This is a genomic window from Parabacteroides sp. FAFU027 (assembly GCF_022808675.1).
GTDB lineage: Bacteria > Bacteroidota > Bacteroidia > Bacteroidales > UBA7332 > CAXXIC01.
In genome coordinates this window covers 173,014-230,684 of record NZ_JAKZKV010000004.1, presented here as the reverse complement: position 1 = coordinate 230,684, position 57,671 = coordinate 173,014, and the positions used below count along the sequence as shown (strand labels likewise).

General features: G+C 43.4%; 45 protein-coding genes (2 of these 45 only partly in view). 14 read left to right on the top strand and 31 right to left on the bottom strand.

All coding sequences use genetic code 11. The features are described from left to right. The 4 genes from MLE17_RS08325 to queF all read left to right on the top strand — a co-directional run. Positions 1 to 1,463: the 3' portion of an OmpA family protein gene (locus tag MLE17_RS08325; protein WP_243348310.1), read on the top strand. 439 nt of this gene lie to the left of the window's left edge; only the last 1,463 of its 1,902 coding nucleotides appear in the window; the start codon falls outside the window, past its left edge; its stop codon occupies positions 1,461 to 1,463. A 337-nt stretch (positions 1,464 to 1,800) separates the two neighbouring features. Beyond that, complete coding sequence (locus MLE17_RS08320) at positions 1,801 to 2,481, top strand: queuosine precursor transporter (protein WP_243348309.1); 681 nt, start codon at positions 1,801 to 1,803, stop codon at positions 2,479 to 2,481. Then, a complete protein-coding gene (gene queC, locus MLE17_RS08315) occupies positions 2,481 to 3,200 on the top strand; it encodes a 7-cyano-7-deazaguanine synthase QueC (RefSeq protein ID WP_243348307.1) in 720 nt (239 codons plus the stop codon). The genes MLE17_RS08320 and queC overlap by 1 nt, the downstream gene beginning before the upstream one ends. Positions 3,201 to 3,339: 139 nt before the next feature. Beyond that, positions 3,340 to 3,792, top strand: coding sequence for a preQ(1) synthase (gene queF, locus MLE17_RS08310; RefSeq protein WP_243348306.1), 453 nt, complete (start codon positions 3,340 to 3,342; stop codon positions 3,790 to 3,792). A 345-nt stretch (positions 3,793 to 4,137) separates the two neighbouring features. Here queF and MLE17_RS08305 read toward each other — a convergent pair whose 3' ends face one another. The 8 genes from MLE17_RS08305 to MLE17_RS08270 form a co-directional block, all read right to left on the bottom strand. Next, positions 4,138 to 5,694: an NAD(P)/FAD-dependent oxidoreductase gene (locus MLE17_RS08305; protein ID WP_243348305.1), complete on the bottom strand. Its 1,557-nt coding sequence runs from the start codon at positions 5,692 to 5,694 to the stop codon at positions 4,138 to 4,140. Positions 5,695 to 6,552: 858 nt separating this feature from the next. Next, on the bottom strand, positions 6,553 to 8,577 hold the full coding sequence (locus tag MLE17_RS08300) for a hypothetical protein (RefSeq protein ID WP_243348304.1): 2,025 nt from the start codon (positions 8,575 to 8,577) through the stop codon (positions 6,553 to 6,555). A 189-nt stretch (positions 8,578 to 8,766) separates the two neighbouring features. Then, on the bottom strand, positions 8,767 to 11,508 hold the full coding sequence (locus MLE17_RS08295) for a hypothetical protein (RefSeq protein WP_243348303.1): 2,742 nt from the start codon (positions 11,506 to 11,508) through the stop codon (positions 8,767 to 8,769). A 65-nt stretch (positions 11,509 to 11,573) separates the two neighbouring features. Then, positions 11,574 to 12,473 carry an LD-carboxypeptidase gene (locus MLE17_RS08290; protein ID WP_243348301.1) on the bottom strand — a complete coding sequence of 300 codons (900 nt, stop codon included), beginning with the start codon at positions 12,471 to 12,473 and terminating at the stop codon, positions 11,574 to 11,576. Positions 12,474 to 12,501: 28 nt separating this feature from the next. After that, positions 12,502 to 13,443 (bottom strand): DNA/RNA non-specific endonuclease, encoded by a 942-nt coding sequence (locus MLE17_RS08285; protein WP_243348300.1) that lies wholly within the window; start codon positions 13,441 to 13,443, stop codon positions 12,502 to 12,504. 207 nt (positions 13,444 to 13,650) lie between these two features. Next, entirely contained in the window at positions 13,651 to 15,021 is a 1,371-nt protein-coding gene (radA, locus tag MLE17_RS08280) for a DNA repair protein RadA (RefSeq protein ID WP_243348299.1), read from the bottom strand. Positions 15,022 to 15,199: 178 nt separating this feature from the next. Next, on the bottom strand, positions 15,200 to 16,237 hold the full coding sequence (locus tag MLE17_RS08275) for a hypothetical protein (protein ID WP_243348298.1): 1,038 nt from the start codon (positions 16,235 to 16,237) through the stop codon (positions 15,200 to 15,202). A gap of 202 nt (positions 16,238 to 16,439) precedes the next feature. Continuing rightward, on the bottom strand, positions 16,440 to 17,105 hold the full coding sequence (locus MLE17_RS08270) for a hypothetical protein (protein WP_243348297.1): 666 nt from the start codon (positions 17,103 to 17,105) through the stop codon (positions 16,440 to 16,442). Between the two features lie 743 nt (positions 17,106 to 17,848). On the opposite strand from MLE17_RS08270, the gene MLE17_RS08265 reads away from it, so the two are divergent. Beyond that, positions 17,849 to 19,933 (top strand): M48 family metallopeptidase, encoded by a 2,085-nt coding sequence (locus MLE17_RS08265; protein WP_243348296.1) that lies wholly within the window; start codon positions 17,849 to 17,851, stop codon positions 19,931 to 19,933. Positions 19,934 to 20,012: 79 nt separating this feature from the next. On the opposite strand, the gene MLE17_RS08260 is transcribed toward MLE17_RS08265, so the two are convergent. Further along, complete coding sequence (locus MLE17_RS08260; RefSeq protein WP_243348295.1) at positions 20,013 to 20,213, bottom strand: winged helix-turn-helix domain-containing protein; 201 nt, start codon at positions 20,211 to 20,213, stop codon at positions 20,013 to 20,015. Positions 20,214 to 20,526: 313 nt separating this feature from the next. Here MLE17_RS08260 and MLE17_RS08255 point away from each other — a divergent pair, with 313 nt between their 5' ends. Beyond that, positions 20,527 to 22,038 (top strand): GH3 auxin-responsive promoter family protein, encoded by a 1,512-nt coding sequence (locus MLE17_RS08255; RefSeq protein WP_243348294.1) that lies wholly within the window; start codon positions 20,527 to 20,529, stop codon positions 22,036 to 22,038. Here the strand turns inward: MLE17_RS08255 and MLE17_RS08250 are convergent. Together MLE17_RS08250 and mnmA are read right to left on the bottom strand one after the other, a co-directional pair. Then, on the bottom strand, positions 22,031 to 23,335 hold the full coding sequence (locus tag MLE17_RS08250) for a polysaccharide deacetylase family protein (RefSeq protein WP_243348292.1): 1,305 nt from the start codon (positions 23,333 to 23,335) through the stop codon (positions 22,031 to 22,033). The two genes, MLE17_RS08255 and MLE17_RS08250, sit on opposite strands and share 8 nt — an antisense overlap. 55 nt (positions 23,336 to 23,390) lie before the next feature. Next, the gene (gene mnmA, locus MLE17_RS08245) at positions 23,391 to 24,434 is read right to left on the bottom strand and encodes a tRNA 2-thiouridine(34) synthase MnmA (protein WP_243348291.1); all 1,044 of its coding nucleotides are present in this window, start codon (positions 24,432 to 24,434) and stop codon (positions 23,391 to 23,393) included. Between the two features lie 226 nt (positions 24,435 to 24,660). Between mnmA and cysS the strand changes: the two genes are divergently transcribed. Further along, positions 24,661 to 26,136 (top strand): cysteine--tRNA ligase, encoded by a 1,476-nt coding sequence (cysS, locus tag MLE17_RS08240; RefSeq protein ID WP_243348290.1) that lies wholly within the window; start codon positions 24,661 to 24,663, stop codon positions 26,134 to 26,136. Between the two features lie 401 nt (positions 26,137 to 26,537). Here cysS and MLE17_RS08235 read toward each other — a convergent pair whose 3' ends face one another. From MLE17_RS08235 to MLE17_RS08215, 5 genes are all read right to left on the bottom strand, one after another. Then, positions 26,538 to 27,983, bottom strand: a complete 1,446-nt coding sequence (locus tag MLE17_RS08235) for an ammonium transporter (protein ID WP_410795609.1) — start codon at positions 27,981 to 27,983, stop codon at positions 26,538 to 26,540. A gap of 39 nt (positions 27,984 to 28,022) precedes the next feature. Continuing rightward, the gene (locus tag MLE17_RS08230; protein WP_243348288.1) at positions 28,023 to 28,367 is read right to left on the bottom strand and encodes a P-II family nitrogen regulator; all 345 of its coding nucleotides are present in this window, start codon (positions 28,365 to 28,367) and stop codon (positions 28,023 to 28,025) included. A 111-nt stretch (positions 28,368 to 28,478) separates the two neighbouring features. Beyond that, positions 28,479 to 29,195 carry a hypothetical protein gene (locus MLE17_RS08225; RefSeq protein ID WP_243348287.1) on the bottom strand — a complete coding sequence of 239 codons (717 nt, stop codon included), beginning with the start codon at positions 29,193 to 29,195 and terminating at the stop codon, positions 28,479 to 28,481. Between the two features lie 636 nt (positions 29,196 to 29,831). Beyond that, complete coding sequence (locus MLE17_RS08220) at positions 29,832 to 30,935, bottom strand: glycosyltransferase family protein (RefSeq protein ID WP_243348286.1); 1,104 nt, start codon at positions 30,933 to 30,935, stop codon at positions 29,832 to 29,834. 17 nt (positions 30,936 to 30,952) lie between these two features. Further along, positions 30,953 to 31,753 carry a UDP-2,3-diacylglucosamine diphosphatase gene (locus MLE17_RS08215; RefSeq protein WP_243348284.1) on the bottom strand — a complete coding sequence of 267 codons (801 nt, stop codon included), beginning with the start codon at positions 31,751 to 31,753 and terminating at the stop codon, positions 30,953 to 30,955. A gap of 146 nt (positions 31,754 to 31,899) precedes the next feature. On the opposite strand from MLE17_RS08215, the gene MLE17_RS08210 reads away from it, so the two are divergent. Together MLE17_RS08210 and amrB are read left to right on the top strand one after the other, a co-directional pair. Next, a complete protein-coding gene (locus MLE17_RS08210; RefSeq protein WP_243348282.1) occupies positions 31,900 to 32,712 on the top strand; it encodes a hypothetical protein in 813 nt (270 codons plus the stop codon). A 49-nt stretch (positions 32,713 to 32,761) separates the two neighbouring features. Further along, the gene (amrB, locus tag MLE17_RS08205; protein WP_243348279.1) at positions 32,762 to 34,204 is read left to right on the top strand and encodes an AmmeMemoRadiSam system protein B; all 1,443 of its coding nucleotides are present in this window, start codon (positions 32,762 to 32,764) and stop codon (positions 34,202 to 34,204) included. Between the two features lie 36 nt (positions 34,205 to 34,240). Here amrB and amrS read toward each other — a convergent pair whose 3' ends face one another. Together amrS and nth are read right to left on the bottom strand one after the other, a co-directional pair. Next, the gene (gene amrS, locus MLE17_RS08200) at positions 34,241 to 35,272 is read right to left on the bottom strand and encodes an AmmeMemoRadiSam system radical SAM enzyme (RefSeq protein WP_243348278.1); all 1,032 of its coding nucleotides are present in this window, start codon (positions 35,270 to 35,272) and stop codon (positions 34,241 to 34,243) included. Between the two features lie 253 nt (positions 35,273 to 35,525). Further along, a complete protein-coding gene (gene nth, locus MLE17_RS08195; protein ID WP_243348277.1) occupies positions 35,526 to 36,179 on the bottom strand; it encodes an endonuclease III in 654 nt (217 codons plus the stop codon). A gap of 234 nt (positions 36,180 to 36,413) precedes the next feature. On the opposite strand from nth, the gene MLE17_RS08190 reads away from it, so the two are divergent. Next, positions 36,414 to 36,839, top strand: a complete 426-nt coding sequence (locus MLE17_RS08190) for a VOC family protein (RefSeq protein ID WP_243348274.1) — start codon at positions 36,414 to 36,416, stop codon at positions 36,837 to 36,839. Positions 36,840 to 36,912: 73 nt separating this feature from the next. Here the strand turns inward: MLE17_RS08190 and MLE17_RS08185 are convergent, their stop codons facing one another. The 6 genes from MLE17_RS08185 to rpmH form a co-directional block, all read right to left on the bottom strand. Next, positions 36,913 to 37,572 carry a B3/4 domain-containing protein gene (locus MLE17_RS08185; RefSeq protein WP_243348273.1) on the bottom strand — a complete coding sequence of 220 codons (660 nt, stop codon included), beginning with the start codon at positions 37,570 to 37,572 and terminating at the stop codon, positions 36,913 to 36,915. Then, positions 37,569 to 38,729 (bottom strand): 1-acyl-sn-glycerol-3-phosphate acyltransferase, encoded by a 1,161-nt coding sequence (locus tag MLE17_RS08180; protein WP_243348272.1) that lies wholly within the window; start codon positions 38,727 to 38,729, stop codon positions 37,569 to 37,571. The genes MLE17_RS08185 and MLE17_RS08180 overlap by 4 nt, the downstream gene beginning before the upstream one ends. Further along, entirely contained in the window at positions 38,726 to 39,700 is a 975-nt protein-coding gene (locus MLE17_RS08175; RefSeq protein WP_243348271.1) for a D-alanine--D-alanine ligase, read from the bottom strand. The genes MLE17_RS08180 and MLE17_RS08175 overlap by 4 nt, the downstream gene beginning before the upstream one ends. 96 nt (positions 39,701 to 39,796) lie before the next feature. Then, positions 39,797 to 40,864, bottom strand: coding sequence for an RluA family pseudouridine synthase (locus MLE17_RS08170; RefSeq protein ID WP_243348268.1), 1,068 nt, complete (start codon positions 40,862 to 40,864; stop codon positions 39,797 to 39,799). Beyond that, positions 40,864 to 41,493 carry a PASTA domain-containing protein gene (locus MLE17_RS08165; RefSeq protein WP_243348267.1) on the bottom strand — a complete coding sequence of 210 codons (630 nt, stop codon included), beginning with the start codon at positions 41,491 to 41,493 and terminating at the stop codon, positions 40,864 to 40,866. Before MLE17_RS08165 ends, MLE17_RS08170 begins: the two co-directional genes overlap by 1 nt. A gap of 375 nt (positions 41,494 to 41,868) precedes the next feature. Continuing rightward, positions 41,869 to 42,021 carry a 50S ribosomal protein L34 gene (rpmH, locus tag MLE17_RS08160; protein ID WP_243348265.1) on the bottom strand — a complete coding sequence of 51 codons (153 nt, stop codon included), beginning with the start codon at positions 42,019 to 42,021 and terminating at the stop codon, positions 41,869 to 41,871. A gap of 178 nt (positions 42,022 to 42,199) precedes the next feature. Between rpmH and efp the strand changes: the two genes are divergently transcribed. After that, positions 42,200 to 42,763, top strand: coding sequence for an elongation factor P (gene efp / locus MLE17_RS08155; RefSeq protein WP_243348264.1), 564 nt, complete (start codon positions 42,200 to 42,202; stop codon positions 42,761 to 42,763). Positions 42,764 to 42,899: 136 nt separating this feature from the next. After that, positions 42,900 to 43,889, top strand: a complete 990-nt coding sequence (locus tag MLE17_RS08150; RefSeq protein WP_243348263.1) for a glycosyltransferase — start codon at positions 42,900 to 42,902, stop codon at positions 43,887 to 43,889. Positions 43,890 to 44,130: 241 nt separating this feature from the next. Here MLE17_RS08150 and MLE17_RS08145 read toward each other — a convergent pair whose 3' ends face one another. The 6 genes from MLE17_RS08145 to MLE17_RS08120 form a co-directional block, all read right to left on the bottom strand. Continuing rightward, positions 44,131 to 47,247 carry an ATP-binding cassette domain-containing protein gene (locus tag MLE17_RS08145; RefSeq protein WP_243348261.1) on the bottom strand — a complete coding sequence of 1,039 codons (3,117 nt, stop codon included), beginning with the start codon at positions 47,245 to 47,247 and terminating at the stop codon, positions 44,131 to 44,133. A gap of 121 nt (positions 47,248 to 47,368) precedes the next feature. Further along, positions 47,369 to 48,181, bottom strand: a complete 813-nt coding sequence (locus MLE17_RS08140) for a hypothetical protein (protein ID WP_243348260.1) — start codon at positions 48,179 to 48,181, stop codon at positions 47,369 to 47,371. Between the two features lie 341 nt (positions 48,182 to 48,522). Beyond that, positions 48,523 to 49,122 carry a DUF6266 family protein gene (locus tag MLE17_RS08135; RefSeq protein WP_243348259.1) on the bottom strand — a complete coding sequence of 200 codons (600 nt, stop codon included), beginning with the start codon at positions 49,120 to 49,122 and terminating at the stop codon, positions 48,523 to 48,525. A gap of 268 nt (positions 49,123 to 49,390) precedes the next feature. Then, the gene (locus MLE17_RS08130; RefSeq protein ID WP_243348258.1) at positions 49,391 to 51,100 is read right to left on the bottom strand and encodes an SWIM zinc finger domain-containing protein; all 1,710 of its coding nucleotides are present in this window, start codon (positions 51,098 to 51,100) and stop codon (positions 49,391 to 49,393) included. Between the two features lie 80 nt (positions 51,101 to 51,180). After that, on the bottom strand, positions 51,181 to 51,621 hold the full coding sequence (gene tnpA / locus MLE17_RS08125) for an IS200/IS605 family transposase (RefSeq protein ID WP_243348257.1): 441 nt from the start codon (positions 51,619 to 51,621) through the stop codon (positions 51,181 to 51,183). A 266-nt stretch (positions 51,622 to 51,887) separates the two neighbouring features. Beyond that, the gene (locus tag MLE17_RS08120) at positions 51,888 to 52,961 is read right to left on the bottom strand and encodes an RteC domain-containing protein (RefSeq protein ID WP_243348256.1); all 1,074 of its coding nucleotides are present in this window, start codon (positions 52,959 to 52,961) and stop codon (positions 51,888 to 51,890) included. Positions 52,962 to 53,583: 622 nt separating this feature from the next. On the opposite strand from MLE17_RS08120, the gene MLE17_RS08115 reads away from it, so the two are divergent. Together MLE17_RS08115 and MLE17_RS08110 are read left to right on the top strand one after the other, a co-directional pair. After that, entirely contained in the window at positions 53,584 to 54,393 is an 810-nt protein-coding gene (locus tag MLE17_RS08115; protein WP_243348255.1) for a hypothetical protein, read from the top strand. A 410-nt stretch (positions 54,394 to 54,803) separates the two neighbouring features. Continuing rightward, the gene (locus MLE17_RS08110) at positions 54,804 to 55,415 is read left to right on the top strand and encodes an SAM-dependent methyltransferase (RefSeq protein ID WP_243348254.1); all 612 of its coding nucleotides are present in this window, start codon (positions 54,804 to 54,806) and stop codon (positions 55,413 to 55,415) included. Positions 55,416 to 56,095: 680 nt separating this feature from the next. Here MLE17_RS08110 and MLE17_RS08105 read toward each other — a convergent pair. Continuing rightward, on the bottom strand, positions 56,096 to 57,671 hold the 3' portion of the coding sequence (locus MLE17_RS08105) for a substrate-binding domain-containing protein (RefSeq protein ID WP_243348252.1). 1,181 nt of this gene lie beyond the right edge of the window; the window shows 1,576 of its 2,757 coding nt (coding positions 1,182–2,757); the start codon falls outside the window, past its right edge; it ends in the stop codon at positions 56,096 to 56,098.

Below are 57,671 nucleotides of genomic sequence, written 5' to 3'. Positions count from 1 at the left end.
GAAAAGATTACAATCAGATCTACTTCGCCTCAAACCGGGAACAAGCCATTGGCAAGAAAAGAAGCGATGTGACCGGAATGAAAAAGACAGACATTTTCGTTTCAAAGCTGAATAATGCGGACAAATGGGATAAACCCAAACCATTGGAAGGAACCATAAACACTCCTGCAGACGAGGGAAATGTGAGTTTCAATGGTGATCAAAGCATGATGATGTTTACCCGTTGCCGCAACATGGAAGAGAGTAGTTCTCCGGCTGAAATATATGTATCAAAACATAATGATCAGGCCTGGAGTGAACCGCAACGGCTGTTAATATTCAGAGATTCAACCGAAATGGCAGCTCATGCAGCCTATTCCCCTAAAGGTGATTACATTTATTTTGTTTCAGAAAAAGAGGGCGGCCAGGGAGGTAAAGACATCTGGAGAGCCAAAATGGAAGGAAATAAAGTGGCTGAAATCTCCAATCTGGGTCCTCAAATCAATACACCAGGCAATGAAATGTTCCCTTATGTCCGTGAAAACGGAGACCTCTACTTCGCGTCTGACGGATTGCCGGGCATGGGCGGACTGGACCTTTTCCATGCTATCCCTCAGCCTGACGGTTCATGGAAAGTTGAGAACATGGGTGTTCCGGTCAACAGCAACGGGGATGACTTTGGAATCACTTTTGCCGGATTGGAGGAGCACGGTTATTTCAGTTCAAACCGGGGAGACAATAAAGGATATGACCATATTTTTAACTTTGAACTGCCCACAGTAAAAATATTCATTGAAGGTACAATTAAAAACGGAGAGAATCAGATCCTTCCCGATGCCGTCTTACATATAGTCAACGATCGCGGTATGAATACCAGAACGACTATCAAAAAAGACGGTACATTCAAATTTGTTGGTGAACGGGGTGTGAAATATCAGTTGCTGGCTTCCGGCAAAGGTTATCTGAACGCTTACAAAAACGTCGAAGTGGTCGATGCAGAGAAGGATGCAACCTATAAAGCTGACTTTTCATTAATTCCTTTGGCCAAACCGATCCAGGTGAACAACATCTTCTATGATGTGGATAAGACCACCCTCCGTGCCGAATCTAAAGAGGCGCTTGACCAGTTAATCAAGATTTTGAAAGACAACCCGCACATCACCATCGAGCTTAGCGCTCACACAGACATGAACGGTTCTGTTGAATACAATCAGCAGCTTTCCGATGGACGGGCTAATGAGGTAGTCAATTATCTGATCCGGGGCGGAATTGAAAAGGATAGACTTACGCCCAAAGGTTACGGTAAAGGCTCTCCTAAGACAGTAGATGCATCGATGGCTGAAAAATACCCCTTCCTGCAAGAGGGCGAAGAGCTTAACGAAGAGTATATTAAGAAGTTAACACCTCAGCAACAGGAAATCGCCAACCAGATTAACCGGAGAACCGAATTCAGGGTATTAAAGACTACATACAATCTATTTTAGTTAACAAGAGCGGGCTTTTTTCAGTCCGCTCTTGTTATTTAACTCTGTGGATTCCAAAACTTTTTCTTCAAAACAAACAGCACCCCATATTTTTAACTATTGTATAAATCATTTTTATGGGGGGTAACGGTATCTAAGACACCTCAAACCATCAAGAAATGAGTCAAATAAGAAATTCCCTAAAAAAGGGAGTCAAATTCGCCCTCCACGTTAATTTGTAAAGATTGTTGTTATATTTTTAGCAATGCAATAGATAATCTATTATATTTGCACCTGATTCATTCGCAGAACCCAAAATTTCTGCCGTGTGCTTGATTAACCACGTTAAAAACAAGAGATGAAAAATCAGGTATCCATCATGTACCTGACATGCAGCACCCTTTTTGCAGTATGTCTGATTATTGCCAACATCGTAGAGTCTAAAATCGTCAATGTATTTGGCATAAACACAACCGCCGGACTGGTCATTTTCCCGATCACCTACATCTTAAACGATGTAATTTCAGAAGTGTGGGGATTCCGCAAAGCCCGACTGATTATATGGATGGGATTTTTCATGAATTTCTTAGCGGTTGCCGTATTTAAACTTGCTATAGCCATGCCTGCCTCTCCCTACTTTGAACATCAGGGGGCATTTTCACTGGTACTTGGCAGCACGCAACGAATCACCACAGCCAGCTTCATCGCATTCCTCTGCGGCTCATTTGTCAATGCGTATGTGATGAGTAAAATGAAAAAAGCGACTCAGGGACGCGGCTTTTCGATACGGGCAGTGGTATCGACACTTTTTGGTGAAGGTTTGGATTCGGTTATATTTTTTTCTATTGCTTTTTACGGCTCTTTGCCCGGCATTGTCATTTTGACATTAATTGGTAGTCAGACCGCCATGAAAACGATATACGAAATTATAGCTTTACCCCTGACTAATTTAGTAGTCAAATGGGTAAAGAGAACAGAACAAACAGATGCGTATGACCTTAATATTTCATATAACCCTCTAAAGATCCGAGATTTATAATGTACTCAAACGAATCGGCCCTTGTGCTTTTCTCCGGTGGACAAGACTCCACAACATGCCTCTTTTGGGCATTGAAAAACTTCAAAGAAGTTCGAGCTGTAAGTTTCTCTTACGGCCAAAAACATGCTTATGAGTTGGACGTAGCGAAAACTATCGCCCGTGTTGCCAATGTTCCGCATGAAATCCATGCGATTGATGTTTTGGGAACTATCAACAATCACACTTCACTCACAGACCCTAATATCCCGGTAGATCCTATCGTACCGAGATTTGGTTTGCCAAATACTTTTGTACCCGGACGCAATCTTGTATTTCTCACATTTGCAGCAATTGTTGCCCGTAAATATGGCATCAGATATATCATTACCGGTGTTTCACAAACCGATTACAGCGGATATCCTGATTGTCGTGAGAAGTTCATCAAATCAACCACCAAGACTCTCAATCTGGCTATGGAATCAGAATTTGAGATCCTGACCCCATTGATGGCAAGAAGCAAAGAAGCAACCTGGCAATTGGCAGACGAACTGGGCGTGTTGGAATTGATTAGACACAACACCCTGACCTGCTACAACGGAATCATGGCTGACGGTTGCGGAAGATGTCCGGCTTGCCAGCTTCGCAACATTGGTCTCCAGAAATATCTCAGAAAAAGAGAAAAAATAAGATATTACCAGGCTAAATCAGCCGCTAATAATTCTTCTTCTTACGAAGAATAATCAATTCAATCCTTCATGCCGGGAAAGTTACCCCTTCAAGCTTTCCCGGCATTTTTTGTAACCGTCCTTATTTTATTTCATGCAACTGCACCTTAGTCAGGAAACTGTCTGCGTGAAACAATACATTTATAAAAGAAACATGAGCTTAAATCTCAATTTATTAGGAAATAAGACTGATTATCCGACCAATTACGCTCCTGAAATCCTCGAAGCTTTCGACAATAAACATCCCGAAAATGATTACTGGGTGCGTTTTCATTGTCCTGAATTCACCAGCCTTTGCCCAATTACCGGACAGCCGGATTTCGCAACTATATTGATTGATTACATTCCGGACCAGCGAATGGTGGAAAGTAAAAGTCTCAAGATCTATCTCTTTAGCTTTAGAAATCATGGCAGCTTCCATGAAGACTGCGTCAATATGATTATGAAGGACCTCGTCAGACTCATGAATCCTAAATACATTGAAGTAACAGGCATCTTCACACCACGCGGTGGAATCAGTATTCACCCGTTCGCCAATTGGGGAAGACCTGGCACAAAATACGAAGAAATGGCTTATCACCGTTTATTAAACAAGGAATTGAAGTAAGCTTTTTCCTTAGTGAAGGATGCCGCCGCAATCAATGTTAATAATCAACAAATACACCCCATTTAAGGCGTTAATAAAGCTATAACAGTTTGCAGTTACAACATTTCGCAATATTTTTACGTTGTAATAAGAGAACAAATTATTACATTTTATTGCTCTCATTCATTCTTTCTATATACAACAACAATCGGAAAGCTGCTGAATTGTTTAGCTTATGTGAATAAGCGAAAACTATAGCAGCTTTATTTTTTTGCCCAAATTTATAATCCCAGATATATTAAATACAAACGCCGGTCATCTGAAAAATCAGACAACCGGCGTTTGCTATTTATTTCAAATGCAGATTTATCCTATCAAAGCAGCTAAAGATTCGGCGCACTTTTCACCATCCATCGCAGCAGAGACGATTCCTCCGGCATATCCGGCACCTTCTCCGCAGGGGTAAAGTCCTTTCAGTACGAGGTGTTGCATCGTCTCACGGTCGCGCGGAATGCGCACAGGAGCCGAAGTTCGTGATTCCACCCCAATCATCAACGCCTCATTGGTCAGAAAGCCTTTTGAATTGCGGCCAAACAGCTGAAACCCTTCCCGTAAACGCTCAGTTACAAACGACGGCATCCAGCTGTGTAGCGGCGATGATATTACGCCCGGTGAGTAGGAGCTATCCGGCAAAGTTTTGGACAATCGCTTGTTGACAAAGTCTTCCATCCGTTGAGCAGGAGCTGTCTGCTGCTGCCCCCCGGCCATGTAGCAATCGTACTCCAGCTGCTCCTGAAATTTGAGCAGTGCCAGCTCTTTGTGAGCAGCGTATTGCGGCAGGTCTTCCGGTCGTATCTCAACCACCATTCCTGAATTCGCCCAGCGGGAGCCACGCGACGATGATGACATCCCGTTTACCACGACCTGATTGGGACCGCTGGCTGCCGGAACCACCACCCCGCCGGGACACATACAGAAGCTGTACACGCCGCGCTCCTTTGCCTGAGCCACATAGCTGTATTCAGCGGCCGGGAGGTACTTACCACGACCTTCAGGGGAATGATACTGGATCTGGTCAATCAAATGCTGAGGATGCTCCAGTCGTACTCCCACAGCGATACCTTTTGCTTCAATCAGGATGTTATTCCGGTGAAAGTTATAATAGACATCGCGGGCAGAGTGTCCTGTTGCCAGAATTACGGGGCCGTAAAATGCTTGCCCGGTATTGGTCTCGACGCCGACAACCTCTCCTTTTTCCACAATGAGGTTATCCATGCGGGTTTCGAAGTGTACCTCTCCTCCACTGCTGATAATCTGCTTACGAATATTGGCAATCACCGCCGGAAGTTTGTCCGTCCCGATGTGTGGGTGGGCATCTGCTAAAATGGAGGTGCTTGCTCCGAACTGGCAGAGGATATTCAGGATGCGTTCGACAGAACCACGCTTCTTGCTGCGTGTATATAATTTACCATCGGAGAATGCTCCGGCGCCACCTTCACCAAAAGAGTAGTTGGATTCGGGATTAACGATGTGCTCGCGGCTGATGATGGCGATGTCGCGTTTGCGATCGGTTACGTTTTTGCCCCGTTCGATGACGATGGGGCGCATACCGAGTTCGATGAGGCGCAATGCAGCGAATAATCCCGCAGGTCCCGCACCGATAACTATTGCCGCTTTCTTTTCCGAAACATCTCGGTATTCATTGCTGATGAATTCATCATCTTCGGGGCGTTCGTTGATATAGGCACGAAGTTTAAGATTCATGTAAACGATTCGTTGACGTGCGTCGATGGAGCGCTTCAATATGCGAACGGCCAAAATCTGTTGTACCGGGACAGAAAATTCCCGCGATAACAACTGCTTGAGCGATTGCTCGGATGCCGCTTGTTGCGGCAATATTCTAAACTGGGCTTCTTTTATCATATTCTCAAAAGAGCATATTCATTACAATTCTTATTTTCAAAAAAGCAGAATCAAAATCGTATTCTGCGGATATATCGTTGTTTATTTCACTAAATATATTGGTCATTCCGGTTGCGACAAAGCTCATTCTGAAGCTGACAATCTTCATTTCTTATTTGTAATTCCTTATTCCGGCTTTGTAAATGGTCATTTCTTCACCGTAATTGTTCATTCCGGGAATGTAAATGTCCATTTCTATCATGTAAATATTCATTCCTTATTTGTAAATCCTTATTCCAACTTTGTAAATGGTCATTTCTTTATCGTAATTGCTCATTTCGGCTTTGTAAATGTTCATCTCTGTCTTGTAAATATTCATTCCGATAATGCATATGGCTATTTCTTAACTGTAAATCTTTATCTCCGCTTTGTAAATGATCATCCCAAAGAAGGAAATATTCATTTCACATATTGAAATCATCATCCCCCAAAAGATATTCATCAATGCGGAAATAACATTGCCCATTACATTAACATCATCTCACATTGCAGAAATGATACTCTTCAATGCTTAAACAGATTTTATGATTGCATGACTGATATTGGTCAATGTTTTGGCATTATTCCTCATTGCTTACACAATATCGTCCATTGTTTGATCGAAGATGGTCATTGCTTGAATGAAAATATCCATTGCTTGATTGAAATTGGTCATTGCTTGTATGGATATGGTCAATGCTTATGCGTTGATGTCCATTGTTTGGATGAATTTCCTCATTGCTTGGCTGAAGATATTCATTGTTTGGGCGAAATTGCTCATTGTTTTGACCTGAAACACTGATTTCAATACGTCAATATCCATTCAGAACTAACACTTCATCATTTCAATACCTCATCCACCGCCTCCAGAATCGGTTGAATTGAAATGGAAGAGCCGGTAGCTTGCTGCATCCATTGGTCAGGCGTCAGACGACCAAGCGTAAACATCCGCTCGACTTCTGCCCCCATTACTTTTCCTTTCAACTGTTTCTCTATCTGAAAATGAATCAAATGACCAAAGGAGTAGGCCGAAAGATACAACGGATAGGCAATCATGTGACTGTAAACACCTAATAGCAGTTGGTCATTCTTTCCCATCACCGGTGCATAATAGCTATTCCAAACCTCTTTTGCTATATCGAGTACGGCAATCTTCAAATCGGCAGCCGTAGCATCGGGGTGCGCATAGAGCCACTTCCATACGCGGATATCGACGAGCGATACGCCCATGATTTCATACAATTGCCAGCAGTTATCCAGTACCTCCAGTTTACGAGCCTCTTTATCCTGCGTGTCAATGCCTAATTCATTGAGGTCACGAATCTGAAACGCGAAAGCAAGGGCCTCTGTGAAAGCGGTATTGGGCACTCCGGCAAGGGTGTAATAATCTACATTGTAGAGAGAAAGCGTCTGCTCGACGTTGTGGCCAAACTCGTGCATCGCGATATTAAAACCCTTGTAATCCATACCCGTTGCCGGAACGCGAGTACGTAAGTGAGCCTTATCGCCCTTCATCAAAGCCCCGGCAGCATGTCCCGAACCACGCGAAGGGTCCACCTCGATGCGTTCGCTCAGGTATTGCGCCTTTTCAGGGGTAAATCCGAGTCGGGAGAGAATCTCCGGCATCTGCTGCTCAAAGGCTGCAGCAGTGGGGAAGCGCTTGCGGGTCATTTCCGAAAGCTTATCCTGGTCGAGAGAGCTTCTTGACTTAAATCCGTCATACCAAATATCAAATGGCTCCAGCTTTCGGCCAAGGCGCTTGCTGATTTCGGTAGCCACACGCTTTATCTCCGGCGAGGAGACAAACTGCACGAACAGCTGCTCGGCCTCTTCGACCGACACCTCCATGTCTCCGTTGAAATTGCGCTTGATATAAGTATCGCGGTCGGACGAATAATATTTATCCTGCTTCTTTTGTTCCCTGAAAATGTCGATAATCCGTTGGTAGCGGCGGTCTCCTTCGGCATGGTCGGCGATGCGTTTGCCGTGTTCGCTTAATGCGTTGGTAAAAGGATTCCACTCGTATTTTCCCTGATTAATCACTTCTGTGGGGATGGTCTGTTCCACGATGCGCTGCATCACCTGCGCAATCATACGTTGCTTTGCCAGACCATTTTTCTTATCTGCATAATCGGCCTTGATTTCATCGCGGAGATTCCAATGCGAAAGCAGCTTCATATCAGCCGGAAACAGTGCCTTACCATTTTCCCGCAACTGCCCCATCATGATATTATAAGAGGCAATGTACATCTCCGCCTCATTGAGGGCCGCCGAATAATCGAGATTCAACGCTGCCGGTACGCGGGCCTTAAACATATCCCCGAGACGGGCATACGCCCAATCGCGACGGCTCCACTGTTTGCCCAGAGTGTTTTTTTCCGACAAAGAATATTCGGGAAAATTGAGCGTCACGCGAAACGCCAGTTTGTTGGCATACATATCATCAAACAAATGGGCCGATGCGTTGTATCCGCCGAACAACTCATCCACCTCATTGTATTCTCCCCGGTCGAGGTCAAGCGGCTCGCGAAGCTGCAAGGTCATCCGGTTATAACCGCCAAGAATAATCTCCATACTGCGGGAAAAGCTATTGAAGAACTTCTCCAACGCCGCTTCATCGGCAATGAAATGGGTTTCGCAAAAGGTCATAAATTCATCGGGAGTACCGTCTGCCTGTTGCCAGAGCAACGCTGTCTTCTTCACGCCACGCTCTACGCGAAACGCATGCGACGTTCCAAACTTTTGCTTCAACGCTTCAATCGTCTGATTGACTTTTTCAGAAGAGATAACCTGCACACCGGCGGCATTCATTGACGTTCCCATCATCATAATCAGGATAAATAGTAAAATGGCGACTCGTTTCATAACAATGTTTTTCTATTTCGGTTCAACAAAGGTCTATATCGGATTAATATTGGCACAAGACAAAGACGCGAAAGCGCAAAGTTATTCATTATTGAGAATAGATGCTTTACGTTTTCGCGTCTCAGGAGCGAATCGCTTTAATTCTAATGCGGTAAATGCTATTCGGGTTGTGGAGAGAATTATCTCATGCTACTCTTCAAACACCACACGACCCTCTTTCACCGGCGGGATGGTGTAGGTATTTCTACGGCCGGAGCGCTTAATCTCTTTGTGTTCGTCGGAGCCTTTTACCAAAAGGTAAACGTTCTTTGCATGAATGGCATCCCATCTGATATCCAGTTCCTGATTTGAAGTAATATCGAGGTAGTTCTTTCCAAAAGTGATATTGGCGGAACATTCGCTGTTATCAGCTTTTACCGAAAAGCCCTTGCAGGAAAACTGGTACGCTTTACCAAAGTAAACCGACTGAAGCGTATCCCGGACAAAAGAGACCGTCGCGTAAATTCCCGTAAAGGCTCCTCCCGGCACAAGACCGCGACGACTACGTTCCACAGACTGCATCACCCAGTATTTGATGTCATTCTTACATTTCACTTCGAGCGCTGTCTGCATTCCGCGATAGTTTTGGTTCAGCCAGTTGACCGATTCCACCACGTTATTCTCTTTTCCGATAAATGGCTCGTAAACTGCGACAAACGGAACATCCCATGCATCGCCTTTCTGATGCACCACAAGAGTCGGAAGCGGAATCGAATCATACGGATGCAAAGAAGATTCGGAGCGGGGCGATAATCCGGTAAAGTAGCTGCGGTTAGGAGCTGCGGGCATCAACACCTGCATGTAGGAGGTGCTGTTCTTAGCACCCTGCTCAACAGTAAACAAGGAGACGACGCCCTCTTTAAACTCGCCGGTCGATTTTGTCTTTTCGATATAACGCAAGCCGGGGAAATCAGGTTCCACTGTCGGGATTTTCTCGGGCGCCAATACCAGCGTCTCCTTTTTATCTGAGAAAAGTTCCTGATTGTCGCCGATGTTGTGGTACAAATAATCGTTCCAGAGCTTATTTGCCGAACGGAAAATATCCACGTAAAAACCGGCAGTGGGTGAAACACGAATCAAAGACAGCATCCGTTCTTCGTTGGTGCGGGTATACGGTTCGAGATAGCGCGTATTCATAAAGGAGCAGTTCGGCGAAACAGCCGCGGAGTCAGCCACAGGTTCCATAGCCGTCAATTCAATCTGGCCAATGGCTTTTGCCGTTCCGCCACCTTTATAGATTTTCTCCGGGCTGGAACTTCCGGCAGCGATGACCGTATTGTGGGCAGCCCACTGGCTGTAGTATTTGATGTGCATGGTATCGTTCAGGTTGCGGCCAATTCCCGGGTCAGCACCCATCACTCTGCCGGCACCGTAAAAGTCGGCGCTCATGCCATTAGCATGATTGCCCGCGTAGGTAGCCCCTTGCACTCCCACCATCATTCCGTTGTTTCTGTCGAAACCGTTTCTCTGGTAATAATAGTGCGCATAGTCGATCTGGCCGCTGCGTTTCCAGAAATTTTCAGGCAATGGGTCGGAAGTAGGAATGTCTGTGTAAAGCAGAAGACCCAACCACGAGTTATCACTGCGTTTGTGCGCCCCTTCACGAATCATAAGATTCAGCAAACCACACATTTCCACCGCTTCGCCCCGGTTCTTCATCAGGTCAAGTGCAATCGCCAGTTCAAGCAACTGCCCGTCGGGATAAGGGTTGCTGATATCACCAAAGGCAGGCAACGCCAAATTCGGGAACGCAGTCTTCATCCGAACTTCTCCTGATTTCCCCAGGTTGGAATAAGCATTCAGCACCGGATAACTGTTTTTCTCCAATGACCAGACAGACAAAAGCAAATTATAAATAGCCGATGCGTGCTTGCCCGGATCTTTAAAATATCCGTCGGTAGTGATATAATCTTTGGAAATGGTCTTCAGACTGAGATTGCCATACTGTCGGGCAATGATGGTGTCCTTTTCAACAATCTTGGTTAGCAACGACTCTCTCTTTTGCTGATCGTCCACCAGCAACGAACTAAAGACCAACATGGGGCTTTTATCGGCAAACCCATCTATTTCACCGCGAGTCATCAGCGTATTTGCGATTTTCTCAAACACCGGCTGGTAATAGGTCGTATTGTAATTATTTTCTACGAAGAAATTCCCCAGGAAGTCATACACCAATAACAACGGCATATATTCCAAATCCCCTCCTATATGACTACAGAAAAGTCCTGCATCATGACTTCCGGCAACCGGATTCTGATAAAACGCGGCTTCAGCCCATTGTTGGAAAACGTCAGCAGCCATCCGTCCGTACTCTTTCTCGCCGGTTAGCCAATAGAGAATGGCTGCATTGAGAGCAAGGCGGTTGATTTCCCCGTTGATAACATTACCAATATTAGACAGTTTAACCTTTTCGGTTTGTCCGGTCTGTTTATTGAAAATGGAAATTTCGGTTTGTTTATTGAAGGGCAATAACTCCTCGATGGCGGGAAGCTGGAAGTTGAATCTGTTATTCGGCTCAAATCGGCTGTCACAGATAGTCGATACCAAAGTGGGCACCGGAGCATTTCCCCAAATGGAATCCGGTTTATTCTTAACGTTGGAGAGTTTAAGATTCGTGAAGCGTTTGCCTTCTTCACGGTTCATGACATATCGGCTAATCAGCCAGGTCGGGTCATATTCCGTAGTCATACGGTAGTGTGCGACGTAAGGCGAGAGATGAAGCTTCATCCCTTCAAAGATGCGCAACGCCCATTCCTGACTCTCGATTTTCTCCAGAATCTCTTTCTTATCCTGATTATTGACTAATAGGCTGGGATGCTGATTTACCGCCGTTAGATTTAAGGCAAAGAGGCTAATAAATAGAGAGAGGAGATAATATCTGATATTTTGCATAGTAATCCGAGTTAGTTACTTGCAAAAATAAAGATTTTACCTCCCCCGCCATGGCTTTTTTCCTATTATTCAGACAATGAAAAAGAAAGCGTTGACGATTTACCGATTTTTAACGTCGCCTTTGCCCCGCAGATAAGGGGATAATTTTCGGCAACGTGTCCCACCGGAAAATTGAAAAGTACCGGATAGTCATATTCACTTACTGTATCGTAGATAATCTCGTAAAGTGATTTAAACATGCCTTTGTCTTCCTCATAATTGGTAAACTGTCCAACAATCAGACCGGAGAGTTTTGCCAGTACACCACTCATTTTCAAGTTGTAAAGCATCCGTTCAACATGATAAGGCTCCTCTCCAATCTCCTCAATAAAAAGGATGGTATTCTCAACCGGGAAATCGTATTTTGTACCGCGCAATCCAGCCAGAACAGAGAGGTTTCCACCACGCAGGATACCGGTTGCTTCTCCCTCACGATTAAGCGGATGATTCTCGATGGTATATCCGGGAATCTCACCCATCAAAATCTGCTTCAAAGCTGCCGCTGAAAAATCATCTTCTTCGGCTAAATGGCGGGCCATCGGGGCATGCAGCGAGGCCACCCCGGCATTTTGCATCAGGGCATGGATTGCGGTAATATCACTGAAGCCAATCAGCCATTTGGGATTCTGGCGAATTACTTCGGGATCGACCAAATCAAGCAGATGAATGGCTCCGTATCCCCCGCGACTGCACACAATCGCCTTCACCGCCGGATCGTAAAGCGCTTCCATCAAATCGTACAACCGCTCGTCAACTGTTCCCGAATAGCGTCCGTAAGCGCCTTTGGCGTAACGGCCACCAACAGGATTGAAGTTCCAGAGGTAAAGCCGGTCAATGGCTCCGTTTACCAGGTTTGGATCTATTTTTCCGGAAGGAGAAATTACGCGAATCTGATCGCCAGGTTTGAGAAAAGGAGGAAATTGCATGTCTTGTATTTTCGTTGATTGTTATTACTTATTGTTGATTGGCCTGTGATTCATGATGAACGCAATACCCCGAAGGATTGGTCGTCATGTTTTTGCATCGGTTGCCCGCTTTGGTGATGCCGTGGCATTGGACTTTTTCTCCGGTTGTATTTCCCTGAGTGGATTTCGTTGGTTTGGAAGAATGAACGCTTCGGGTCGATGTAGATTCCCAATTCCAGCAACTGACGCAGAGAGTGCTTTCGATCTTTTTCTCCTGTGCATCGGGTAAAGCCGGGTAGAAGTCAAGATGCGTCACCTTCTCCACGCTATCAATCGTTACCGCATAGGAAGAAACCGGTCGCGATGAGCCTTCATTCGGCAAGATAAAGCCAATCCCCTTAGGTTCCGAACCGTTGTAATCCAATATTACCTTATAATAGGCTTTGGGAACGGAAACGTGGTCATGTCCGATTGTCTGAAGTCCTTCCTCCAAAACCGGACCGGTCACTACATATATTTTATTGTAATCCCTCGCCCAGTTGCGCACCTGCTCTTCGAGCTCTTTCCAGATGCCCCGGTTGAATTCCGGTCGTTGCGGAGACATATTGCTGAAATAGAAAGACTCACGCATCGTGGTTTCAGACCAACCCATATCGGCTGCGGGAGCCAGGTGTCCGCGGTCATAACCCGAGCCCCGGTAATCGGCATCATCGGCTGAACCGGTAGGCACTTCGGGATCGGGAATAAATTTATTGGTGCGCTCGAAAGCCTTTTGGGTCTCTTCTGCGGTCAGCTCGTATGCCACCCAATTGGCTTGCTCATTCGCTTCGTTGTAGGAGAGTGTGTAACCGGTATGTTTGACTATTTCATCGTTGGCGCTGATCGCCGGAAGTTCCAGCGCAGTTGGGGTTGCCTCTTTTTTGCGTTGCGCCCAAAGGATCACGCCAAAGGCCAGCAAACAGATCAAGAGGATGATCCACGTTTTTTTCATTGGGGAGTGATAAATTATTTTGTTTCCTGACGCTGTCAGGTGCAAGCACGCTGACAGGTCTGTGCTATTCGAATGATTGTTCCATCAGTCAACCATCTTGTAGGATGGAAACCTTGATTTTACTTGTATTTTAATGGAAGTCTATTATTTCAACCGACAAACCTGACAGCGTGCGAGCACCTGTCAGCGTTTTCAGATATAGAGATTTTATCCAAACAACGCACGGAACGCCTCTTCCACCTTCTTCGCCGGTACGGTTTCGATGGTGAATTTCTTACGGTCAAGTCCCTTGAGGTTGTCAGCCGGAAGAATGATGCGCTGGAAGCCGAGTTTCTGTGCCTCGAGGATGCGCTGCTCGATGCGGTTGACCGGACGGATTTCTCCGGAGAGACCGACTTCGCCCGTGGCACAAACCAACCGTTCCACCGGCACATCGAGATTGGAAGATAAGACGGCTGACAGTACCGAAAGGTCGATGGCCGGGTCGTTTACCTTCAAGCCTCCGGCAATATTGAGGAAAACATCCTTCTGTGCCAGTTTGAATCCCGCCCGTTTTTCCAACACTGCCAACAGCATATTCATGCGTCGCAGGTCGAAGCCCGTGGCCGAACGTTGGGGCGTACCGTACACCGCCGTACTCACCAACGCTTGCGTTTCGATCAGAAACGGCCGCACGCCTTCGATGGCCGCCGCGATGGAGACGCCGCTCAGCCCCTCGTGATTTTGGGTCAATAACAGTTCGGAAGGATTACTCACTTCACGAAGACCATCCTGCCGCATCTCGTAAATGCCCAGTTCGGCTGTGCTTCCGAAGCGGTTCTTGATGGAGCGAAGAATTCTGTACATATAATGTTGGTCCCCCTCAAACTGCAATACCGAATCCACAATATGCTCCAGCACTTTCGGTCCGGCAATGCTTCCCTCCTTATTAATATGACCAATTAAGAGGGTGGGCGTACCGGATTCCTTGGCATACTTAAGCAACGATGCCGCACACTCGCGCACCTGCGATACGCTACCGGGGGATGATTCCACCACCTCGGTCGAGATGGTCTGAATCGAGTCGATAATCAGCAGCTCGGGATCGATGTTTTTGACATGCACGAAGATCTCCTCCAGGGAGGTTTCGCACACGATATAGAGGTCGTGGTCCGGCGATGCACCGAGACGCTCCGCCCGCATCTTGAGCTGGCGCGCGCTCTCTTCACCGGAGACGTAGAGAATCCGTTTCCCCCGTACTTTCAAAACCGTCTGCAACAGCAACGTGGACTTCCCGATGCCCGGTTCTCCGCCGAGCAGCACCAGTGAACCCATCACCATGCCGCCCCCGAGCACACGGTTCAGCTCCTCATCGTGCATGTTGAGCCGTTCTTCGTGATTGGTTTCTATCTCGTTGAGCTTACGGGGTTTTGATTTGAGCGTCTCTGCGCCGGTATAGCTGCGCTGCACGGCGGGGGATTTGCTCACCACCTCCTCTACATAGCTGTTCCAGCTTCCACACGAAGGACATTTGCCCACCCATTTCGGGGAATCGACTCCACACTGCGAGCAGACATATACGGTCTTGGTCTTTGCCATAAATCAGGGATTGAAAATTGAAGGTGTAAAGATAGGGAATGTGGGGGAAGAATTCGACAGCTCTTTATTCTCTTCTTTAAAGAAGTTAGCTTATTCGTTTAAATAGCCTCCAATTTTAAGAACACAATAATAGAATGTGATCTGGTAATAAAAATCTCCAAAATCAATATTCTATCAATTATTCCATGACAGATGAAATATAATAAACAGCAATAGTTCTTCTATTCAACAACTTTACTAAATAAGAATCCATGCCATCACCACTTCCAATTGTTATATATGCATTTCTTCCATTCTCAATAATTTCTATATTATTGTATCTGCTATGAGCTACATATTCCGCTTTGATTAGTCCGACAATTAATTTATAATCCTTTCTGATGGAGGTTATATCTGTTTTGAGTTTAAATATATTGCCATTCAGTTTTGAATAATTATATGCAACCGGATAAGGATTTGGGAATTCATATCCTTGAGCAAAAGGATATGATTGTTCTCTTTTCAACTCCTCAACTAAAGAATTATCAAAACCTTTGATCTTCATATAATGTAAAGCTTCGGCAATCTGAAATGCAGTAAAATGACAATCTACGTAAAGATCAGAAGGTTTAAACTTCATAGATTCTTCAAATGAAATCTTCCGTCTTTCCTCAAATGTCAAATATTTCTTTTTGGGTGCTTTTTTCATTAACCGGATCCAGGTATAATAATCCCTTTTCAAGCGTTGGATGATTCGGGGGGATTTGTATTTCACAAGAATCTTGAGATAACTGCTTAAATCATTATACATATAATATAATGTATCGGATTTTATAAACTTGGGAACCCGACAATAATATTCAAATATTTTTCTCCCTGCTTCCGGATTATAAAATTCATCTGCGATCTGAAGTGTATATTTAGGCAAATCAAATGTGTGAATTTCTGATCGCTGGTAATGTCTTCCATAAAATCCTTTAGCAAACTCTATCTCTATTAACTTTGACGCATACATAGAATCTACTATTGCCAGTTCAAAAGGATCAATATATTTACGAATTGCTGCTATCCCTTCTTTCTTACCAACATTAATAAGATTATCTGTATTAAACATTTTCACTTTTTCTGGCAGAGCCGAATATTTAGTAACTGGCGACGCTGAATAAAGTAATGGCTGTAGTATCGTTAAGAATGTAATTATCACAAGAAAAAAATGCAAGGAGGTAAATGTTTTCATGAATATTTGAATTAGATTTCGCAATCACACAAATGGATAGTGTAATATCCTTTTAAACTGAAATAATCTATAAAGAGAAACGTCTTCTAAATTAGAACATTTTAATCAAGCTCTAAATCGACTCCCTATAAAAGAGAATTCATTCCCCCGGCCCCTACAGCCCGGAGGAATGAATAAATCCAAATTAGCAGGGAAGCTCCTTCTATCCCACTATAGTCGCACTGATTACGCTGCTCCACGGGCCGCGTTCGCCACGGGAATTCACCCAGCGAAAACGATAGTAAACAATCTTTCCCGCATGCTTACCCTCGAAGTTGATGGTAAAAGGCGTTGCTGTACTGGTAGCCACAAAGATCATTTCCGACTCATCCGTTGGCGATGCACCATCAATCTTGTAATAGATTTCGCAACCATGAACTCCTGTTGGTTTAGCCTTGCTGCGCGGAGTGCTTTCATCAAAGAAATGAAGCAAATGCTGCAAACGGACAGAGAAATCAATATTTCCCACGGGAGCACTGGATGGCTTAGGAGTAGCCGTGCGCGTGGTTGATTTTACAGACAATCCCATGCGTATGCGATCGCTGTCAGTTACTTTGGTATTGCTCGCCAGCCATTGTGCAATGAAAGTGCGCAATACTTTGTCATATCCCTTGCGGGCGTCTTCTTTAGCCGCCACATCGGCGGAGGTCCGGTTCTGCTTATTGCTTGCTTTGGCAAAAGCAGTTTTCCAAAATGACTGAGCGTCAGTAACCTCTTGGACATCCTCTGTAGGAATACCCCAACCGGCTGCGCTCGCCAATACAATCAAAACCAAATTGTCCTGCCAAATATCATATTCGGCGTCGGACTGAGGAATGTAATCTGCCATTTCTTAGCTTTTAATTGAGTTAAACATATATGCAACTATAATACAGACACTTACAAACATATCATAATAGATTTTTCTTTTGACTATTTACTTTGATTCCCGGGGGTAAAACTTTGATTCCCGGGAGTAAAACTTTACCGCTTAAGAATAAATGCTTGCCGCTTAAGCGGGAAACTCTGATTCCTGAGAATAATTCTTTCCCGCTTCGGAGTAAATCTTTGTCGCCTGAGTGTAAATGTTTCCGGCTTAAGAAGGATTCATTTCCGCTTAGAGGTAAATGACTCCGGCCAAAGAATAACTCTCTGCCGCTCAAGCATAAAACTTTTATCCCCGAGCCGGATTGTTTGCCGTCTACACCGGAATCTTTTATTCTTTAATTGCGGACTATTTTGCCTGTAAATAAATACGTCATTAGTAATTATTCCCCTCTTCTATTAAAGTAATAGCGTATGCTGCTTTAGTAGAAAATATTCATATTCAAATGGAAAGCATAAAGTGTGTTTTATACAAATACTACACACAGACTTTAAACATTCATTTCATTCGCAAATCTATTAAATTATTTTTCAAATCAAACAACACATCATACAAATATTAATTTCATCCGATAAAAATCCCGTTTTTGCAAATAAAAACCGAATCTCAAACATAATTTTTATATACATTTGCAACAATACCCATTGTATTGTTGCTATTAATCATTGATATCAGACTATTTAATAATCACATAAAGGACTAATCCGATGAACAACATCCAAGTTTCACCCGAATTCAGGCAATCTGCCTATCGCTCTATCTTATCCATTGGCCTCTTTGCAGTTACCTACATTACATTGATATCGCTGGCCATTATTCTCACCCTGCTCTTTGGCGCTGCCGGTCTTTACCTGATCTGGTTAAAGCCTATGGTGGTCACCATCATGGGGGGAATCGGACTAATCAGCGCAGGGATCCTCATTCTCATCTTTTTGTTGAAGTTTATTTTCCAAAGAAATAAAACAGATTACTCTAACCTGATTGAGATTAAGCCTAAACAAGAGCCGGCTCTATTCAAACTGATCAGTGAAGTGGTAAATGAGGTGCAGACTCAGTCCCCCAGAAAAGTATATCTCACACCCGAGGTCAACGCGGCTGTATTTTACAGTTCATCCTTCTGGAGTATGTTTCTTCCCGTCCGGAAAAATCTGATGATCGGAGTAGGTCTTATTAACACAACTACTATCGGAGAGTTTAAAGGGATTCTGGCGCATGAGTTCGGTCATTTTTCCCAGCGGAGCATGAAGGTGGGCAGTTATGTAAATAATACCAACCGGGTGATCTATAATATGCTGTTTGAGAATGAGTCATACGTTGATATGGCTGAAATGTGGGCTTCTCACAGCCAGTATTTCGCCCCCTTTGTCTCATTAGCCTTGTGGATTATCAAAGGAATCCAGTGGGTACTCCGGAAAGTTTACCGGATACTCAATCTGAATTACCTGAAACTCTCCCGCGAGATGGAATTTCATGCAGATGAAGTAGCTGCGAATGTTGTTGGCTCCAAAACATTTTCATCGGCTCTGCTTCGACTTGAGCCTTCGGATCAGAGCCTGAACTCTGCCATTAATTACTTCTGTAACCGACCCGGGACTCCTGCCCGCCCCGTCAATATTTTCAGAGTACACCAGACTTTGCTTGATTCGCTGGCAAAACAGAACAGAATCCCCAACCGTCATGGATTGCCTCACATTACGACTCAGAATCTGAACCGGTTTCGCCAGTCAAAACTTCACATCAAAAACAACTGGGACACTCACCCCAACATGTATGATCGGGTCAAAGCAATCAGTAAACTAAATATTCCTCAATTACAACCAGATAATAAACAGGCAAACTCATTACTGAGTGATACAAATGCCGTCCAGGAAAGAGTTTCAGAGGTTTTATTTAATGGGATCGAACTAGAATGGAGCCCATCACCTATCGGTATGCAGGAATTCGAGCAAGAGTTTATCCAACAAGAAAAGAAATTTGAATTTGATGCAATTTTCCACGGATTCTATGATCATTTCAATCCGGCTGATTTTGAAATTATCCCCACTGAGAGACCTGCGAGCGAGAAAACATTCAACGAACTCTTCAGCGATGACTCGATTGACCTGGCGATCGACATTGTATCGCTAACAAATGACATTGAGACTTTGCAGCATATTTCCCAAAATCAGCAGGACATCACAAGCTTCGATTATGATGGAGTGACATTTAAAACGGCGGATAGCATTTCTCTGTCTGACAAATTGAAAAAAGAAGTGGAGGAAAAGAATTCTAAACTGAACCATTTGCTTTCCGAAATCCACGAATATTTCTCTTCACTAGCCGAGCTACAGGGTGAAACAACTTGCTTTAAGGAAAAATACGAGGCACTCATACTCAGAAATAAAGAGTACCATGAAAAGATGGATTATTATACTCAGGTACGAAATGCGACCCAATTCATGAGTCAGACTACTCCGTTTCGGGTAATCGAGGAAAATCTTGAAAAATTCAAACCAATTGAGAAGACCTTTAAGGAGCAGATTGATCTTCTCTTGAATTCATCCACTCACGAGGCAATCATTACAGATGAAATAAGGGCCAATCTCACCAAATACCTGAATAAAAGCTGGAGTTATTTCGAAGTGAACCAATATAGCGACGATGCTCTGGATCTTTTAATCAACAGCTCTAATCAGTATGTGTATATCCTTTCCCAATCTGTCTTCAGGGCTAAAAAGGATTTACTGGACTTCCAGGCTCAACTGGAAAAGCAGCATAAAAAGATTGCCCTTCCAGATTATATCTGCAATTGAGAAGATAAACACCAGATTCTGACACAAAAAAAGAGGAGACCGAAGCCTCCTCTTTTTTTATTCCTTTAGCGGGTTTGAATTAACCTACCAATGACACGTAAACGTCGTCTTCTTTTTCTGCAACGACCAGTTTACCTTCACGAGCTAACCAACCCAGGGCTGCCCATACTTCTTTGTCTTTAAGTTTCGTAGCTTTTTTAAGAGCTTTGAAACCAGACTCACCTTTTTCACTCAGGACTGCCCAGATAGCGCCTGCATTTGTACCAATCAACTCTACCATTTTAAAAACTTATTTGGTTAAACAACTAAGATGACTTTCGATTTTACTCTTTCAGCCGTAAAAATATCTAACTTTTTCTACACAAACAACAATTCCAATCTATAAAATGACCTTAAGGGGCGTTTTTGATTCAATTTCGTTCAAATATTCATGGTATTGCAACAAGTATTAAGCAAAAACCCCATAATAAATTCAATTTCATATTAAGCCCCGGAATAAAGATTTGGGATTCTATCTCCTTTTCACCCAAAACTGTCGGATGGGGTTAAGATTTTCATTGATTTTACCTACATTTGCGATAAAGTCTTAAGCCATGAATCTATCCCAGCTTCTTTTTTCATTACAAAAAAAGAGAATCGACGCCATTGAAGAAAGCTACAAAAACGCTGAAGAACTTCAATTGCGCCAGCTTCTTCATCTGACTCACTTTTCCCAATCTACAGAATGGGGAAAACATCATAGTTACGAACAAATCAGAAGCTATGAAAGTTTTGCTGCTCAGGTTCCCCTGCAGGGATATGATGAAATTAAGCCTTATGTAGAGAGAATGCTGGAAGGTGAAAATGACCTGCTCTGGCCGGGACACACTACCTGGTTTGCCAAATCATCGGGCACGACCAACGATAAGAGTAAATTCATCCCCGTCAGCAGCGAGGCATTGAATGATTGCCACTACCGCGGCGCCAAAGATACGCTGGCCTTTTACGGACACAACCATCCCGAATCGAGACTCTTCGAAGGCAAATCCCTCGTACTGGGAGGCAGCCACAAGATAAGCAGCCAGATTAATCATACTTTCGTGGGCGACCTTTCCGCCATACTGATCCATAATAATCCGGCCTACACCGACCTGATTCGCACCCCGCACCGCGATGTCATCCTGATGGACGAATGGGAAGCGAAGCTGGACAAAATCGTCGAAGTGACCTATCAGCAGGATGTCCGCAGCCTCTCCGGTGTTCCATCGTGGATGCTGGTGCTCATCAAACGGGTGCTTGAAAAGACGGGAAAACAGTATCTGACCGAAGTGTGGCCCAATCTGGAAGTTTTCTTCCACGGTGGGGTAAGCTTCGCCCCCTACCGCGAGCAATACAATGCGTTGATTCCTTCATCTCATATGAGTTATCAGGAGATTTACAACGCTTCGGAAGGATTCTTTGCGCTGCAGAATGACCCTACTGACAACGCGATGCTGTTGATGCTTGATTATGGAGTCTTCTACGAGTTTATCCCTTTTAACGAATTGGAAAATGAGAACCCGACTGCCGTTCCGCTATGGGGCGTGGAGACAGGCAAAAATTACGCGGTGATTATCTCTACGAACAGCGGACTTTGGCGTTATAAATTGGGCGATACGGTGACATTTACCTCCACCAATCCTTATAAGATAAAGATCTCAGGACGAACCAAACACCACATTAACGTCTTCGGCGAAGAGCTGATGATAGACAATGCGGAAAAGGGATTGATGCGCGCCTGTGCGGCTACAGGGGCGGTGGTGAAGGAATATACGGCGGCCCCGGTCTTCATGTCGGCGGCCAACAAGGGAAAACACCAGTGGCTGATTGAGTTTGAGAAAGCGCCTGCATCGGCAGAAGAATTTGCCGGAATCCTGGACAAAGCGCTTCAGGAGCTAAACTCCGACTACGAGGCCAAACGTTACAAAAATATGACCCTCGACCCACTGGAAGTGGATGTGGCGCGGAAAAATCTTTTCCACGACTGGTTGAAACAGAAAGGGAAACTGGGCGGTCAACATAAAGTGCCCCGCCTCTCCAATTCACGCGAATACATTGATGAGCTTCTGGCGATGAACGTCAGATAGAGCGGCCGTATTTCAAAGCCTCTTCAAAGACTGTCTTCCAACCCGCCCACTCATCAATATCCGAAAGGGAATTATTGTGCCAAAGCAGGACAAACTGCCCGTTGACATTGCGGCATTTGTCCACCATCTCTTTGCAGACGGTGAGGCCCTGTTCAGGAGTAAGCTTCTGGTAAAAGTTGAGCGTTCCATCCATAAGAATGGTCGGGTGAATCATCAATAGCGTCTCTTCATCCCGCTCCACATCGTAGAAGAAATGGGGATGGCATGTCCCTGCCCGGAATCCGGGTGATCCGGCATACCCCATCGAAAAATCGCGCTTAATGCCGATATCATTCAACTCCCTGTAGGTATTTGGCATCCGGATTCGCAGGTAGTGATGCCTGCTACATCCCACCGGACTGTGCAAATAATGTTCCAGCTTCGATTTTTCATGCAATATCTCCAGCTTATTAAATGAGGCATGGTAAGAAGGATGAATCCCAATCACATGCGAATGATGCTGCTTTCGCAAATAACAGCGGAAGAAAAAGAGCGGGTAAATCGTGTGCCGGTCATGTTTTCCCAGCGGACCAACGTGAACAAACATGGTGTATTTGCAGCCCAACTCGTGGTGCAATTCATCCAGATATTTAAACTGAAAATAAGGATCCTTCTCCAGATAAAACAATACCCTCAGCATACGGTTGAAGGTCGTCAAATCGAGCTTCATCAGCTTCATCCCCATCTTTGCCAGCATCATCCATTTGCTTTTCCCGAGATAAGCGTAGGGATAGTCCACATCAATGGTGGAAACAAACTGATACTTCGGGGTTCCGATGTGAAGCTCCGGATACTTCTCATGAAGCATCGTCTTGAGCTTCAGCACCCACTCATCTATAACAGGCCGCTGCAGGAAATTATGCTTGTATGCGACACTCTCCCGGTGGTCAAACCGTCCGTGCTTGTCCCATTTCTCGTTATAATACTCCTCATAGCGGGTCATCAGGTAAAATGCCGCACCAAAGAGGTCAAACGGCACATCACCCTGAGGCTCTGGAAATAACGTTGGAAGCCCCTCCCAGTTTCCGACTTCAGGAGCAATAATCTTCACACCTGTCTCCTGTAAAATTCCGGAAGAAGGTATCCAGATTCCGGCTCCGCAATGCTCTTCTGAATAGTTGATAAAGGGCTGGTGCGAAGGCTCACAGGAATCTTGCTCCGAGGTCAGTTCGTAATTTACCTGCAACACGCGGTTGAAGATAAACTTCAGGACAAATTCGATGCGCGGTGTCACCACCGGTGTGTAGATATATAGCATAGAAAAAGGTTTATGGGTCTACTTCAAATATTCTGAGACGCAAAATATTGCGTCTCTACATGCTACTCTCGATGATGCCGCCGCCAATCACGCGGTTCTCCTGATAGAAAACGGCGGATTGTCCTTCTGCCAGCGAATGTTCGCGGTCAATCAGGCGGACGATAGCCTTTCGGTCAGAAAGAAACTCCACGGTACAACGTGCCGATTGCTTCCGGTAACGCACCTTGCAAATCACTTCACCGGCAAAATCTTCTGCCCGGACATAATTGACATCTTTCAAGCGAATCTCCGATTTGTACAATTCATCTAACGGACTGAGGACGATTGTGTTCGATTCCGGCTGAATATCTTTAACAAAAACAGCCTGATTGAGATTTAGCCCCAATCCCCGGCGTTGCCCGACGGTGTAAAACGGAAAGCCGGCATGTTTTCCCAAAAAGTTCCCTTTGGAATCGACAAAGCTTCCGGGTTGGATAGTCTTTAAGTCAACCTTTTGCTTCAAAAAATCACGGTAATCGCCCGGACAAAAGCATACACCGAGGCTGTCCTTCTTTTTCGATATTTTGCGAAAGCCGCGCTCTTCTGCCAGCTGGCGCACAGCGACCTTCGTCATATTCCCCAAGGGTAATACCATGCGACGGATAATATCCTGTTGAAGGCCCCACAGGAAGAAAGACTGGTCTTTGTCCGGGTCGGTTCCGGAAATGATGTAATGGTGGTCTCTGTCACATTCTGTCTGCACATAATGGCCGGTGGCGATGTATTCAATGCCGCGCTCGTCGGCCAGTTTGGCCAACAACGGCCACTTCAGCCAGTTGTTACAAAGCACACACGGAACTGGGGTCTTTCCCTGCAAATATTCATCGATAAAATAGGAGATTATTTTTTCCTGAAAAACATCGGTGGCATCATATACAAAATGAGATATGCCCACCCGTTCCGCCATCTCGGCAGCATCGGCCAAAGCGGCATCAAAATTGGATGAAAGGAAACGAAAAGTCACGCCGGTCACCTCATAGCCGGCCTCTTTCAACAATAGCGCGGAAACGGAACTGTCTGTCCCGCCGCTCATTCCCAGTAGCACGCGTTTTCCCGACATTTCAGCGATTTAGATTAATCATTGGGGCATTTACACTTATCATAAAAGCAAACATAACCATTAATTCGCAAAATCGGTCCGGCAATAATCCCCTCTTAACGAACTTTATACCCATTGCGCATAGCTTACGAATTATAAACGGACGGCGCATTATCCGCCATTCCGTTAGGTCTGATTTCTCCTTAAAAATTTGTACTTTTGCTGCTCAATTCAAGATTTACAAGACATGAATCATCCATTGACTATTTACAATACGATAAAACGCAAAAAGGAGCAGTTCGTTCCGTTGCATGAACCGAATGTAGGAATCTACGTTTGCGGGCCTACCGTTTATGGAGACCCACACCTCGGACACGCCCGTCCGGCGATTACTTTCGACCTTCTTTTCCGTTATCTGAAACACCTGGGTTATAAGGTGCGTTACGTGCGCAACATCACCGATGTGGGCCACTTAGAGAACGATGCCGACGAAGGTGAAGACAAAATCGCAAAAAAAGCAAAGCTCGACCAGCTGGAACCGATGGAAGTGGTGCAATATTACCTCAACCGCTACCACCAGGCTATGGATGCGCTGAACGTGTTGCCTCCAAGCATTGAGCCGCACGCTTCTGGCCACATCATTGAGCAAATCGAATTCGTGAAAAAGATTCTGGATGCCGGTTACGCTTACGAAAGCGAAGGTTCCATCTATTTTGATGTAGAGAAATACAACAAAGACCACCATTACGGCAAACTATCCGGACGTAATATTGAGGAGTTACTCAACACCACCCGTGTACTCGACGGTCAATCTGAAAAACGCAACAGCGCCGACTTTGCCCTGTGGAAAAAAGCATCACCCGAGCACATCATGCACTGGCCTTCTCCGTGGAGCGAAGGGTTCCCCGGCTGGCACCTCGAATGTTCGGCAATGGGAACCAAATACCTGGGAGAAGAATTCGACATCCACGGCGGCGGTATGGACCTGCTCTTCCCGCACCACGAATGCGAAATCGCCCAGTCGGTAGCGGCCCTTGGTAAAGAGACCGTGAAGCACTGGATGCACAACAACATGATTACCATTAATGGCCAGAAGATGGGTAAGTCGCTCGGAAACTTCATTACGCTGGAGCAGTTCTTTTCCGGTGATCATGCCCTGCTTTCGCAACCGTTCAGCGCGATGACCATCCGATTCTTTATCCTCCAGGCGCACTATCGCAGCACGGTGGATTTCAGCAGCGAGGCGCTTGTGGCTTCTGAAAAAGGACTTCAACGTCTGATGGAGGCTTACGAAAACCTCAACAAACTGGTGCCATCAGCGACCTCTACGGTTGATGTCAAAGGTATCCGCGAGAAATGCTACGAAGCGATGAATGATGACCTCAACAGTCCGATCGTCATATCGCACCTGTTTGATGCCACTCGCAGCATCAATACCGTATTGAGCGGTGCGGCAACTATTTCAGCGGAAGACCTGGAAGAACTGAAGGCTGTATTCAACCTCTTCCTGTTTGACATACTGGGCATGACAAAAACAGAAGAGAGCTCTTCTGCAAACCTGGAAGTTTACGGCAAGGCCATCGACCTGCTGCTCCAAATGCGCATCGAAGCCAAAGCCAACAAGGACTGGGCTACCGCCGATAAGATCCGCAATGAGCTGACCGCTTTAGGATTTGAAATTAAAGACACAAAAGAGGGATTTGAATGGAAGCTGAATAGCTGATTCTATTTTCCTTTATATATAAAAAACGAGGGTGTTTGCCGAATGGGCAGACATCCTCGTTTTGCATTGAAATCATCTGGGACGGACTCCGTCCCAAGTAGGACAAAGTCCGTCCTACTTGGGACAGCATTCGTCCGACTTGGGACAAAGGTTGTCCTAACTGGGACAGAAGCCGTCCTACTTATGGCAACGGCTGTCCTACTTGGGACAAGAGCTGTCCTAGTTGGGACGGACATTGTCCTTGATGAATACCTTCCTATTTCCCCAAAAAGCAAAAGCGCCCAACCTCACGGTTAAGCGCCTTCTCATTCAACAAAACTAATAACAGGTATTGCATCAAAAAAACACAAATTGTTTATATCTAATTTCTTTGGATTTTGCATTCAACCTGTGATATTGTATTACTCTTCTTCAGTATAAGCCAACTCGTTGTGTTGGGTAATATCAAGACCCTGAAGTTCTTCAGATTCTGTAGCACGAACACCTACGATAGCATCAGTAACTTTGAAGAGAATAAATGTACATACTGCGGTGTAAAGGATAGTAGAACCAGTTGCAATTAACTGAACTACCAATTGGTGACCGTTACCGAATGCTGCACCGCTGTAAGCAGATTGGATAGCAGGGTTAGCCAATACACCGGTGATGATTGCACCGAAGATACCACCGATACCGTGTACACCGAATGCGTCAAGTGAATCGTCGTATCCCAGTTTCGCTTTTACTACCGCAACCATGAAGAAACAGATAGCAGCTACTAAGAATCCGATAATCATTGCACCAACTACATCTACGAAACCGGCTGCAGGAGTGATAGCAACCAAACCGGCTACAGCACCTGTACAAACACCCACGATGGTCGGTTTTTTGTTAAAGATCCACTCAAGCAAGGTCCAACCCAAAGCAGCAGCAGCAGTTGCAATGTGAGTAGCAAGGAATGCGCTACCGGCAAGGCTGTCAGCAGCCAGACCGCTACCTGCGTTGAATCCGAACCATCCGAACCACAGCAAACCGGCACCGATTGCTACCATCGGAATGTTGTGAGGAGTTGTAGGAACGCCCTGGTAGTTTTTACGTTTGCCAACTAAAATAGCCATTATCAATGCTGCAACACCCGCGTTGATGTGTACTACCGTACCACCGGCGAAGTCAAGAGCACCCATTTTGAACAACCAGCCGTCACCTGACCATACCCAGTGTGCAACAGGATTGTAAACAATAACAGCCCACAGGATAGAGAAAACAAGGAATCCTTTGAATTTCACACGCTCAGCAAATGCACCAATGATCAACGCCGGAGTGATTACGGCAAACATACATTGGAACAGGATGAAAATAATGTGAGGAATAGTACCGATCATCTCAGGTGCTCCGTTAACTATATTACCAGTTGGTTGTGAGTGAGAAATAAAATACGGACTCAAATCAGTAATTTTAATTCCGCGCAGGAATGACCAGTCAAATCCGCCAAAGAATGGTTTCAAAGCAGGAATTGAAGACGTTCCAAACGCATTGCTATAACCGAATGCTACCCATTCCAGACTGATTACAGCTGTCAGGATGAAACATTGCATCAATACGTTCAACACGTTTTTGCGACGTACAAGACCTCCGTAGAACAAAGCCAATCCGGGGATAGTCATCAACAATACAAAAGCTGTAGCCACGATCATCCATGCAGTATCACCTGCATCAACCATTGGTTTAACAGCTGCTGCAACTGGTGCAACGGCCATTTTCATAGAATCTACAGCTGTAGAGTCTGCTGTTTGCGCCATACAAAGCGCAGGGATCGCTGCCAATAATGCAGAAGGCAAAGCGATATATTTAGTGAATCTTCTTACCATGATATAATCTAATTAGATAAATATTTTACTCTTCTTGAATTACTTGTTGTACAATGACTCGTCACCATGATCGCCGGTACGGATTCGAATAGACTGTTCGATAGCTGTAACGAAAATACGTCCGTCACCACTTTCACCGGTATAAGCCGATTTCAGGATGGCATTGATTGATTTCTCAACATTTACGTCACGTACGACAAATGAGATCTGAAGACGATCAATGGTATTCACGTCATACGCCACACCTCTGAAAATCAAACCTTGTTTAGCAGTACCCTGGCCTTTCACATCCCACCAGGAAAGGAAGTCAATATCTGCTTCGTGCAGAGCTTTGCGTACTTCTTCAAATTTATTTTTGCGAATAATAGCTTCAATCTTTTTCATAATCGTATGTTTTTGGGTTATAACCGGTAAGAAGAGGGTCTAAATATAGTGAAAATTCGAATCCAATCACTTATCCTCTCTTTTTACCGGCTATGAATCATGAATATTTTATTAGAATGTAACGCCGAATACCAGGTAAGATTGATCTGCTGCAGGAGCAAGAATACCTTGTACATATACCGGGATAGAATAGGAGTCACTCAATTTTACTGTTTTTGTTGCTTTCAGAGAAATGTTAGTAACCTGAGCACCTGTTTTTAAAGCTCCGCTTTCACTAAGACCTGAATAACCACCTTCCCATGGAGTAACACCAACAGCAGCAGCCATAGCAGTTTCGCCTACACTGAAATTGTAACCAGCCTCAATATAGGTAGAATATGCCTGATCTCCCTTATTGTTCAAATCTCTTTCTCCAGCGAACATTGTATTCCAGGTTAGAGAGAATTTAGGGCCAGCAACACCAACTGTTCCTTCTAGGTAATGACCGCTTTTTCCATCTGATGATTCTTTACTAAAATAGTGATGATTCTGACCACTCCACCAATAATCAGTTACCCCCAGTTTCAAAGCTCCTTTTGTGTAGAAAGCACTAAGGTCAAATTCTTTTGCACCCATTGTTGCAATCTCAGTACTTCCCCAGGCACCGATTGATAAACCTTTGTACCCAACAGACAAAGTTGGCTGTAAAGCCGCGCCTGTTTGATAAACACCACGCCAAACATACGTACTTACCAAATCCCCACCTACAGTCATGGTAGGTTTGTCTTGTGCACTTGCACTCACGAGTCCGCTAATTAAAATAGCGATTGCTAAGATGATCTTTTTCATAACTAAACACATTATTGATTAAACATAAAATATAATACCTGATTTTGCTGAGCCGGCTTCCCCCCGGAATTTTTGAGACTTGTCTGTCTGCAATAAGTACCCTGCCATCTACCTGTCATTACGTCGCCGTATCATCTTTAGCAGTTTCCCTGACCGTATCCGCTGATACTTATCCAATAAACCTTTGTCAATCTTCTTTACCTTTAAACCAAAACCTATCCACAAATATCCATTTCACACATCAACTGGCCAATCGTTGTCGTTTTGTTATTTGTATAATGCAAAATTAGACATTTTGAAATCAAAACCGCCATTTTATATGACATTTATCTCAAATATTTTCATTATCTTTCATTTTGATATTTATCAACACGTATATCTTTCATTTTATCACAATCACAAAGCACATTCTTTCACTATGAAAGTTCAAGAAATACCACTTTCTACCAAATTGTACCATTTAACACATCAAAGAGCATAAATATATCATTTTTCAACCACACATCAACTATAAATATCATTTTGACACCACACAGACCATTTACAAAACATTTATCCAAAATAGAATATAATCAAAAAAGCGGCAACAAGACCCTTATTTCTTGTTGCCGCTCATTCTTAGTATAAAAATTCGCATTAAGCCATTACCCACTCTCTTACCAAACGATATTCGAACCCGGTCAACTCATGCAGTATTATTTTCTCCGCTTTCATTACCCACTGACGAAAAGCTGGGGTTTGCGTGTAAACAGGTATTGAATCCACCAGTTTATTCAGGTCAAAAACATCTGCTGTCACTCCTGCACCGGAACGCATCGCATCAATCACGTTACATTCCTGCTCGATATGCACCGGAACCATCAGTACCGGTTTTTGTAAATACATCGCCTCACATACCGATTCAAATCCTCCGGTAGTAGCATACGCCTTGCAGCTTGCCATATAATGAAGAAACATCCGGTCATCGAGCCTGTGCATGGCCAGCATCGGCGTTAGCATCTCAACCGGAGCTGCATCCTTTTTATCCCAGAAAAAATGCAACGGATACCCAAGATTCGAAGCGCTCCAGACTTCCAGTTCATCTGCAAAGGCTGCATTCAGGACATATCCTAAAATATGGTTTCCTCTTTTAGGTACGGACTGAAGCACCTCATCACGCAGAAGCGGTGGCACAAAAGCTAGCTTACCATCCTCTGGCTGCTTTTCTTCCCGGAAAGAAAGAGCCAATATCTTGCTTGTCCGTAACGAGGTACACCAGGAATAGAAATTGAGCAACCGGAATCGCAACGTATTCTCTCCGGTATATTCAAAACGGTCGGTCATCAGGTAGTATTGGTGCGCTATGTTTACCATCGGAGCTTCCGGACTGAATATACCATAAGTCAGTCCGCACATTAGTTCGTAGAAATTAACTACCACATCAGGCTGTTCTTCCTTTATCGTGCGACGTATGCTCAATATGCTTTGAATGAAAACCGGAAGCATCAGTAGATTATACAATACACTGAGCAATATGGATGAGCATCGGGGATTCTGTGACGGAGCAAAGTTTGGGCTCTGAAAACTGATTACCTCCTGTGATATCTTTTTACGAAAGAATTCAGGTACCTCTCGGTTCTTACTGCATCCAACCATTACCGCGACAACCTCATAGCCGTTTCGTTCAAGCATATTCTTCAGGCTGATAGCCTGCGTAAAGTGCCCGCGGCCTTCTCCCTGCACCACGAATAAATATCTCATATCTTTAGCTTTTAGAATTAAATAACTGCTGCCACATTCAACGGAATACGTTTAATATCATACTCCTGAGCCTCCTGACTTTCCAGATAAACTTCCCAGGTTCCGTCTTCATTTTCCAACAACGCCGACATAGATTCCACCCAGTCTCCGGAATTCAGATAGTGAATGCCGTCAATCATTTCATTGGCCGGTTTGTGGATATGCCCGCAGATGATACCATCAAAATGACGGGATTTGGCCAAAGAAACCAACTCCTTCTCATAATCGGAAATGTAAGAAACGGCAGATTTGACCATTTGTTTGACCGATTGAGATAAAGAGAAATAGGGCAGGCCGCGCTTGGCTCTGTATTTATTGTATATGCGATTCCCCCATAATAGAAAAGTATATCCAACATCTCCGATTTTTGCCAGCCAGCGCATCTTAGAGGTCACAGAGTCAAAAACATCTCCGTGTACCACGTAATAGCGTTTACCGTTGCTTTCGTGTACATAGTCTTTGACAATTGACAGATTGGCAAATGAAAAAGGAGCCAGCAGGTCTATAAAGTCATCATGATTTCCACGTATATAGATAATTTGGGTATTGTGCTTCTCCATCATTTTCATGATGACTTTGAAGAATTCGGTATGTTCATGTTTCCATTTGCCTTTGCCGCTTTTTTGAAGATTCCAACCGTCGATGATATCACCGTTCAGAATTAGGGTATTGCAATTCACCGTTCGAAGGAAGTTGGTTAACTCGGTCGTCTTTGAGTGCTCGGTCCCCAGGTGAATATCAGACAATACGATGGTGGGATAGAATTTTTGTGTAATCATATTCTTCACAATTTGGTTATACAAAGCAACCAAAAGCATATTACAGTTTCAAAACGAACAGATGAATATGAGATGACACATTTTCCTAAAACTTCCTTTTCTACAGATTGTTATAAAATAAGGTTCAACACTAACCAGACAAGACAATGGTGGTCAGAAAAAATATCGGAATAGTAACGCTGTTTCTTTTGGTGAATTTATCAATGTCGGCTCAATTTGACAGTACCCCGTTAAAGGCAAAATATGGGAAAGTCAGATTTCACAGCGAAGGTCGCAAGGCTAACTGGTTTTTATCGTTCGGTGGTGGAGAACAAACTTTTTTCAGTCCCCATTTTCCGGCTAACGGACAAATTATATACCCGGGTGCAACTCTGTCTGTTGGAAAAATGCTGTCACCCGAATGGGGCATTCGACTTAATACAAACGGAGGAGAGGCTAATTCAAAAACTCATGTAGTAAGGTATGGAACAGCCAATCTGGATATGCTGCTGAATCTATCGACAATTATCGGGGGCTATTACGAATGGAGACCATTTGAGTTTTCCCTGTTTTACGGTCCAGGCTATTTACAAACGCTAAAATATCAGGGGCAGGTAGCCACATCGAAAACAACGCTTCATGCCGGTGCTATCCTCTCATTCAGGATGAGCCGATTTACGAACCTGAATTTTGAGTTTCAACAAAACACAACCGGATTTCCCGGGGAAAATGGAGTTTTGTCCATGGCAACTGCAGGCTTTAATATCAAGATCGGCAAAAGAAGATATACAGCATACGTCCCGGAAGAACTACTAAGCGAACAAAGCTACCGGGAAACATTACAACTTGAGGCAGAAATTAAAAGATTAAAGGAACGGGTAGAAAAGGCAGAAAATAAGCCAAAGACAATAATGGTACATGATACCATTTACATAAATAATCCGGTCAAAAAAAAGACATTCAATCCGGTCAATCCATAACCTAAACGTCCAACTACTGATTTCCGAATCAGAAAAAAATGAAAGAGTGATGAAAAGCATAAAGAAGAATATAGACCGACAACCTGCTGTAGCCGGAAAATTCTATCCGGCAGATCCCTCGGACTTAGGAAAAATGCTCGACAATCTTTTTGAAGAAGCGTCAGCTAAAGAATGTGAGCACGTAAGAGCCATTATCAGTCCTCACGCAGGATATGTCTTTTCAGGAAAAACGGCGGCATCAGCATTTAATCAGATAGACGGAGAAGTAACCTATAAACGGATTTTTCTGTTAGCATCTTCTCACCATGTCAGTTTTGACGGGGCATCCGTCTATTGCGAAGGTGATTTCGTAATGCCTTATGGAAAAGAGATTGTAGATACCATTTTCGGAGAAATGCTGACCGAACGTTTTCCGGCTGTTTTCACTAATGACCCAACAGCCCACGTTAATGAACACAGTATCGAAGTACAGCTTCCATTCCTGCATCACGTGATGAAAACCTGCTACCGGATTGTTCCCATTATCATCGGCACCTCCAATCCAGAGACCTGTAAACGCATTGCTGCAATACTTAAGCCCTACTTCAACCCCAACAATCTGTTTGTAATCAGCACTGACTTTTCTCACTACCCCGCCTATTCAGATGCCATGAAGGTGGATGAATTGACTCAGAAAGCAATACTCTGCAACGATCCGGATATTCTAATGGCAACCCTCAGGGACAATAGCCGCAAGCATATTCCCAACCTGGCAACTTCGCTTTGCGGGTGGACATCAGTATTGACTTTGCTCGACATGACGACCCACAATGATGCTTTAGAACTAAAGTCAATCAATTATACCAATTCAGGAGACGCGAAGTATTATGGAGAAAAAAGCCAGGTAGTCGGTTATTGTGCGATGGTTGTTACGGATAAGAAAACAGAAAAGTCAGAGTTTAAGTTATCCGAATCGGAGAAAACGACATTATTGAAGATCGCCAGAAAAACAATTGAAGAGCATCTGAAAGGAAAGAATCCGGAGACTGAACAAGAGAGCGATCTTTCGCCTTCCCTGAAAGAATATTGCGGGGCATTCGTCACCCTGCATGAAAAAGGTCAACTGCGCGGATGTATTGGCAAATTAATTAGCAACAGTCCTCTACATGAAACGATTCGGGATATGGCCATCTCCTCCGCCTTTCACGATTACCGGTTTATGCCTTTGAATGCGCATGAACTACCTCATATCGATATTGAAATATCCGTTCTTTCACCTTTAAAGAAAATCGACGATATCAAGGAGATTCAAATGGGCAGACACGGTATCCTGATTGAAAAAGGACACCGTTCCGGGGTATTTCTTCCACAGGTAGCGACAGAAACCGGTTGGAGCAAAGAGGAATTCCTTGGCCATTGTGCCCGTGACAAAGCGGGATTGGAATGGGACGGTTGGAAATCAGCAAACATTTACATCTTTACCGCTACCGTCTTTGGCGAAAAGCTGATTTGAAAATGGAAGATTCGAAAAAAATAGCAGGCAGAGGGGTTACCATCTGCCTGCTATTTTTTCATTGCAATAACTGCATTTCCCAGCCTCCATTTTATTCAGGGAAATAAAATACCCGAGGCGCTCAACCAGCAACTTCCGGCAGGAGGGACAGTAAGTGTTTTCGCCATGCACCTCAGGCATATTCCCGATATAAACGAACTTCAAACCGGTACGTTCTGCGATTGCTTTAGCCTCAATCAACCTGTATTCCTCTGTAGGAGCTAGATCATGTAATTTGTAATTCGGAAAAAAGCGACTAAAATGAAGTGGTGTATCGGTGAAATCATTTTCAACAAGCCATTTACACATCTTCTCTATCTGATCAATACCATCGGTATATCCGGGGATTAACAGATTGGTTATTTCTAACCAGACTCCACTTTCCTTTAACAGGTTCAGGGTGTCAAGCACAGGCTGTAAACGGGCGCCATCCAGCTTCCTATAAACCTCTTCATCCAGACATTTTAGGTCAATATTAGCGGCATCCAGATAAGGAATCAGCTCCTGCATCGGACAGGTATTGATGTAACCGTTGGATATCATGACAGTCTTTAGCCCCTTTTGGTGGGCTATCTTAGCTGTGTCAAGCATATATTCGAAGAAAACCGTCGGCTCGGTATAGGTGAATGCGATCATTTCGGTATGACGTCCTATTGCCTCCTCCACAAGTTTTTCAGGTGGAAGGTCATAATGGTCCAGTTGTGATGGCGAAGCTTGTGAAATTTGCCAGTTCTGACAATTAAGACAACGGAAATTGCATCCGGCAGTTGCCAGTGAAAATATTCTCGACCCCGGATAGAAGTGAAAAAGCGGTTTTTTCTCTACCGGATCCACAGCTAAAGAACAGGGATTTCCATAAGCCCGGGTGTATAAATGTCCGCCGTGATTTTCCCGCGTGCGGCAAATTCCGGTTTTCCCGTCTGCTATCACACAATTGTGCGGACAAAGATGGCATTGCACCCGTCCATCCACCAAAACCTCCTGATACAATGCCAGGCGACTCCATTTATCCAAAGTTGCTGTCTTCATGGTTTATCTGTTTTCTCTAAAACAATGCACTTTGGAAAAAAGTTAGAGCCTGTTTAAATTTTATTGCAATACTTTTTCAGGACTATTTGAGGTAGATTTTTTGCTTTCCTTTCGCAGATTTAGCGGGCTAAACCAAGAAAGGAAAGTGAAAATACGCCCAAAAGAGACTAAAAAAGGAGCAAAGAAAGGAGACTCTCTCCTTTATGATAATGTTTCGGTAAAATTTAAACAGGCTCTTAGTCTCCTCACATTATTAAACGACTGTTTTTGAAACTGTTTTCCTGAAATAATCACAAACACCGGTCAGTCCGCATTGCTCACATTTTGGTTTACGCGCCTGGCAGACATATCTACCATGTAAAATAAGCCAATGATGGGCAATCGGAAGCAACTTCTTCGGAAAGTACTTAACCAGGGTCTTTTCAGTTTCCAATGGCGTTTTTGAGTTTTTAGTCAGGCCGATCCGGTTCGATACCCTGAAAACGTGTGTATCGACAGGCATGGCCGGATTGTCAAATGCCACCACCTGCATTACATTGGCCGTTTTTCGTCCCACTCCCGGAAGTTTCACCAACTCTTCGGGTGATTGGGGAACCTCACCATTGTATTTTTCCATCAATATTTTTGCCATCCCGACCAGATATTTCGATTTACTGTTGGGATATGATACGCTTCGGATATACTCAAACACCACTTCGGGGGAGCTAGCCGCCATAACCTCCGGAGTAGGAAAATCCTGAAACAGCTTCGGAGTTATCATATTCACGCGTTTGTCGGTGCATTGGGCTGAAAGAATAACAGCCATCAGTAACTGAAATGGGTTCTCATAGTGCAACTCTGTTTCAGCGACAGGCATAGTCTGTTCAAACCACTCTATCACACGTTTATAGCGTTCTTTCTGGGTCATTTATCCATTATTTGAAATAGAAAAGTAAAGAAATAAAGAATCAGCGATTTATAAAAGCCCTGGCAGATAAAGAATATCCTGACACCTTCAATTTAGAAATAAACTGTTCAACATCAAAATTCAGCATATCGCACAAAACATTTGTATTTATCCACCTTAAAACTGAACCAAGCACACTCTGAGGCGTTGAATTTTGTACAGGAACAAATAAATCAATTCATTAAATCTACAACTATGGCAACAGTAAACACTTATCTGACCTTTAACGGCAACTGCGAAGAGGCTTTCAATTTCTACAAATCAATCTTCGGTGGAGAATTCACAACCCTGCAACGGTTTAAAGACTTGCCTTCGGAACATAATATTCCGGAGGATGAAGGCGAAAAAATCATGCATATCTTCTATCGCTTTAGTAAAGAGACCTGCCTGATGGGGTGCGATTCTTCGAGCATGTTTGGCGAGGCTACAATCGGGGACAACTTCTCGCTTTCGGTCAGCGTGGATAATGACGACGAGTGCACCCGCATCTTCAATGCACTGGCTAAAGGAGGAGAAATAACGATGCCTTTACAGAAAGTATTCTGGGGAGCATTATTCGGCTCATTGACGGACAAATTCGGAATCAACTGGATGATAAGCCACGAAACGCCAAAGGCTTAAGCGGGTTTCTTTTAAATATAAAGAGCACGAAGATTTAATATCCTCGTGCTCTTTGTGTTATCAACGGCCCGGTTTAATATTCGAGCAGTTGTATATTTTCGGCAAACGCATACCTCTGAAGTAAATCCACAGCAAAACCGGCTGCTTCATTTAATCCTTCTTTCCCGCTGAATCCGTTTATCAGCATCAGCAGCTTCGTGGTTCCCGGGGAAATCTTTGTCCGCTCTTCGTCGCTGGTCGGAGTCCCGATACCACCAAGTTCATCCCGGTAAACCGGTAGTCCTTCGATATTCAGCAATCCTCTGCCAATACCTTCAAACATCTCTTCTGCCTCCCCTACTCCGAAGGTCAGATTCCCAACGACCCGGTCGGCATCAAATCCACCAATCGAATAACCGGTCCTGAGCGAAACCAGATTAATCAGGTCAACCAACGTATTTATCTTATAGAGACCTAAACCTCGTAACAACCGCCGGTGCAACGCTTCTGCCGATGGGCGATAACGATTGGGATCTTTTCCCAGTGCTTTATACGCCTGACGGGTAGCTGCAATCGTCGGTATTTTGTTGACCTGTTCTATTTTCAGGCTCTGACTCAGCTCATTTTCAAAGGCTTCAATCTCCTCCCAAAGCGGCGTACACTCTTCTGTATTGTGAACATTACAAGAGATCGCTATTCCCGCAAACCGGGGACAAGCTGTGCGAATCGATTCCGAGAGGGTGATTGAAATCATACAATTGCCAATTTCTCAATTACTGCCAGTTGATTCTTCAATGGATTGGAATACATTTCCAACAATTTACTTCTGAGAAATTCCACATCCTTATTGGGTAAATCTATCTTATCAATCTGACCGGCAATGTATTCTTCAAACACGTTCTTTTCTTCAGCCGTATATTTGGCGGCAAAAGCATTTGTTCCTTCCAACCAGTCCAAAGCCACATAGTTGCCTGAGAAAATCTTGTAGTTGGCGTGAATTTCATCGTCAATGGCGGTCACCACATCCTGAAGCAATTCCGATTTTGACTTTCCGGTTGGAATTTGTTCCAGAATACGGTTAATCGGCTCACCCAACTGGAAATGGATATGTCCTTTTTGTCCGAAAATACCGGTTTCCATGTTCAGCAGGTCATCTGCCTGGCATTTTTTAAATTCAGGATTGTCCCGTTTTTGTTGAAATTCTTTCGCTTTGAGGTAATCGCAAGGGTCGTATTCGTATGAGAGGGAAAGCGGTACGATATTCAACGCTATCACGTTTGACAGGAAGTCACTGTCTCCGCCCATACTGAGCATTTTAATCAGGCTCTCCTGTGTCTGGTCATTCGCATCTTTCGCACGACCTTCTCGTTGGGCAATCCACACCATCTCTTGTTTTACCGTAATAGCATGGTGGATGTAAGCCGAAAGCTTTTGTGATGAGGTCATCATCTGACGGACTGAAACCCCGCGTTTTACGATAAAGCTTTTATTCAGGCGAACCAGGTTTTCAATCCAGGGAAATACCAGCAGGTTATCGCCAATCGCAATTTCACATCCGCGCAAGCCTTTATCCAGCAACAAGATACTCAATATGGCAGAATCCAGGATAATATCCCGGTGGTTGGAGATAAAGGTACAGCTGTCCATTTCGAGAAGTTTATCGAAACCTTCGCCAACCAGCCCTTTCGATGAATGGTTCACCAGCTTCCACACCATCGGTGAAGAAATCTTCGACTGGAATTCATCCTTGCTGTTGAATTGTTTCAACTGTTTGGCCAAATCCTCAATATTCACTTCAGGCAAAACATATTTTACCGCACGGATAAAACGTTCTTCCTTTAGCAATGCCTCAATAATGGCAGGAACCTCTTCGTCATGAAAAGGTCTTATATCTTCAAAATCATGGCTCATAGTTCGTTTTCGATTATATCAGTCATTACATCCTTGATATCCAATCCGGCAGCTTTCACCTGTTGCGGGATAAAGCTGGTCGCAGTCATGCCCGGAGTCGTATTTACTTCCAGCAAATAAACTCCGTTTTCCGAAATAATATAATCGGCACGGATAATGCCTTTACAACCTAAAATATCGTAAATCTGAGATGTCCGGTTTTGAATCAATGAAGTAAGTTCAGCTGAAATACGGGCCGGTGTAATCTCTTCCGCCATAGAAGCGTTGTATTTGGCTTCGTAGTCGAAGAATTCGTTTTTGCTGACCACTTCAGTAATCGGGAATACGACAGCTTTTTCTTTCGTTTTATAGCAACCGCAGGTCACTTCCGTTCCCGAAATAAACGATTCGATAATCACCTCTTCGCCTTCACCGAAAGCATTGGCGATGGCTTGCTGCATTTCGCCCGCCTCCTTTACCTTGGAAACTCCAAAGCTTGAACCGCCGACGTTTGATTTCACAAAGCAGGGCAATCCCACTTCAGCGATGATTGCTTCGGTAGCCAATACCTCTCCTTTGCGCAGGTGGACAGCGTTTGCCACCTGGATGCCGTATCCGCTGAGGTAGCGGTTACAAACGTATTTGTTGAAAGTTATGGCAGCAGCCAATACCCCACAACAGGAATAAGGAACGCCTACCAGTTCGAAATACCCCTGCAAGATACCGTTTTCACCCGGAGTCCCGTGAATGGTGATATAGGCAAAGTCAAATTTCGTTTTCACGCTATCTTGCGTAAAGCTGAAATCATTTTTATCTACAGGCAATTTTGTCTGCTCATTGATAACCACCTGCCACTCGCCACCGATAATGGTCACGACATACAGGTTATATTTTTCCGAATCAATAAAGGTGCTCAGCCCCTGAGCACTTTTCATCGAAACGACCCATTCCGATGAGTCGCCTCCGGCCACAATGGCAATGTTCTTTTTCATCTCAGTTTTATTAATGTCTTATTATAGAAGTCCTTCAGTTAAATAAGGGAACCGAATGAGATTCAATAATTTCAGGATATATAAGGGTTAACTCAATTACACTTCCCGGTTAGCGGTATATACCCGCCAACGCTCCACCAGATAACGCATATCATCGGGCACTTCCGAATCGAAATTCATCTCTTCGCCTGTACGGGGATGGATGAATCCCAACGTTTTGGCATGCAGGGCCTGTCGCGGACAAACCTCAAAACAGTTTTGTACAAACTGTTTGTATTTTGCAAATGTCGTTCCCTTCAGAATTTCATTTCCGCCATAACGTTCGTCGTTGAATAGCGTATGACCGATATGCTTCATGTGCACACGGATTTGATGCGTGCGCCCGGTCTCCAGGCGGCATTCCACCAAGGTGACATAACCAAGCCGTTCGATCACCGAATAATGCGTAACGGCATGTTTTCCATAATCCCCATCAGGAAAGACGATCATCTGCTGGCGATCCTTTAAGCTGCGGCCAATATTTCCGGTAACGGTACCATCATCCTTAGTCACAGTTCCCCAGACCAGTGCGACATAACGACGCTTGGTGGTTTTGTTGAAAAACTGCAGTCCCAGATGCGATTTAGCTTCCGGTGTTTTGGCTATCACCAACAGGCCCGAGGTATCTTTATCAATCCGGTGCACCAATCCCAGTCGCGGGTCACCGGCATTAAAGGCCGGATGATCCTTGAAATGGTAAGCCAGTGCATTCACCAGCGTTCCGGAATAATTTCCGTGACCGGGATGCACGACGAGGCCCGGCGGTTTATTTACCACCATCAGGTCATTATCTTCGTAAACTATGTCTAAGGGAATATTTTCGGGAATGATCTCGATTTCACGGCGCGGAGTAGCCATCACGATCGTGATCACATCAAGGGGTTTCACCTTGTAATTGGACTTCACGGGCTTGCCGTTAGCCAAAATATAACCCGCATCAGCCGCATTCTGGATGCGGTTGCGGGTAGCATTTTCTATGCGGTCGACGAGAAACTTGTCGACACGGAGAATCGTCTGACCTTTATCGGCTACAAAACGGAAATGTTCATACATCCCCGTCTCATCGACCTGTTCTTCTGATTCTTCCTCTATTTCATCTATATCTTCAAAAAGATCTTCTTGCATTAAAACCAGGATTCTTCACTGTTTTCCACTTTTTCGACCGGTTCTTGCTTGGTCGAGTCGGAATCGATCGGTTCATTTCCATCACCGACATTCAGGGTTAGGCTCGCCCCCATAGGCAATCGTTGTCCGGGGAACACTTTGGCGCCTTTGAAAAATACATCGACTACCAAATCTTTATATTGAGAGGGTACTTCCACCACTTTCGTTACCGTAAATCCCATAGCCGTAAGCGTAGCTGTAGCCTGGCGGGTAGATTGGTCACGCACATCCGGAACCGGCACTTTTTTTGCCACGGAGGAATTTATTGATAAAAAGACGATTCGTCCTTCTTTCACATGCGATTCTGCGGCCGGAATTTGCTCCAGGACAGAGCCCGGTTTTTTACCTTTAATATAAACCGAGTCAATAACTTCGAACCGCAAATGCTTGTTTTTCAAAACATCAGCGGCTTCATCCACCGTATACCCTCTCAAATCAGGTACTACGATCGACTCATTGTGATGAGTATAAAACCGCAACCAGATAATCAGCAGGATAATCAACAGGGCAAATACCGCAACTCCTTTCAGTATGGTTTTCAGATAAATATTTTGAAGCAGACCGTGGGCAGATTTCTTCTTAACCTCCATAATGGCAATAATTTAGCAAAGCGTGGCGAAATTACATAATAATTCTCAATCTAAGAGCCTGTTTAAATTTTATTGCGATACTTTTTCCGGACTATTTTGAGGTTGATTTTTTGCTTTTCTTCCACAGATTTAGCGAGCTAAATCAAGGGAGATAAGTAAAAAACAGGGCCAAAAGAGACTAAAAAAGGAGCAAAGAAAAGAGCCAACTCTCTTTTATTGGAATTTTTCGGTAAAATATAAACAGGCTCTAAGGCTTTAGCCGCCGAATAATTCGCATTAATTCAACTACTCCCTGTTTGCCAAAAACAAAAAAAGTAAAGACTCCCCTTATGGAAAACCTTTACTTTCTTATGTAATATCCTCTAAAGAGACTTATTATCCGTTGTATTCGTCAGATACAGTCAGTTTTTTTCTGCCTCTTGCACGACGTGCAGCCAATACTCTGCGGCCATTAGCGCTAGCCATTCTGGTACGGAAACCGTGTTTGTTTTTTCTTTTTCTGTTTGAAGGTTGGAATGTTTGTTTCATCGCCGTATTTTATTATTGTTATTTCGCTTAATGAATTTCGGTCGGCAAAAATACCCACTTTTTTTCTATTTACAAAGTGTTGTTGGTTTTTTGGGGCAAACTTTTTTCTTTTTCGGCGATTTTCGATTACTTTTGCGCCAAATATTAGAAACTTAATTCATTAGTACTACAGAATTTTATGGCAACTACTGCAGATTTCAGAAACGGCATGTGTATCGAATACAACAATGGTCTCTATTTTATCATTGAATTCCTGCACGTGAAACCTGGAAAAGGCGCCGCTTTCGTCCGCACTAAACTTAAAAACGTACAAACCGGCCGTGTTATTGAAAACACCTTCAACTCGGGTGTGAAAGTAAACGAAGTTCGTATCGAGCGTCGTCCGTACCAATATCTTTACAAAGATGATATGGGTTACAACTTTATGAACAACGAAACTTTCGAGCAAATCACTATCGATGAAAATATCATCAACGGTGTGAAATTCCTGAAAGAAGGCGAAATCGTAGAGGTGGTAGCTCACGCTGAAAACGAAACTGTTCTTTACGCTGACGTGGCTACTCAGGTTGTTCTTGAAGTAACTTACACTGAACCAGGCCTGAAAGGTGACACTGCAACCAACACATTGAAACCTGCAACTGTGGAAACAGGTGCTGAAGTTCGTGTACCGTTGTTCATCGAAACCGGAGAAAAAATCAAAATCGACACCCGCGACGGTTCTTATATAGAGCGCGCGAAATAATCTTTCGGAACAACACATCCCATATATAAACGGGGAACGGAATCAGATTTCGGTCCCCGTTTTTTGTTATATGTAAAAGGGTTCTCTCTTTTTTGTGCTATATTTGAATCTCAGATAACCCGCAAAACACTTAGCCATGCAATTCTCGCTCATAATCCCCGTATATAATCGTCCGCAAGAGGTGGACGAACTGCTGGAAAGCCTGACACAGCAAACCTTCAAAGACTTTGAAGTAATTGTCGTGGAAGATGGATCAAGCCTCACCTGCCGCGATGTGGTAAAAAGATACGAAGCACAGCTGAAGGTCTTCTACTTCATCAAGCCCAATTCCGGACCCGGTGCTTCACGAAACTACGGGGCGGAGTATGCCAATGGCGATTACCTGATTATTCTTGACTCAGACTGCATCATTCCGCCCTATTACCTGACCGAGGTATATATGGAACTGAGCAACAATCCCTGCGATGCGTTTGGCGGTCCGGATCGTGCACACGATTCATTTACCCGCATGCAGAAAGCGATCAACTACGGCATGACCTCATTCTTCACCACCGGAGGTATCCGCGGCGGGAAGAAGCAATTGGACAAGTTCTATCCGCGCAGCTTCAACATGGGCATCCGGGCTGACGTATTTAACAAACTGAACGGCTTTTCCGACATGCGATTCGGAGAGGACATCGACTTTAGTATCCGCCTTTACAAAGCGGGATGCAAAGTACGCCTTTTCCCCAAAGCGTGGGTATTTCACAAACGCCGTGTGGATTTGCGCAAATTCTACAAACAAGTCTATAACTCCGGGATTGCCCGTATCAACCTTTACAAAAAATACCCGGAATCACTCAAAACGGTCCACCTTCTGCCGGCTGTCTTTACGGTGGGAACGCTGTTCCTGGTTCTTTGCAGCATTTTCTGCATTTACAGCCTGATTCCTATTGCGCTTTATTGCCTGCTGATTTTGCTGGACGCAACCATTTCCAACAAAAGCTTTATCGTTGGCCTGTTAGCTATTCCGGCGGCATTTACACAGCTTTTCGGATACGGATTCGGCTTCCTGAAAGCTGTATGGCAACGAATTATCCGGGGTCGGAATGAGTTTAATGCCTTCGAGAAGAATTTCTATAAGTAAAAACGTCAAAGAGCTTTCCGGAAAAATACCTCTGGGTACTCTTTTCTGATGTTTTAAAGCAAAAAAATCCGCAGTAACTGTGAATCAAACGATTCCAGTCACTGCGGATTTTTCTATTATGTCAATAATCAGCAGCCTCGTTACCCAACCAGTTACACATCCACCGTATTGGATGGCTTTTCACCCTCTGCGTTTGAGGCAAACAAGCTGGCCAAGAAAGGATCTCAACTTTAGAACACCATTATATATGCCCTGACATTCGTTGCAATCGTTGGTTGATTCTCCGTAACCTGAACCTTTCTATGTATTTAATCAGCTTCCGTAGCAAGTCGCAATACAGAGCGATGTAAAACAGAGCAGCGGATAGCCAGATAAACAAGACGTTGAACAAAGGGGTCGGAATTGTAATACCATACAATATTTTTACCGGAGAGTAAAAATGCGCCCGGCCCCAATCCGATGACGGTAGCTGGTAAACAGGATCGCGCTTTTGTATAAAACGATCGCCTGTGTACCTGATCTCGTTAAACTCGTCTTTTTTCAGAAGGACAGATGACAACGCGTCATTATAATATTGTTCTTTAAACCGAAACAGAGCGTCGTTACCACCCAGTTTCACGGCAAGTTTATTTAATTCAACATCTTTCTGGCTGCGATATACTTTGTATTGATCATTCAGTATTTGCTTTGCATTCGTCAACGCTGTTTTAAGCCCATTGTAAGTGGTTTTATCATAGTTGTCCAGCCCTACATTAAATGTACTTTTCATTGTCGGGAATTCTCTTTCGATCTTCTCAATCTCTGATCCGATCACTTTTACATCATGGTTCAGAGAAAACACGTCTTTTGACTCCAGTTCCTGTTTACAGTTTTCGTTCAACGACTCAAGTTCGGGGATAAGGGATGAAGCAATGAAAGTAGTCTGACTCATGCCTCTTTCCTGATCATATAGTTTTGATTCGTATTTGTTGTTCATAAATTGATTTACCGACAGAGCTTCGAAAGCCCAGCGTGAAGTCATCATATCACCAATCACCGGTACATATTGCTCTGAGGAGAAAGAACGGTGCAACTTGTCGAAATTCACAATAACCCCGCTGAACAGGATTTGTGGTACCAGGATTAAGGGTATCAGGATATAAATCGACACCACAGAATTGAGTCCACTACTGATATTTAAACCAAGGATATTGGCAAAGCAGGCGGTCGAAAATAAAATGGCCCAGTAGCTGAATGTAAGACCCTGAATTTCAAGGATTGAATTTCCGATCAAAACGAACAACAGGGACTGAATAGCCGAAATAGTAAAAAGGATCACTATCTTACTGCTTAAATAGCTAAACCGGCTCAGGTTCAGGAATTGCTCCCTTTTTAGCAGTTTCCTGTCTTTGATTATCTCTTCGGCACTTACGTTCAACCCCAGGAACAATGCCACCACCACACTCATAAACAAGTAAGCGGGCAGGTTTTCATTTTTGCTGAATACGTAGGCATTGGGATCAGAGGCTGTTCCTGCAATGAATTTGGTAAAAAAGCCAAGTATCACGGCCAATACAGGAGCTTCAAGCAGATTTATCAACAGGTATTGCTTATCCTTGATCTTCGCCAGTGTATCGCGCATGATGAAGGTCTTGAATTGATTAAACCTACCCGGTATATTGTAAAGGTTTGCAGGCAATTTCTCTTTTTTCTGCTTTAATGCTTTTGATTTCCATGCAAATTTCCTCTCGAAATTCTCAAGGTATAACTGGTACCAATCCTCTGGTTTCACCCGTCGTTTACGCACAGGTTTTCCATTCGGGCCTACAATTCGGGCTTCGATTATCCGGAGTGGTTGCTCTGTTTTAACATTACCGCAAACATTACACTCGCGTTCTTCGGCATTGACATAGTGTGCCTGTTTTTTAAAATATACAATGGCATCCATGGGGTTGCCGTTATATATAATATGTCCCCCTTTATCAATGATTAAAAGCTTGTCGATTAGCTTGTAAAGATCGGATGAAGGCTGATGTATATTGATGATTACCAAACGGCCTTTTAAGGTCTGTCTTTTCAGCAGGACGATGACTTTTTCCGAATCCATGGAAGACAAACCGGAAGTGGGTTCATCTACAAACAATATAGAGGGCTCCCTGATCAACTCAAGGGCAATATTAAGCCGTTTGCGTTGACCACCGCTCAGGACTTTCCTTAACGGGTTTCCAACGACAAGATCACGGGCTTCCACCAGATCAAAGTCTGACAGCGCTTTTTCGACCAGTTTAACGATACCATCATGATCGATATGACTGAAACACAATTTGGCATTGTAATAGAGGTTTTCAAATACGGTCAGCTCCTCAATCAACATATCATCCTGAGGGACAAACCCGATAACACCCTGTAGTTTGCCGGATTCAGCGTGCAGATCATATCCATTGACGGAAATGGATCCATTACTTAATTTATAACTTCCGTTTAAGACATTGAGCAATGTTGATTTCCCGGTTCCGCTTCCCCCCATGACAGCCACCAACTGACCTGACCGGCCTCTGAAGCTAAACTTATGGATACCAATCTGGGTAGCGTTGAATTTGTATTCGATATCAATAGCCCTATAGATAATCTTGCCTTTATCTTCCCGATGAATAAACTTTTCAGCTATTGTACCATAATACACCGGTGGCATCAGCGATGTCTTAATGATCGAACCGGCATTTAACAGATAAGCCCTATCCTGCTCCATCATGGTTCCGTTCATATAGAGGTTTCGGGGGCCACTGTATCTGAAAAAGAATGAATTGGTGCTTCTGACGTGCAATACCCAAACCAAGACCTGTTGAGGTGGGTTGTAAATATGTTTTATCCCTACGAGAGGCAACTCTTTATTCCCGGAAATCAATAACAGTGCAGCTTTGTCTGACACTTCTTCGGGACGCTTCAGAATGAAGTCATTGATATTTCTGTAATCATTCTCATTGATCTGAAGCTCACGGGCCAGGATACTTACAAAAGCAAGTGCTTGTTCTCCGACCTCTTCATCACTTTTCATGAAGTTAAGGAGCAATCCGATCAAAATGACCCTGGGCTCCTCTTCCATTTCGGCATTCACATGCCTGCTGATCTCCAGAATCTTCAGATACCTTTCACTATTGCTACTTCCTTTTTGTTCATTCTTATCCTGACGTACAGCGCCCTGATATTTATCCAAATAGAAGTCATAACGCTCCAGGTAAGCTTCAACAAATTCTTTGCTGTAATATTTTGAAAGAAAGAAATTCACCAATGAGCGGGTCCTGCCTCTATCATCCGCTTTGATAATATCAGAGAGGAGGGCGAACAATTGCATCAGGGCTTCAAGTAGTGTTTCACTCATAAAGGTAGTTTTGGTATCGCTAATTCAGGACGTGACAGTATAACAAAAAAAAGGAGCCTGTTTCTTTTGCAAGATAGCCCCTTTTATTTTTTTTAATCCCATTTACCGGGATGTATTGAAATTACTCTACTATTTTATTACGCAATTCACTTACAGCACTTTGTATTGAATTCAACTGTTTTTCAGTGATTGCTTTTTCATCAATTGAATCGTAGATTTTTTTCAATGGCTGCAAGTCATCGTATGCCGATTTTACATCCGCATTGTTGGTATTCTTAGCCATCAGGCCTAATAGTTTGTCAAGTGATTTCTTTTGATCAAGAATGATCTTAACCATCTCTACGTTTTTGTAAGTATCTTCAGAAATATGAGTTGCTATATACAATCCCTCAACCCAGCTACCGGCCATGATGATTGTAGACACTCCACTTCTGTCATTTTTCTGCAAATATTTATATGTACTGTAGAATGATTCAGTAATAATTTTCACCAGCTTTTCCTTGTTGTCGCCGCTTTGCTCTATTTTATCAATGATATCAGGATCAATGGCTGAGCTGATGTTGAGTCCTTCAACAAGAACTTTTGACGCCTTCATATAGCTCATAGTTTCCTTCTGCTGGCGATAAGTACTTGCATAGCATAGATCAGCACCATAAACACCCAGGTTCAGGGCCTGACTTCTTTCAGTCAGATACTTATTAACATTTTCCGCAGAATTTGAAAGGGTCAATATATATGCAGCGCCAATACGGTTCAGCATTTCGGTTAATTCAAAGGATGTTGGCATTGGATACACAACCTCCTTGACATCCTTCTCTACTTCTTTTTTATTAACTTTATCTGATGACTGCTGGCGATTATTGCAAGATGACATAAATGCAACGAATGCAAGTATTAATGCTGCAGAGACAGATTTGCTTATTTGTTTTCTCATAATAATTATAATTCAATTGGTTTGCACAAATATAGTAGATTTACTTGAATCCTGTTTTATATGACTTTTAATTTATATCAAATTGCAATTACAGAACAGCCAACCAGGGCATTAAAAAGAATTAATGGAGATCAGAACAAAGAATCATGTCCTTATAATTCATTGATGCCAATAGCCCAACCAAATAACTAAAGGAGGTTATTGGATGCAGAAACAGCAGCGCTGCGAAGTCTCTTTCAACAACATTAAAATGAAAAGCCCCAGTAACTGAAAACGAAGTGATTCAGACACTGTGGCTTTTTCAATAATCCTGTAATCATTGATCCGATAACCCGAAATCCCTACCCTATAAGTGGCACATACACTGTATTGGATGCCTTTTTCCCATCAGCTGTTGTGGCAAACAAAAAGACACATTCAATATCCGCAGCTAACAACTTCGGTAACGTAACCGTTACAGTCCAGTTCTCTTCACTCCCGCGTGGCTGACGTTTTGCATACAATGCTCCGTTTTTTGCCTTCACCAAGACCATTATCACATCATCGGCTGACGAATATGGATAACTCTGATTCGATTCACAACCGAGTGTTAACCCCGCATCTCCCAGAGAGGTTGTCATCACATTTACCGCCGCTAATGAACCTTTAGCAAGTTGCAGTTTTTCGTAGATAAGCGCTGGTGCATCACCGCTGGTATCAATAGCGTTAGGCATGTTCAGATACATAAAAAAGTTATACGGAGAGTACCGTTCGGGACGTACCGGAAACCCGGCATCAATGAAGCCGCCCATCGACTGGTAAAAATCAGCCGTCAGCTTGAAACATGCCCGTTGGAGTTGCTGAGCATCCGTATTGGCATCCTTCCGGTTGAAGGCTTTCGAACTCACCACGTTCTGTCCGCGGTGTACATAAGTGTTGAAGTTAGCCATTGATTTTCTCATCTGGCCGGTCAGGGGATTTTGAGCAATACTCATAATAATTGGTGCCGTCCTCTGTACCCGAAAGCAACGCGCTTTCTTCGTGATTCCGACATTGCAAAATTAGAGCGGCTCAAAATTTGTTTTATGCAAGTTGTAGTACAAGTGGTATGATTTATTTTGTAACTAACTGATTGTATGAACGATAAAAACAAGCACCAAATAGGGTATTTCAAGGATGTATTATATAGAATGCCCGATACCGGGTATAAAGCCAGAGTATCTATTCCCCCTATACCTTACTCAATTCTTCAATCATAGCCCTACGATTCGAATATTGTTTTTTCAGGCTATCAATTACAGCATCTGTAACGTCTCGTTTACCCATATTCACTACACGTTTGAGATACCCGGCCATCTGCCTGTAATGATCGCGGCTGGTCGCATGTTTTAATTCATTATGAATCAATGTCGTGTAATATGTAGCCAATTCATTGACATATCGGGGCAATAAATATTTCTCAACATGCTCCAGATGATAGAATGTAATATTTTCACTCAGGAAATTAAACAGCTCTTCCCATCGTTTTTCCGTAATAAAGACCTCCGAAATCTGATAAAACTCTATCCATCTTCTCTTTTTCGCATCCACAATAAGCCTATCCACAAAACTGTTCCATTCTGAAGTTTCGACCAGCTTTTTCATCAGAGCAAAATATTCCTTTCCGGGACGTCTGCCTTTATTCAGAAACTGATACCTGGCCAACTCAATGATTTTATCCCGGTTCTTACATTTCTCATAAATCTCCAATTGCATCTCCCGCCATTGAGTGACTAACCCCGGTTTTTCTTTTTCGTCGTATTGGATTCCATCTTCAGCTATCTTGAGCGCCTTTTCGTAATCCTTTCCGGCTATCAGGTTATTGATAATTTCAGTTCGAAAATCAGACATATTGATATGAGCCTGCATAAAGGCCTCAACATCTGACTGTATCCCCTTTTTCTTCAACAATTGCAGACGGAGCTTTGTGGCTTGTTCAAAATTCCAATCCCACGATTCCCCATTGGGTTTAACTGATTGCAAAATCTGATCAATCCGGTCATACTCTTCCTGAGTAGTTTGCAGCTCAATCGCAAGATTAATCATTCCCAAATGCCAATCCCAGCCATCGAAAAGTTTCTTTTCAAATGCATCCAGAGCATAAGTGAACAACTCTTTTCGTAATGGCTCATCCCTGTTTTCACGGATAATCTGATGAAGTAAATCCATTGCCTGCTCTATTAACCCTCCAACGTCACCACCGCTATCATCCACATATTGTAATGCTGCCACCATTTCCTCAAGAAGAGCCTGAGCCATATACATAGCAATGCGATATTCCCCCTTGTTGATCATCTTTTCTGCCAGCCCCTCCAGTTGATCAATCTCCCCGGTCGCTTCACTAATGCTGTAATAGTCTATAAAACCGGATCTATCCGCATGTGAATTCATCACTTCCCGGATTTGTTTCACGTACAATTCCTTCGATGCAGACTCTGTCAAATCACTATACCGGGCTATAAACATATCCCTGAACGAACGGTCATTTTGGCATTGTTCATAAATTACCTTTTTTAGTTCGTCATGTGACAGTTTCGTCAACAGCTCTTCTATCTGGTCTGTCTTACTTTTGGGTTTGGGCTGCGACTTCGTTTCTTTCGGATTCTCAACCGGCAATTCGATCGTCAAATCGTTTTCTCTCATATAATAGAGACATGCGACCACATGTTTACAAACAGGGCCATCGTCGTAAGGGCAGTCGCACTCCCAATCAACTAACAAACCGCTTTTGGTCTTTAAAGAAACCTCATATTCATTATCAGAGCCATCGACCAACGCTAAATATTCGTCCGGACCGTCTTCTTCAAATGCGATTATCTTATCATCGTTGAAATATACCAGACCCCGTTTTACGATTTTAGGATCAATAAATTGTTCGAATTCGTTTAGTTTTATTTCCATATTGTCCATATTTGGCTAAAGCCAATTGTTTTTTTATCTATTGGAATGGCCTAAAGGCCAATCCTATTCATGAATAAAAATTATTCATCCTTGAATCTCTGGAAACCATATTTTTCCATCAACTCTTTATACTCATCATCCCAGCTTTTACGGGTATGATGGCTCTCCTGATTTTTAATATAATCCCTCACCTTATCAAGCATAGATTCAGAAACTGACACTGCAAAATATTCATCCTGCCATTCAAATTTCTCATTCAATAATCCCGATTTATTGATCCAAAATGAAGATTCGCCTTTGATGAGCTGCATGACCTTACGCATAGTTTGGTCGTCTCCCAGGGATACCAAACAGTGGCAATGCTCTACATAACCATTCACAAAATCAATATAGATTCCTTTTTGCTTTGCATTGTCCAGAATGTGTTTCCACATTTTCTTCCGTAAATCCGGGGTATGCAGATAAGGGTGTCTGTTCTTGGTTGACCAGACGAAATGAATATAAACCTTGATGAATGGCATAATATAAAATTCTTTTGGCTAAAGCCGGTTGTAATTAATATCCATTTCGGGAATGGCCTAAAGGCCAATCCTATTCATGAATTGCATCCATTATGAATGGCCTAAAGGCCAATCCTATTCAGAAATCACCTCCTTTGAATTGCCTCCAGCTTTAGCTATTCTTCATTGAATTGCCTCCAGCTTTAGCTGTTCTTCATTGAATTGCCTCCAGCTTTAGCTGGAGGGGAAGGAATTATTCCAATAGGCTTTAGCCTAATTCTTTTATTTCACTTTCTCCCCGCCAACTTCTCCTCCTTCTCCTCCACATAGCTCTCAAAAGCAGTCTTGAGACCATCCAGATAAGGAGTCATATTCTTCTTGCGGGATGTGGCCTTATTGAGTTTACCCTCCGCATCTTTTATTTCCATATTGAAAATCTGCTGAAAGTAATCTATCAGCTCTTTGCGGGTGAGTGGCCTTCCATCTTTACGCTTCAGGGAATCACTTTTATACAGGGCAGCTACCAATTCGAGTAAATCCGTTGCCGAAACATTCCAGTTGTATGGTGTTGAGTCGCCTCCCTGAATAATGACCGGATTGTTTTCAATAGCTTTATGGGTAAGGGCTTTCTTTTCAAGCTCCAGCCTCATCTCCAATCGCTCCCGTTCAAGAGCACATAGTTGAATAAAATTAGGATAATAGACCGGTGAATAGACATATTCGCTCTTCATTTTCCCTGATGATAACTTTGTGGTTTTAAGCTTATCAAATTTAAGCTGCCATTGTTTCAGATCAAAAAGCCGATCATTAATCAGATGTATTTGCGCCAGAGTATCCAACCCTTGCTCGCGACATTCGGCTATCATCTGATCAAAATCAAAACGCTTATCCATTGGCGGCACCAAACCGGATTGTTCTTCTCTCTCTGCTTCCAGACTATCCATTACCTGATCGAAGGTTTTATCAACCATATCGGTAGTTGAATTCCCTGTCTCATAAAAGTCATACAACAAATCATTGTATTCATTAATCAGCAGTTTCAGTTTCAAGAGATAACTGACATCATTTCCCGACTGCATAATCTCCCGGTTCAGATCGTCATCAAAGCCATCCCACTCAACGAGATACTCAAACGAATCAATCAGATAATCATAGATTACATCAACATCCTGATATTCGCGAATATTTTCGACCAACTCACTATAAAAGTTTTCGTACTTTTCTTTGAATCGCTCTTTCGTATATGCTGTTTTTCCTTTTTGAATATCTGATGGATAAGATCCTCCTTCAAAAATATATTGAAAGAACCCGATGGCTCCTTCCATAAAATCACATAGTTCCCTTGCTTTTTCTGTTTTCATCCGATAAATTAATAATCTAAGCTTATTGCTGAAATTAATATTCTAGGTTATAACTCTCTTCTTTAATAATGCCAGTCCTTAAACCAAACATTTCCGACAAATATAGACAATACCTCATTTAATATTCACACTTTCTTTCAAACTTTTCAACACATCGAAATTATATAGATATCATACTGTAATTTGATTTATCATATATATATCATATATCTATCGTATAACTTCAGTATATCTACTATATACTAATATAGGTATATGATATAAGTAGTATTTATAACCTAATCAAGACCGAAAGTAAATTTATTCCTATTTTTACGGTATCTTTATGGAGTGATGTGGATACAACCAGACAGCGTGCTTGCACCTGTCAGCGTTGATATAAGTGCATCAGGACACTTAGCACCTAAAACATAATATATCCTACTGTTACAATGATTCCGCCCCATCCCGATAATTATCGTGACCCTGAAGGGGCTTACACTGTCTGCTAAAAATGGGCAACATAGGATATCAGAGCAAAAAACGCAATATATTAATAGCCTGCACGGCGGAAAAAGTCCCCTTCAGGGGATATAGGGGCGGTGGCGGAGAGTAGTATCAAAAATAATATAACAAACATAATATGGCCAAAGTAAGAGGAGCGATCCAAATGACCGGCAGCGTAAAAGGGGTAAGTTTCTATACCCGCCGGGGTAGTGATGAAGTAATCATGCGCACCAAAGGAGGTATATCCAAAGAAAAGATCAATAAACTGCCTCAATTTGAGAGTGTACGCAACCAGCAAAAAGAGTGGAGCGGCTGTACCAAGTTTGCATCGGGTGTCAGGATGGCTTTCGGTGGTCTTCATAGGCTGGCTGACTATAATGTTTCTTCTGTCCTGAACGGATTGGGGAACAAACTGCAAAAGGTGAACACCACACATGAAAAGGGTCAAAGGCCGGTTTGCCTAGCTCCATTAAAAGAAAAGCTGGATGGATTTAATTTCAACCGGAATTACCCGTTCAACAGCGTGCTACGTATATCAGTCACGTTTGAGATTGACAGGGAGCATCTACAGGCAAAAGTATTTATTCCCCGCATCAATACGGAGATTGATCTGCTCAACATACAGAAACTTCCTTTCTTCCGTGTCATTGCTGCATTGGGTACTGCCTCTGATATCTATTACTTGGAAGAGCTCAACGATTACACCCCGGCAGTGGATGGATTGCATGGCGCTTCGGTGGTCACAAATAGCGCATGGATGACCACAAATACCATTATACCGGAGCAAACCCTGACCGTACAAATGAGTGATAAACAGGTAGCGATGCTGACAGACGATGTTAGCGTACTGCTCAGTATTGCGGTAGAATTTGGGAACGTGGGATTTACCGGTGAACCTGTAGAGGTAAAATATGCGGGGTGCGGGAAAATACTCAAAGTAAAATAGACAATCCGGTAAACCTCTTTCCCTCAAAACTGTTTTTACTGAATAAAAAAGGCTCTATAACGGTTAGTATGAATAGATATCTATTCAGCCTTTCTTTAGGGAAAGAATTTCCCTAAAGAATTTCGTGGGATAATTTAGGCCAAACTCTATCTAAATAATTTTAGCCACGAAACGTAGTTCGACGCAGTCAATGCACGAATTAAAACACAGTATATAACCTTTTGGTAATCAAGTGAAATGGAAATCGAAGTTTCACGAATCTTTTTTCATTACTGAAAAAAGATTAGACATATTACTTATTCGTGGATTAACTTCGTTGATTTTCAATTCGTGGCTAAATAATTATGATTGTAATACCTTCAATACATACCCATACAAACCGTTATAGAGCCATAAAAAACGATTTTCTTATGCAAGAATTCTGGAACGAAAGATACAGCAGCAATGAGTTTGCTTACGGAGAGAGGCCCAATGAATACCTACGGGCGAAACTGAAAGGCATTCAGCCCGGTAAGATTCTATTTCCGGCAGAAGGGGAAGGCCGAAACGCAGTGTATGCAGCAACCCTTGGATGGCAGGTTTCGGCATTTGACCTGAGTGAAGAGGGCAAGAAGAAAGCCGAACTATTGGCGCAAAGACACCTTGTGCAAATCAATTATCAAACCGGAGAATTCAGTTTACACGATTACCCCGCGGAATCGTTCGATGCGGTTGGGTTGATATATGCCCATTTCCCGGCTGAAAAAAGATCCGAATACCACCAAACAGCAGATCGTTGGTTGAAAAAAGGAGGTCTGGTCATCCTGGAAGGATTCAGCAAAAAACATCGCCAGTTTAATGAAGCGGATGAAAAAGCGGGTGGCCCACGGGATGAGCGAATGCTCTTCTCTCTGGAGGAAATCAAATCGGATTTCCCTAACTACCAGATTATCGAGTTATGCGAAACGGAGACAATCCTGCATGAAGGGTTGTATCACAACGGTAAAGCGGCTGTAATTCGGTTTGTGGGGAGGAAAATGTAGATGCCAAAATGATTTACAATTGAACTATTTACCATTGACAATCCACTCAATATTTACCATTTAAAAATTTACAATTGACAATCTAGAATACGCAAAATCGCTCAAACAGTAAATTGCAACTGGCTAAATTGTAAATCCCGTTATTTTTTTAGTCTATGTTTTTTTGTTACTTTTTTGCGCCAAAAAAGTAAAAGAAGAAAAGGGGAATTAGTAAACTGGTGAATTTGAGGATTAGAAAATTGGAAGACTGTATCTTATCGAAAGCGGCTACGAATAGGGTCAATACATGTAAAAATATTTTTGAACCAGAGCTCCTGATGTAAGAGATAACTTTTCGGGTGTTGCGGTTTTTAACCGCAATTATATACGATGAAAATCAGCGGTTAAATCCGCGATAGCTATCGGGACGCTGCACCCGAAAAGGCCTACCATAACTTACACTTTTTACCGTCTAAAAGATTTGTCATTTTGCTAATTGGCAGGCCCCCATCATTATTTTCATTTCCTTAATTGTTTTAATCATCTTCATTTCTTTCACTATCTTACTCCTCTTCATTCTTCATTCTTCATTCTTCATTTTTTTAATTGTCTTAATTACTTTCATTCCCTTAAATCTCTTCCTTAATCAACGCGTCAAGCGGCATGAAGCCGCTGCTCGCCAACACCCCCCTGACGGAAACTCAATGATTCATCTGATATTCCGTAGGGGAAATATTCAACACCTCCTTGAAACACTTCGAATAATAAGATGGTGAGGTAAAACCGCACCGATAGGCAATTTCACTGATGGTGAGATTCTTTGCAGCCAGAAGCGGCAATGACTTCTTGATTTTATAGCTTTTGAAAAACTCACTTGGAGAATAGCCGGTTATCTCTTTTATCTTACGGTACATATGAATCCGGGACAAACCAATTTCCTGGCTTACCTTCTCTATGCTAATGTCGCTTTCACTGAGATTATCGTCAAGTACAGCGCACACCTTCTTGATAAACAGCTTATCGGATGAATCCAGCTCCACATCGGCATAACTTCCAAAGAATTCATTCTTGAAATAACTTTTTATCTGCTTCTTCAGAGACAAGAGATTCCTGATTTTCAGTTGAAGTTGTTTGGTATTGAATGGTTTGGACAGATAATCATCTGCTCCTAATGAAAGGCCGTTGATCATCTGCTCTTCACCGGTCAGGGCCGTAAGCATAATGATGGGAATATGGCTGATGGCTAAATCGGATTTTACCGTTTTACAAAATTCAAACCCATCCATTTCGGGCATCATGACATCACAAACAATCAGGCTGACTTCATTGTCGCGTAACACCTGAAGCGCTTCCTTTCCATTGGTAGCAATCTGGACGTTATACTCCTGCCGGAATGTGGTTTTAAGATACTCACGCAGATTATCATCATCTTCCACAATGAGCAGTGTATGCTCCCTTGACTCTGTGATATTATCCACCGACATCTCCACCTCTTTGAATACCGGCATCTCAAAGATTTGTTCCTTTTGCAGGCATTCATCAATATTGTAACAGGTAGTTTCAGGATTAAAGTGCGCTTTGCCTTTTTTCAACACAATGGTAAAGCGGCTCCCCTCACCCGGATGGCTCTCCACCGAAAGCGTTCCGCCATGTAGCTCTATAAACTCTTTGGAGAGGTTCAGTCCGATCCCTGTACCGCTGCTATAATCACCTGCTCCCTGATAGAAGCGCTCAAACACCCGGTTCATCTGCTCCGGCAGCATACCTTTACCGGTATCTGATACCGTAATAATTACCGCTTCGGCATCATCAATCAGCTCCACCCGTATCTTTCCGGCTTTAGGGGTAAACTTAAAGGCGTTTGACAAAAGATTGAGTATCACCTTCTCTATTTTATCCTCATCGTAAAATATATCAACGCTTTCGCAGGGAAGAGACATGGTGTAATCTATCATCTTGATATGCGCCTGATAGTTGAATGCCGATTTGGCGTTCTTGACCAGAGAAACAATGTTTTGCTCCTTCACATAGAGTTTCATCTCGTTTCCTTCGATCTTCCGGAAGTCGAGTAATTGGGTAATCAGCCTCAACAAACGGTCGGTATTGTTCTTCATCACCATCAGTTCACGGTGAATCTCCGGAAACTTCTTCATTTCCAATATCCGGTCAATGGGTGAAATCAACAGCGATAACGGTGTCCTTAACTCGTGGGAAACATTGGTAAAAAAACGCAGTTTCTGAGCTGTAACGTCCTCAATCTTTTCATTCATAACCACC

What these genes read in the sequence shown, in the direction of transcription:
- MLE17_RS08255 (WP_243348294.1), top strand. Translation starts at nt 20,527, where the DNA reads ATGAATCTATCCCAGCTTCTTTTTTCATTACAAAAAAAGAGAATCGAC.
- queC (WP_243348307.1), top strand. Translation starts at nt 2,481, where the DNA reads ATGTACTCAAACGAATCGGCCCTTGTGCTTTTCTCCGGTGGACAAGAC.
- cysS (WP_243348290.1), top strand. Translation starts at nt 24,661, where the DNA reads ATGAATCATCCATTGACTATTTACAATACGATAAAACGCAAAAAGGAG.
- MLE17_RS08215 (WP_243348284.1), bottom strand. Translation starts at nt 31,753, where the DNA reads ATGATTACACAAAAATTCTATCCCACCATCGTATTGTCTGATATTCAC.
- MLE17_RS08220 (WP_243348286.1), bottom strand. Translation starts at nt 30,935, where the DNA reads ATGAGATATTTATTCGTGGTGCAGGGAGAAGGCCGCGGGCACTTTACG.
- MLE17_RS08250 (WP_243348292.1), bottom strand. Translation starts at nt 23,335, where the DNA reads ATGCTATATATCTACACACCGGTGGTGACACCGCGCATCGAATTTGTC.
- MLE17_RS08300 (WP_243348304.1), bottom strand. Translation starts at nt 8,577, where the DNA reads ATGAAACGAGTCGCCATTTTACTATTTATCCTGATTATGATGATGGGA.
- MLE17_RS08320 (WP_243348309.1), top strand. Translation starts at nt 1,801, where the DNA reads ATGAAAAATCAGGTATCCATCATGTACCTGACATGCAGCACCCTTTTT.
- tnpA (WP_243348257.1), bottom strand. Translation starts at nt 51,621, where the DNA reads ATGCCATTCATCAAGGTTTATATTCATTTCGTCTGGTCAACCAAGAAC.
- MLE17_RS08130 (WP_243348258.1), bottom strand. Translation starts at nt 51,100, where the DNA reads ATGGAAATAAAACTAAACGAATTCGAACAATTTATTGATCCTAAAATC.
- MLE17_RS08150 (WP_243348263.1), top strand. Translation starts at nt 42,900, where the DNA reads ATGCAATTCTCGCTCATAATCCCCGTATATAATCGTCCGCAAGAGGTG.
- mnmA (WP_243348291.1), bottom strand. Translation starts at nt 24,434, where the DNA reads ATGTCGGGAAAACGCGTGCTACTGGGAATGAGCGGCGGGACAGACAGT.
- MLE17_RS08180 (WP_243348272.1), bottom strand. Translation starts at nt 38,729, where the DNA reads ATGAGCCATGATTTTGAAGATATAAGACCTTTTCATGACGAAGAGGTT.
- amrS (WP_243348278.1), bottom strand. Translation starts at nt 35,272, where the DNA reads ATGAAGACAGCAACTTTGGATAAATGGAGTCGCCTGGCATTGTATCAG.
- MLE17_RS08230 (WP_243348288.1), bottom strand. Translation starts at nt 28,367, where the DNA reads ATGAAAAAGATTGAAGCTATTATTCGCAAAAATAAATTTGAAGAAGTA.
- MLE17_RS08185 (WP_243348273.1), bottom strand. Translation starts at nt 37,572, where the DNA reads ATGATTTCAATCACCCTCTCGGAATCGATTCGCACAGCTTGTCCCCGG.
- MLE17_RS08285 (WP_243348300.1), bottom strand. Translation starts at nt 13,443, where the DNA reads ATGAAAAAAACGTGGATCATCCTCTTGATCTGTTTGCTGGCCTTTGGC.
- MLE17_RS08170 (WP_243348268.1), bottom strand. Translation starts at nt 40,864, where the DNA reads ATGCAAGAAGATCTTTTTGAAGATATAGATGAAATAGAGGAAGAATCA.
- efp (WP_243348264.1), top strand. Translation starts at nt 42,200, where the DNA reads ATGGCAACTACTGCAGATTTCAGAAACGGCATGTGTATCGAATACAAC.
- nth (WP_243348277.1), bottom strand. Translation starts at nt 36,179, where the DNA reads ATGACCCAGAAAGAACGCTATAAACGTGTGATAGAGTGGTTTGAACAG.
- amrB (WP_243348279.1), top strand. Translation starts at nt 32,762, where the DNA reads ATGAAAAGCATAAAGAAGAATATAGACCGACAACCTGCTGTAGCCGGA.
- MLE17_RS08165 (WP_243348267.1), bottom strand. Translation starts at nt 41,493, where the DNA reads ATGGAGGTTAAGAAGAAATCTGCCCACGGTCTGCTTCAAAATATTTAT.
- MLE17_RS08275 (WP_243348298.1), bottom strand. Translation starts at nt 16,237, where the DNA reads ATGAAAACATTTACCTCCTTGCATTTTTTTCTTGTGATAATTACATTC.
- MLE17_RS08210 (WP_243348282.1), top strand. Translation starts at nt 31,900, where the DNA reads ATGGTGGTCAGAAAAAATATCGGAATAGTAACGCTGTTTCTTTTGGTG.
- MLE17_RS08270 (WP_243348297.1), bottom strand. Translation starts at nt 17,105, where the DNA reads ATGGCAGATTACATTCCTCAGTCCGACGCCGAATATGATATTTGGCAG.
- queF (WP_243348306.1), top strand. Translation starts at nt 3,340, where the DNA reads ATGAGCTTAAATCTCAATTTATTAGGAAATAAGACTGATTATCCGACC.
- MLE17_RS08295 (WP_243348303.1), bottom strand. Translation starts at nt 11,508, where the DNA reads ATGCAAAATATCAGATATTATCTCCTCTCTCTATTTATTAGCCTCTTT.
- radA (WP_243348299.1), bottom strand. Translation starts at nt 15,021, where the DNA reads ATGGCAAAGACCAAGACCGTATATGTCTGCTCGCAGTGTGGAGTCGAT.
- MLE17_RS08305 (WP_243348305.1), bottom strand. Translation starts at nt 5,694, where the DNA reads ATGATAAAAGAAGCCCAGTTTAGAATATTGCCGCAACAAGCGGCATCC.
- MLE17_RS08190 (WP_243348274.1), top strand. Translation starts at nt 36,414, where the DNA reads ATGGCAACAGTAAACACTTATCTGACCTTTAACGGCAACTGCGAAGAG.
- MLE17_RS08120 (WP_243348256.1), bottom strand. Translation starts at nt 52,961, where the DNA reads ATGAAAACAGAAAAAGCAAGGGAACTATGTGATTTTATGGAAGGAGCC.
- MLE17_RS08135 (WP_243348259.1), bottom strand. Translation starts at nt 49,122, where the DNA reads ATGAGAAAATCAATGGCTAACTTCAACACTTATGTACACCGCGGACAG.
- MLE17_RS08260 (WP_243348295.1), bottom strand. Translation starts at nt 20,213, where the DNA reads ATGGTAGAGTTGATTGGTACAAATGCAGGCGCTATCTGGGCAGTCCTG.
- MLE17_RS08235 (WP_410795609.1), bottom strand. Translation starts at nt 27,983, where the DNA reads ATGGTAAGAAGATTCACTAAATATATCGCTTTGCCTTCTGCATTATTG.
- MLE17_RS08115 (WP_243348255.1), top strand. Translation starts at nt 53,584, where the DNA reads ATGGCCAAAGTAAGAGGAGCGATCCAAATGACCGGCAGCGTAAAAGGG.
- MLE17_RS08225 (WP_243348287.1), bottom strand. Translation starts at nt 29,195, where the DNA reads ATGAAAAAGATCATCTTAGCAATCGCTATTTTAATTAGCGGACTCGTG.
- MLE17_RS08290 (WP_243348301.1), bottom strand. Translation starts at nt 12,473, where the DNA reads ATGCAATTTCCTCCTTTTCTCAAACCTGGCGATCAGATTCGCGTAATT.
- MLE17_RS08140 (WP_243348260.1), bottom strand. Translation starts at nt 48,181, where the DNA reads ATGAGAAAACAAATAAGCAAATCTGTCTCTGCAGCATTAATACTTGCA.
- MLE17_RS08175 (WP_243348271.1), bottom strand. Translation starts at nt 39,700, where the DNA reads ATGAAAAAGAACATTGCCATTGTGGCCGGAGGCGACTCATCGGAATGG.
- MLE17_RS08265 (WP_243348296.1), top strand. Translation starts at nt 17,849, where the DNA reads ATGAACAACATCCAAGTTTCACCCGAATTCAGGCAATCTGCCTATCGC.
- rpmH (WP_243348265.1), bottom strand. Translation starts at nt 42,021, where the DNA reads ATGAAACAAACATTCCAACCTTCAAACAGAAAAAGAAAAAACAAACAC.
- MLE17_RS08145 (WP_243348261.1), bottom strand. Translation starts at nt 47,247, where the DNA reads ATGAGTGAAACACTACTTGAAGCCCTGATGCAATTGTTCGCCCTCCTC.
- MLE17_RS08110 (WP_243348254.1), top strand. Translation starts at nt 54,804, where the DNA reads ATGCAAGAATTCTGGAACGAAAGATACAGCAGCAATGAGTTTGCTTAC.